The 56,775-nt window shown below is 64.6% G+C and carries 53 protein-coding genes, 1 pseudogene and 1 riboswitch (2 of these 55 running past the window's edge); of the genes and pseudogenes, 21 read left to right on the top strand and 33 right to left on the bottom strand.

The features are described 5' to 3' along the window. The 5 genes from QCE83_RS13030 to QCE83_RS13050 form a co-directional block, all read right to left on the bottom strand. A protein-coding gene (locus QCE83_RS13030) for an efflux RND transporter permease subunit (protein WP_309810554.1) crosses the window boundary here: on the bottom strand, positions 1-2,621 show its 5' portion. Its footprint begins 571 nt before the window's first position; 2,621 of the gene's 3,192 nt are visible here — the first part of the coding sequence; its start codon is at positions 2,619-2,621; the stop codon falls past the left edge of the window. 126 nt (positions 2,622-2,747) lie between these two features. After that, positions 2,748-3,428, bottom strand: coding sequence for a response regulator transcription factor (locus tag QCE83_RS13035; RefSeq protein WP_309810556.1), 681 nt, complete (start codon positions 3,426-3,428; stop codon positions 2,748-2,750). A 12-nt stretch (positions 3,429-3,440) separates the two neighbouring features. After that, positions 3,441-4,346 (bottom strand): LysR family transcriptional regulator, encoded by a 906-nt coding sequence (locus tag QCE83_RS13040; protein ID WP_309810558.1) that lies wholly within the window; start codon positions 4,344-4,346, stop codon positions 3,441-3,443. Between the two features lie 80 nt (positions 4,347-4,426). Next, a complete protein-coding gene (locus tag QCE83_RS13045; protein WP_309810559.1) occupies positions 4,427-4,681 on the bottom strand; it encodes a DUF4148 domain-containing protein in 255 nt (84 codons plus the stop codon). A gap of 124 nt (positions 4,682-4,805) precedes the next feature. Beyond that, positions 4,806-5,033: a hypothetical protein gene (locus tag QCE83_RS13050; protein ID WP_309810561.1), complete on the bottom strand. Its 228-nt coding sequence runs from the start codon at positions 5,031-5,033 to the stop codon at positions 4,806-4,808. Between QCE83_RS13050 and QCE83_RS13055 the strand changes: the two genes are divergently transcribed. Next, positions 5,008-6,156 carry a porin gene (locus QCE83_RS13055; protein ID WP_309810564.1) on the top strand — a complete coding sequence of 383 codons (1,149 nt, stop codon included), beginning with the start codon at positions 5,008-5,010 and terminating at the stop codon, positions 6,154-6,156. The two genes, QCE83_RS13050 and QCE83_RS13055, sit on opposite strands and share 26 nt — an antisense overlap. A 140-nt stretch (positions 6,157-6,296) precedes the next feature. Next, entirely contained in the window at positions 6,297-6,548 is a 252-nt protein-coding gene (locus QCE83_RS13060) for a DUF4148 domain-containing protein (protein ID WP_309810566.1), read from the top strand. A gap of 201 nt (positions 6,549-6,749) precedes the next feature. Here QCE83_RS13060 and QCE83_RS13065 read toward each other — a convergent pair whose 3' ends face one another. The 5 genes from QCE83_RS13065 to tcmP form a co-directional block, all read right to left on the bottom strand. Continuing rightward, positions 6,750-7,427, bottom strand: coding sequence for a response regulator transcription factor (locus QCE83_RS13065; protein ID WP_309810568.1), 678 nt, complete (start codon positions 7,425-7,427; stop codon positions 6,750-6,752). 10 nt (positions 7,428-7,437) lie between these two features. Further along, on the bottom strand, positions 7,438-8,823 hold the full coding sequence (locus QCE83_RS13070) for a HAMP domain-containing sensor histidine kinase (RefSeq protein ID WP_309810570.1): 1,386 nt from the start codon (positions 8,821-8,823) through the stop codon (positions 7,438-7,440). Between the two features lie 40 nt (positions 8,824-8,863). Next, positions 8,864-9,550 carry a response regulator transcription factor gene (locus QCE83_RS13075; protein WP_309810572.1) on the bottom strand — a complete coding sequence of 229 codons (687 nt, stop codon included), beginning with the start codon at positions 9,548-9,550 and terminating at the stop codon, positions 8,864-8,866. A gap of 219 nt (positions 9,551-9,769) precedes the next feature. After that, positions 9,770-10,090: a DUF4148 domain-containing protein gene (locus tag QCE83_RS13080; protein ID WP_309810575.1), complete on the bottom strand. Its 321-nt coding sequence runs from the start codon at positions 10,088-10,090 to the stop codon at positions 9,770-9,772. A gap of 494 nt (positions 10,091-10,584) precedes the next feature. After that, the gene (tcmP, locus tag QCE83_RS13085; RefSeq protein WP_309810577.1) at positions 10,585-11,418 is read right to left on the bottom strand and encodes a three-Cys-motif partner protein TcmP; all 834 of its coding nucleotides are present in this window, start codon (positions 11,416-11,418) and stop codon (positions 10,585-10,587) included. Between the two features lie 122 nt (positions 11,419-11,540). Between tcmP and QCE83_RS13090 the strand changes: the two genes are divergently transcribed. Beyond that, positions 11,541-12,806, top strand: a complete 1,266-nt coding sequence (locus tag QCE83_RS13090; protein ID WP_309810579.1) for a three-Cys-motif partner protein TcmP — start codon at positions 11,541-11,543, stop codon at positions 12,804-12,806. On the opposite strand, the gene QCE83_RS13095 is transcribed toward QCE83_RS13090, so the two are convergent. The 6 genes from QCE83_RS13095 to QCE83_RS13120 form a co-directional block, all read right to left on the bottom strand. Continuing rightward, the gene (locus QCE83_RS13095; RefSeq protein ID WP_309810581.1) at positions 12,799-13,548 is read right to left on the bottom strand and encodes a phage Gp37/Gp68 family protein; all 750 of its coding nucleotides are present in this window, start codon (positions 13,546-13,548) and stop codon (positions 12,799-12,801) included. The two genes, QCE83_RS13090 and QCE83_RS13095, sit on opposite strands and share 8 nt — an antisense overlap. A 490-nt stretch (positions 13,549-14,038) precedes the next feature. Further along, on the bottom strand, positions 14,039-15,856 hold the full coding sequence (gene glmS, locus QCE83_RS13100; protein WP_309810583.1) for a glutamine--fructose-6-phosphate transaminase (isomerizing): 1,818 nt from the start codon (positions 15,854-15,856) through the stop codon (positions 14,039-14,041). 80 nt (positions 15,857-15,936) lie between these two features. Beyond that, positions 15,937-17,304 (bottom strand): bifunctional UDP-N-acetylglucosamine diphosphorylase/glucosamine-1-phosphate N-acetyltransferase GlmU, encoded by a 1,368-nt coding sequence (gene glmU / locus QCE83_RS13105; protein ID WP_309810587.1) that lies wholly within the window; start codon positions 17,302-17,304, stop codon positions 15,937-15,939. 98 nt (positions 17,305-17,402) lie between these two features. Continuing rightward, the gene (gene ttcA / locus QCE83_RS13110; protein WP_309810589.1) at positions 17,403-18,362 is read right to left on the bottom strand and encodes a tRNA 2-thiocytidine(32) synthetase TtcA; all 960 of its coding nucleotides are present in this window, start codon (positions 18,360-18,362) and stop codon (positions 17,403-17,405) included. Beyond that, positions 18,359-18,760: a dihydroneopterin aldolase gene (locus QCE83_RS13115; protein WP_309810591.1), complete on the bottom strand. Its 402-nt coding sequence runs from the start codon at positions 18,758-18,760 to the stop codon at positions 18,359-18,361. The genes ttcA and QCE83_RS13115 overlap by 4 nt, the downstream gene beginning before the upstream one ends. A gap of 24 nt (positions 18,761-18,784) precedes the next feature. Then, a complete protein-coding gene (locus QCE83_RS13120; RefSeq protein WP_309810592.1) occupies positions 18,785-19,627 on the bottom strand; it encodes an SDR family oxidoreductase in 843 nt (280 codons plus the stop codon). A 13-nt stretch (positions 19,628-19,640) separates the two neighbouring features. Here QCE83_RS13120 and QCE83_RS13125 point away from each other — a divergent pair, with 13 nt between their 5' ends. Beyond that, the gene (locus QCE83_RS13125) at positions 19,641-20,846 is read left to right on the top strand and encodes a class I SAM-dependent methyltransferase (protein ID WP_309811734.1); all 1,206 of its coding nucleotides are present in this window, start codon (positions 19,641-19,643) and stop codon (positions 20,844-20,846) included. 12 nt (positions 20,847-20,858) lie between these two features. Then, positions 20,859-21,053, top strand: coding sequence for a DUF2905 domain-containing protein (locus QCE83_RS13130; RefSeq protein WP_309810593.1), 195 nt, complete (start codon positions 20,859-20,861; stop codon positions 21,051-21,053). A gap of 18 nt (positions 21,054-21,071) precedes the next feature. Here QCE83_RS13130 and QCE83_RS13135 read toward each other — a convergent pair whose 3' ends face one another. The 4 genes from QCE83_RS13135 to QCE83_RS13150 form a co-directional block, all read right to left on the bottom strand. After that, positions 21,072-22,307: a multifunctional CCA addition/repair protein gene (locus tag QCE83_RS13135; RefSeq protein WP_309810594.1), complete on the bottom strand. Its 1,236-nt coding sequence runs from the start codon at positions 22,305-22,307 to the stop codon at positions 21,072-21,074. Then, positions 22,304-22,924, bottom strand: coding sequence for a glutathione S-transferase family protein (locus QCE83_RS13140; RefSeq protein ID WP_309810595.1), 621 nt, complete (start codon positions 22,922-22,924; stop codon positions 22,304-22,306). The genes QCE83_RS13135 and QCE83_RS13140 overlap by 4 nt, the downstream gene beginning before the upstream one ends. 17 nt (positions 22,925-22,941) lie before the next feature. Next, entirely contained in the window at positions 22,942-23,898 is a 957-nt protein-coding gene (locus QCE83_RS13145) for a complex I NDUFA9 subunit family protein (protein ID WP_309810597.1), read from the bottom strand. Between the two features lie 128 nt (positions 23,899-24,026). Continuing rightward, entirely contained in the window at positions 24,027-25,994 is a 1,968-nt protein-coding gene (locus QCE83_RS13150; protein ID WP_309810600.1) for a transglycosylase SLT domain-containing protein, read from the bottom strand. 19 nt (positions 25,995-26,013) lie between these two features. Here QCE83_RS13150 and QCE83_RS13155 point away from each other — a divergent pair, with 19 nt between their 5' ends. Continuing rightward, entirely contained in the window at positions 26,014-26,658 is a 645-nt protein-coding gene (locus tag QCE83_RS13155; RefSeq protein ID WP_309810605.1) for a 5-formyltetrahydrofolate cyclo-ligase, read from the top strand. Positions 26,659-26,676: 18 nt separating this feature from the next. Here the strand turns inward: QCE83_RS13155 and QCE83_RS13160 are convergent, their stop codons facing one another. Continuing rightward, positions 26,677-27,189 (bottom strand): winged helix DNA-binding protein, encoded by a 513-nt coding sequence (locus QCE83_RS13160; protein WP_309810607.1) that lies wholly within the window; start codon positions 27,187-27,189, stop codon positions 26,677-26,679. A 186-nt stretch (positions 27,190-27,375) separates the two neighbouring features. On the opposite strand from QCE83_RS13160, the gene pxpB reads away from it, so the two are divergent. The 13 genes and pseudogenes from pxpB (at position 27,376) to QCE83_RS13225 (ending at position 42,319) form a co-directional block, all read left to right on the top strand. Then, positions 27,376-28,029 (top strand): 5-oxoprolinase subunit PxpB, encoded by a 654-nt coding sequence (gene pxpB / locus QCE83_RS13165; protein ID WP_309810609.1) that lies wholly within the window; start codon positions 27,376-27,378, stop codon positions 28,027-28,029. Further along, positions 28,026-29,066 (top strand): biotin-dependent carboxyltransferase family protein, encoded by a 1,041-nt coding sequence (locus QCE83_RS13170; RefSeq protein WP_309810612.1) that lies wholly within the window; start codon positions 28,026-28,028, stop codon positions 29,064-29,066. The genes pxpB and QCE83_RS13170 overlap by 4 nt, the downstream gene beginning before the upstream one ends. Before the next feature lie 69 nt (positions 29,067-29,135). Beyond that, positions 29,136-29,882 (top strand): 5-oxoprolinase subunit PxpA, encoded by a 747-nt coding sequence (gene pxpA / locus QCE83_RS13175; protein WP_309810614.1) that lies wholly within the window; start codon positions 29,136-29,138, stop codon positions 29,880-29,882. Positions 29,883-30,031: 149 nt separating this feature from the next. Continuing rightward, a complete protein-coding gene (locus tag QCE83_RS13180) occupies positions 30,032-30,751 on the top strand; it encodes a DUF969 domain-containing protein (RefSeq protein WP_309810617.1) in 720 nt (239 codons plus the stop codon). Then, a pseudogene (locus tag QCE83_RS13185) lies at positions 30,748-31,704 on the top strand (DUF979 domain-containing protein). Before QCE83_RS13180 ends, QCE83_RS13185 begins: the two are co-directional and overlap by 4 nt. A gap of 534 nt (positions 31,705-32,238) precedes the next feature. Next, positions 32,239-33,624 carry an undecaprenyl-phosphate glucose phosphotransferase gene (locus tag QCE83_RS13190; RefSeq protein WP_309810620.1) on the top strand — a complete coding sequence of 462 codons (1,386 nt, stop codon included), beginning with the start codon at positions 32,239-32,241 and terminating at the stop codon, positions 33,622-33,624. Positions 33,625-33,640: 16 nt separating this feature from the next. Continuing rightward, positions 33,641-34,783 (top strand): polysaccharide biosynthesis/export family protein, encoded by a 1,143-nt coding sequence (locus QCE83_RS13195; RefSeq protein WP_309810623.1) that lies wholly within the window; start codon positions 33,641-33,643, stop codon positions 34,781-34,783. Continuing rightward, complete coding sequence (locus QCE83_RS13200) at positions 34,780-35,229, top strand: low molecular weight protein-tyrosine-phosphatase (RefSeq protein WP_309810625.1); 450 nt, start codon at positions 34,780-34,782, stop codon at positions 35,227-35,229. Before QCE83_RS13195 ends, QCE83_RS13200 begins: the two co-directional genes overlap by 4 nt. 46 nt (positions 35,230-35,275) lie before the next feature. Then, positions 35,276-37,549 carry a polysaccharide biosynthesis tyrosine autokinase gene (locus QCE83_RS13205; RefSeq protein WP_309810628.1) on the top strand — a complete coding sequence of 758 codons (2,274 nt, stop codon included), beginning with the start codon at positions 35,276-35,278 and terminating at the stop codon, positions 37,547-37,549. Further along, complete coding sequence (locus QCE83_RS13210) at positions 37,546-38,760, top strand: glycosyltransferase family 4 protein (protein ID WP_309810631.1); 1,215 nt, start codon at positions 37,546-37,548, stop codon at positions 38,758-38,760. Before QCE83_RS13205 ends, QCE83_RS13210 begins: the two co-directional genes overlap by 4 nt. Positions 38,761-38,763: 3 nt before the next feature. Then, complete coding sequence (locus QCE83_RS13215) at positions 38,764-39,981, top strand: polysaccharide pyruvyl transferase family protein (RefSeq protein ID WP_309810633.1); 1,218 nt, start codon at positions 38,764-38,766, stop codon at positions 39,979-39,981. 12 nt (positions 39,982-39,993) lie between these two features. Continuing rightward, positions 39,994-41,253 (top strand): polysaccharide biosynthesis protein, encoded by a 1,260-nt coding sequence (locus QCE83_RS13220; protein WP_309810636.1) that lies wholly within the window; start codon positions 39,994-39,996, stop codon positions 41,251-41,253. A 7-nt stretch (positions 41,254-41,260) separates the two neighbouring features. Next, positions 41,261-42,319, top strand: a complete 1,059-nt coding sequence (locus QCE83_RS13225) for a hypothetical protein (RefSeq protein WP_309810639.1) — start codon at positions 41,261-41,263, stop codon at positions 42,317-42,319. Here the strand turns inward: QCE83_RS13225 and QCE83_RS13230 are convergent. The 12 genes from QCE83_RS13230 to QCE83_RS13285 form a co-directional block, all read right to left on the bottom strand. Continuing rightward, positions 42,289-43,305 (bottom strand): hypothetical protein, encoded by a 1,017-nt coding sequence (locus QCE83_RS13230; RefSeq protein WP_309810641.1) that lies wholly within the window; start codon positions 43,303-43,305, stop codon positions 42,289-42,291. The genes QCE83_RS13225 and QCE83_RS13230 overlap by 31 nt on opposite strands. Before the next feature lie 131 nt (positions 43,306-43,436). After that, entirely contained in the window at positions 43,437-44,528 is a 1,092-nt protein-coding gene (locus QCE83_RS13235) for a TraB/GumN family protein (protein WP_309810643.1), read from the bottom strand. 76 nt (positions 44,529-44,604) lie between these two features. After that, a complete protein-coding gene (locus tag QCE83_RS13240) occupies positions 44,605-45,609 on the bottom strand; it encodes a peptide ABC transporter ATP-binding protein (RefSeq protein ID WP_309810646.1) in 1,005 nt (334 codons plus the stop codon). Continuing rightward, complete coding sequence (locus QCE83_RS13245) at positions 45,606-46,598, bottom strand: ABC transporter ATP-binding protein (RefSeq protein ID WP_309810649.1); 993 nt, start codon at positions 46,596-46,598, stop codon at positions 45,606-45,608. Before QCE83_RS13245 ends, QCE83_RS13240 begins: the two co-directional genes overlap by 4 nt. A gap of 4 nt (positions 46,599-46,602) precedes the next feature. Beyond that, entirely contained in the window at positions 46,603-47,523 is a 921-nt protein-coding gene (locus tag QCE83_RS13250) for an ABC transporter permease subunit (RefSeq protein WP_309810653.1), read from the bottom strand. A 10-nt stretch (positions 47,524-47,533) separates the two neighbouring features. Continuing rightward, entirely contained in the window at positions 47,534-48,544 is a 1,011-nt protein-coding gene (locus tag QCE83_RS13255) for an ABC transporter permease subunit (RefSeq protein ID WP_309810655.1), read from the bottom strand. A 130-nt stretch (positions 48,545-48,674) separates the two neighbouring features. Beyond that, the gene (locus tag QCE83_RS13260; protein WP_309810657.1) at positions 48,675-50,306 is read right to left on the bottom strand and encodes an ABC transporter substrate-binding protein; all 1,632 of its coding nucleotides are present in this window, start codon (positions 50,304-50,306) and stop codon (positions 48,675-48,677) included. 299 nt (positions 50,307-50,605) lie between these two features. Beyond that, positions 50,606-51,445 carry a methylenetetrahydrofolate reductase [NAD(P)H] gene (gene metF / locus QCE83_RS13265; RefSeq protein ID WP_309810660.1) on the bottom strand — a complete coding sequence of 280 codons (840 nt, stop codon included), beginning with the start codon at positions 51,443-51,445 and terminating at the stop codon, positions 50,606-50,608. A 43-nt stretch (positions 51,446-51,488) separates the two neighbouring features. Continuing rightward, positions 51,489-51,842: a phage holin family protein gene (locus tag QCE83_RS13270; RefSeq protein WP_309810664.1), complete on the bottom strand. Its 354-nt coding sequence runs from the start codon at positions 51,840-51,842 to the stop codon at positions 51,489-51,491. Between the two features lie 84 nt (positions 51,843-51,926). Next, positions 51,927-53,348, bottom strand: coding sequence for an adenosylhomocysteinase (gene ahcY, locus QCE83_RS13275; protein WP_309810667.1), 1,422 nt, complete (start codon positions 53,346-53,348; stop codon positions 51,927-51,929). Between the two features lie 32 nt (positions 53,349-53,380). Beyond that, positions 53,381-53,505, bottom strand: a riboswitch (S-adenosyl-L-homocysteine riboswitch). Positions 53,506-53,608: 103 nt separating this feature from the next. Then, on the bottom strand, positions 53,609-54,331 hold the full coding sequence (locus tag QCE83_RS13280) for an LrgB family protein (RefSeq protein WP_309810669.1): 723 nt from the start codon (positions 54,329-54,331) through the stop codon (positions 53,609-53,611). A gap of 18 nt (positions 54,332-54,349) precedes the next feature. Then, a complete protein-coding gene (locus QCE83_RS13285; RefSeq protein WP_309810672.1) occupies positions 54,350-54,808 on the bottom strand; it encodes a CidA/LrgA family protein in 459 nt (152 codons plus the stop codon). 130 nt (positions 54,809-54,938) lie between these two features. Between QCE83_RS13285 and QCE83_RS13290 the strand changes: the two genes are divergently transcribed. Together QCE83_RS13290 and QCE83_RS13295 are read left to right on the top strand one after the other, a co-directional pair. Then, positions 54,939-55,883 (top strand): LysR substrate-binding domain-containing protein, encoded by a 945-nt coding sequence (locus QCE83_RS13290; RefSeq protein ID WP_309810676.1) that lies wholly within the window; start codon positions 54,939-54,941, stop codon positions 55,881-55,883. A 119-nt stretch (positions 55,884-56,002) separates the two neighbouring features. Next, on the top strand, positions 56,003-56,775 hold the beginning of the coding sequence (locus tag QCE83_RS13295) for an isovaleryl-CoA dehydrogenase (RefSeq protein ID WP_309810679.1). 955 nt of this gene lie beyond the right edge of the window; the window shows 773 of its 1,728 coding nt (coding positions 1-773); its start codon is at positions 56,003-56,005; its stop codon lies off the right edge, out of view.

Consider the following 56,775-nt stretch of genomic DNA (forward strand, 5'->3'; position numbering starts at 1 on the left):
ACCTGACCGCGAACGGTGACCGTCGAGCCCTTCGGCAGCTGGCTCCGCATCTGCCGGACGATCGTATGGATCTTCGCGGCCACGGCGCCCAGGTCGCTGCCCTGCGGCGTGGCGTAGAGGTCGTAGAGCGGCTGAATGTTGTAGTGCGAGACCACCGCGTCGCCAATGCCGCGCTTCACTGTGGCGATGCCGCCGAGAATCTGCGCTCGTCCGTCCGACCCGGTGACCATCATGTTGTCGAGCGAGCCCAGCGAGTTCATGAGGTACTGCGGCGTCTGTGCGACGATCGGATAGCTCACGCCGTTCCTCGGGTTGAGCCAGTAAGCCGGTGCGACCTGGCTGGTCCCCGACAGGTTCGCCACCACCGCGTTGGTCACGTCCTGCTCGGTGATGCCGAGTTCGTCGGCTCGCGTTCTGTCGACCGCAATGGAGAACTGCGGATAGTTGGCCGGTTGCTGGATGCGCGCATCGGCGACACCCGGGACACGCGTGACCCGCTTGAGCAACTCGCGAGCGAAGGCCAGATTGCCCTGCCGGTCGGGGCCCGCCACCTGGATGTCGAGCGGAGCCGGCGCGCCGAAGTTCAGGATCTGCGAAATGATGTCCGCGGGCAGGAACGAGAACGTCACGCCGGGATAGGCGCGCGGGAGAAACTCGCGGAGCTTCTTCACATACTGCGCGGTCGGGCCATGGTTTTCGTCGAGCGAAATGAGGATGTCGCCATCCGCCGGTCCCAGCGTGCCGCTGTTGTTGTACGTCAGGTTGATGCCGCTGACAGGCAGGCCGATGTTGTCCACCATGCTCTTCAACTGGTCCGGAGGAATCGTCCGGCGGATGGTCCCCTCGACGTGATCGAACAGCGCGGCAGTCTGTTCGATGCGCAAGCCGGTGGGCCCGCGGACATGCAGCGCGATCGCGCCTGAATCGATATCGGGAAAGAAATTGCGGCCGAGGAATGGCGCCAGGCCGAAGGACAGCACGACCACGGCCAGGAAGCCGATGACGAACTGCTTCGGAGACGTCAGCGCTGCATGCAGCACGGCGCGATAGACGTCGCGGACCTTCTCGAAGCGACGATTGAAACCACGCTGGAAAGCAACCAGCGGATTGCGGGTCGGCCGATGTTGCTCACCGTGAACGTGCGGCTTGAGCAGGTACAGCGCCATCATCGGGACGAAGGTTCTCGACAGGATGAACGACGCGACCATCGCGAAGATCACGGCCTCCGCCATGGGGACGAACAGGAAGCGCGCGATGCCGTTCAGCATCAGCATCGGCACGAACACGATACAGATGCAGAGCAGCGAGACCAGCGCCGGCCCGACGATCTGGGCGGCGCCGTCGAGAATCGCTTGGCGGACCGGCTTGCCATGCTCGAGGTGCCAGTTGATGTTCTCGATGGTCACCGTCGCATCATCGACGAGAATGCCGACCGCGAGCGCCAGGCCGCCCAGCGTCATCACATTGAGCGTCTCGCCCATCGCGGACAGCCCCGCGATCGCGGCCAGCACGGCAAGCGGAATCGATGACGCGATGATGAGCGTCGAGCGCCAGCTGCCGAGGAACAGAAGAATCATCAGCGAAGTCAGCGCGGCGGCAATGATGCCCTCGCGCGCGACGCCGCTCACGGCCCCTTTCACGAACACGGACTGATCGCCGATCGTGATGAACTTCAGACCCGGCGGCAGCGTTTGCTCGATCAGCGGGAGCTTCGCCTTGACCCCGGCGACGATATCGAGCGTCGACGCCGAGCCGTTCTTCAGCACGCTCATCAGCACCGCGCGATGCCCGTCGAGCCGCACGACGTTGGTCTGCGGAGGAAAGCCGTCGCGGACGTGCGCCACATCGCTGATCCGGATGGTCGCGCCGCCGACCGTCCTGACAGGCAGGTTGTTCAGCGCGCGGATGGCGAGCGGGCTGTTGTTCAGCGTGACGTCGTACTCGTAGTCCCCTATCTTCTCCGTGCCCGCCGGGATCATCTGGTTCTGCTGCGCGAGGGCGTTCGCCACATCGACCGCCGACAGACCGTCGGCCTGCAGTGCCTGCGGATTCAGGTCGATCTGAACTTCGCGCACCTTGCCGCCATAGGGCGTCGGAATGGCGACGCCCGGAACGCTCAACAACGCGGGCCGAATGAAGTTGTTCGCGTAGTCGGCGATCTGCTGCTCGCTGAGCGAGTCGCTGGTCAGCGCGATCTGGATGACCGGGACCGTCGACGCGTTGTAGTTGAGGATCTGGGGCGGCGTGATGCCGGGAGGCATCTGCTTGAGCACGGTCTGCGAGAGCGAGGTGACTTGCGCCGTCGCGGTACGGATATCGACCGTCGGCTGGAAAAAGATCTTCACGATGCCGTAGCCGCGAAACGACTGGGACTCGATGTGCTGAATGTCGTTGACCGTCGTGCCGATCGAACGCTCGTAATACGTCACGATGCGGCCGGCCATATCGTCGGGCTGCAGGCCGGCATAACTCCACACCACGCTGATGACGGGAATGCGGATGTCAGGAAAGATATCCGTCGGCGTCCGCAGCAAGGACAGCGGACCGACGATGAGAATCAACAGCGCCAGCACGATGAACGTGTAGGGCCGGGTGAGGGCCAGCCGGACGATTTTCAGCACGGGAGACAGCTCCGAATTGAACGCTTGACAGCACTGATGAGGGAGTGTGTCGTCAGCGTGCTAACAGCCGATGCCAGGAACAGTGAAACATTCTTTAGATTTCACGCCTGCGCGGGTCCACCACGTTCAGCAGCCGTCGTCGAGCATGTAGCCCGCACCACGGATGGTCCTGAACATCGAGATGCCGCAACAGTCCTGGATCTTCTTGCGCAGTCGTCCGACGTGCACATCGATGAGGTTCGTGCCGGGGTCGAACCGGCAGCCCCACACGCCTTCGAAGATCATCGTCCGCGTCAGGATCAGTCCGGCGTGACGCATCATGAATTCCAGTACGCGGATTTCGGTCGGCTGGAGGACCAGTGCCTTGCCGTGGTAGCTCGCATGGCGGCGGACCAGGTCGAGCTCGATACCGTTCGCCCGCAGAATCGTCTGCCCTGCCCGCAGCGCGCCTCGGCGCAGCAAGGCATCGACGCGCGCCTGCACTTCGTCGCGAGTGAACGGCTTCGCCATGTAATCGTCGCCGCCGGCGCGCAGTCCGCGAACGCGTTCATCGGCTTCGTCCATTGAGCTGATGATCAGGACCGGCGTGTTCATCCCGATGCCGCGCATGGCCGTCAGGACCTGCAGACCGTCGAGGTCGGGCAACACCCGGTCGAGCGTGATGAGGTCGAATGGAAGGTCCATGGCCATCGCCATGCCCTCGCGGCCCGAGCGTGCGACCTGAAGGTGATAGCGCGGATCGGGCAATGCGCGCCGCAGTTCCTTCACCACGAGTTCGTCGTCCTCGATGGACAGGACCTTGTACATGGAGACGTTCTCTCAGGCGGCTTCCCGCATGACGGGCGGATGGTACGCGGGGCGATATTGATCGACGACAAAATCGATGAAGTGCCGCACTCGCGCGGAAAGGTAGGTTCGGCTCGTGTACAGGATGGAGACCTGACCGTGGCCGTCCGCAATCTCATACTGGCTGAGGATGGGCAGCAGATAACCCCTGGCGACTTCGTTCTCGACGAGCGGTGCGGGCAGAATGGCGATCCCCATATCGGCGAGCACGGCCGAATGCACGGTGGCGTGACTCGAGGCCTGCAGCGCCGCGCTGGTCGGGATACGCATGACCTCGCCTTCGACCGTGAAGCGCCACGCCTTGTCTGCGCTGTTGGAGGTGGTCAGAAGCTGATGCAGCGGCAGCTCCGCAGGCGTGGCCGGCATGCCGTGCTTCTGCAGGTACCTCGGCGACGCCACAACGATTCGTTTGAACGAGCGTAGCTGGCGGGAGACCAGCGTGGAATCGGGCATGTAAGGGGCGTCGGAGAAGCCGACGTCGAAGCCGCCTTCGATGAGGGACACTGCCGTGTCGGTGGTGGTGACATCGAAGCTCACCTTGGGATGAGCATTGCGATACGCGGCGAGCAGGCTGCATAGCCCCGACACGGCAAAGGTGCTCGGAGTGCAAACGCGCAAGGTGCCGTTGAGATCGCGTGTCGAGCGAACCAGACTGGCTTCCATCGAGTCCAGTTGTTCGATCACTTCCTTGCAGCCTTCCATGTAGAGCTGGCCGGCATCGGTCAGAGACAGGTGCCGGGTCGAACGATTGATCAGGCGCAGGTTCAAGTGCGCCTCCAGTGTCATCACACAGCGCGACACGGCGGCGCCCGAGATGCCCAGCTGGCGCGCGGCGGCGCCGAAGCTGGCGAGTTCCACCACCCGCATGAACACGCGCATTGCCTGTAGCTGATTCACGGCTTCTGTCCTCACATTGACTCATGCACGCCGACGTCTCGCAAAGGTGTCGGATCTGGCCATCAGTGATGGGCGTAGACAGTCCGGTTGAGGTGGTCCAGCTGACCATCCTGCTGTGCCTGGATCAGATCCTGATACACCTGAGCGCGCGTGATGTCCGGGCTGACGTCCGCCTGGCCGCCATCCGGGGCCGATCCTGCCGGTTGCGTTGCTGCAACCATCGTGTCTTGCGCCTGCGGCGTAGCGGTCTGGGCGAATGCGGGAATGACGGCGGATGCCATTGCGGTTGCAGCGATGACTTGCACGAGCTTTTTCATGAATCTCTCCAGAGAGGGGTTACCCGTTCAGACAGGCGTATTGCCTGCTGTCGGTATGGAGAGACTACGGATTCGCCACAGTGCGAATTGCCCGAAAAACATGAAGAGTTTTTTATCTTTCGCGTCAAGCACCCGTTGCTTTTCGCTGCACCGAATCCGATTCGCCGCGCACCACCGTTTTACGAAAATCAGTCTTCCCGGAATTCGAAACATTGATGTTTGAAGCTTCCTTAATCTGCCACCGCGCCTGGCAGACTGGTGGGTACGCGATTTCCGCGTGCCACACGCCGCGCACGAAACCAATCTCTTGCTCGGGGTGGAGAACGATGAAGAAAACGATGGTGGCGGCCACAGTGCCCGCTTTGATGATGATGTGCGGTATGGCCCATGCGCAGAGCAGCGTCACGCTGTACGGCCTGATTGACGAGGGTCTGGATTTCACGAGCAACGCCAACGGCCATCATGCTTACCAGATGGTGAGCGGCGACACGATGGGCAGCCGCTGGGGAATCCGCGGCAGCGAAGACCTCGGGGGCGGGCTCTCAGCGATCTTTCGCCTCGAGAACGGCTTCGATCTCAACGACGGTCAAGCGGGTCAAGGCGGCGCCGAATTCGGGCGTCAGGCCTATGTTGGCCTGTCGTCCAGACGGCTGGGGACGTTCACGATGGGAACGCAGTATGACCCGACCATCGATATGTGGAGCCCCTTCACGTCATCCGGCAACCTCATGGGCGACTTGTCCGCGCACCCGTTCGATAACGACAACGCCGACTGGGATTACCGTATCCACAACTCGGTCAAGTACGTGTCTCCGACCGTGGCCGGGTTCACCGGCGAGGCGATGTACGGCTTCAGCAACCAGGCGGGCGGATTCGCTGACGACCGGATGTATAGCGCGGCCGGCTCTTACAAGATGGGCCCGATTTCGGCAGCGCTTGCCTATATGAAGACGAACGGCGGCAGCGCAACGACGACAGGCGCGGTGTCGTCGGCGACGGGCGTCTTTACGGCGCAATCGCAGCAGAACATCGATGCCGGCCTTTCGTATGCGTTCGAGAGCAAGGCAGTCGTGTCGCTCGCCTACTCCCACGTCGATGTGTACAACCCTTCGGCCAATGCCTACTTCGGGACGCAGCCCAAAGCCGGTACACAGAACTCGTGGAAGTTCGACAACTACGAGATCAACGGCCAGTACTTCTTCAAGCCCGATTTCTGGATGGCCGCCGCCTACACCTTCACGACCGCGCAGATAGCGACCACGACCGGCCACACGACGCCGAAATGGAACCAGGTTTCCATGATGCTCGATTACGACCTCAGCAAGCGTACTTCTGTCTACGTGCAGGGCGCGTATCAGCATGCCGACGGCAACACGGGCCTGGCATTCGACGATGCCGACATCCTGGGTTCGGCGGAACCGTCGACGAGTGCAAACCAGATGGTTTATCGAGTGGCATTGCTGCATCGCTTCTGAACCCGATGCGGCTGTCACGATCATGAACGGACTTTCATCTTTTGATGCCGTTTCAACCAGGCCGGCTGAATATCCTGTTTCGACGGGCACACGCATGAAACCGCGTTGCCCGGTTCCCGTCCATTGAAATGGAGTTCGACATGAAGCGTATTCCCCTCGTCATCGCGCTCGCAGCCGGCGCGGCAAGCTTTTCGTGCTATGCGCAAACCACGCCGTCGCCGTCGCCGGCGCCTGCTCAAACGGTGCCTGCGGCGCAAGGCGGAGCCTGGGCTCCGCAGTATGGCGTAACGGTCCAGCCGAAGACCCGCGCGCAGGTGTATCAGGAGATGGTTCATGCGGAACAGAATGGTCAACTCCAGCATCTCGACCGCACGCTGTACTGGCATGGTTGAACGACATGGCAAGCCGAATTCGACGAGCGTGTTCGCTTGGCGCGCTGCTTCTTGTCGTCGGCATCCTCGCCGGATGCGCGACGACCCAGACAGACTCGAACGCCTGCGTGGGACCGCCTAGCTTTTGCGTGCCTTATTTCGGAAGCTGAGTTTGGCAGCCGAGTTGAGTAACCGAGAAAGCGGGGTCTGCCAGGAGGAGACTCACAACGCGCGCAGTTGGTAGCCGTAGCGATTGACGGTGTCCAGCTGCGCGGCAAAACCATGCTCTTCGAGCTTCTTTCGAAGGCGCACGACAATAAGGTTCACGCTCGCGGGATCGACCGACTCTTTCTCCGGCCATGCGTACCGGATGAGTTCGTCGCGAGGCACCGGAAGATTCGCTTGCCGCAACAGGCATTCGATCAGCAGGAATTCTCTCTTGCCGATGCAGATCCGCCGCTTGCCCTCTACAAGCTCACGCGTGGCGGGTTCCAGCCTGATGGTCTGATGGGCTTCTGAATCCGTGGGCGCAGCAACGGCGCCGCGTCGCAGCGCTCTCATCCTTTCCTGCAATTCCATGATTGAATACGGCGTGACGAAACACGCATCGGCTCCCGCGCGAAGCGCCTTGGCGCGTTCGCGTGCCGTGACAGCACTCATGATGACGATCACGGCAGGCGAACCAGGCAGCTTCGCGAACGACGGCAAGAGGCCATCGAGGCTTTTGAAGGCGTGCTCGTCGATTGCAACCACGAGCACGGTATCGAACGGCTCGAGGGAGCCGAGATAGAGTCCGTCGCGCAGGTCATCCGTCGCTTGAACGCTGTGTGCGCTTTCCCGAAGCGCCTTGCCAAGGAACGCGGATTCGGAGCGAGCGGGCGATATCAACAGGACGCGCATGAGCAATCCTTCAATCCAGGGCGTGGGGCCAGCATTCGACGGTCATGCTGGTTCCCGTCGATGCCGACAACTCGTTGGGACCGACCCGCAGCACGAAGTCATGGATGTGCATGACGGCGATGACGATACTGAGGCCGAGGCCCGAGCCGGGAACATGCCTCGACTTGTCCGCCCGATAGAAGCGAGTGAGGACCGCCTCCCGTTCCCACTCGGGAATGCCTGGACCCGTGTCGCTGATGACGAGCTTGGGGCCTTGCGAAACCATGCTCAACGAGACGTGAACCTGGCCGCCTTGCGGCGTGAACTTGATGGCGTTGTCGAGGATGTTGCCGAACGCTTCGAACATCAGGGCGCGGTCGCCGTGGACGTCGTCGGTTGGCGCGACATCGACGATCCAGCGCATGCCGCGTTCTTCCGCCAGCGGACCATAGAGTTCATCGAGTTCGGCGACCAGTGACCCGAGGTTGACCGAGGCAAACCCTCCTCGACGTTTCAACGACTCGATCTCGGAAATCCGCAACATCGCCCGAAACCGGTCGAGCAGTCGGTCCGTCTCGGCGCGAGCTGCGTCGATCAGGCCTTGAGCATCTTCATTCCCTTGCGCGTTCAGCGTCACGTTGCCCAGCAGCATCCGGATGCGCGACAGCGGCGTGCGCAAATCGTGGGCGATGCCGTCGCACGCACCCTTTACTTCGGTCATCAAGCGTTCGATGTCGTCGAGCATGTGATTGACCAGATGCGAAAGCATATCGAGTTCGTCGCGGCCGCCGATGGGCAAACGCTGATTCAGGTCGCCCTCGGCGATGCGTTGCGTGACTCGTCGGATGTCGCGGACACGCCGCATCTGTCGCACGCTCAACAAAAGACCCGTCGCGATGCTGACGAACAGAAAAAACAGACCGCCCGTCACCAGCGCGTTGATGGCGACCTCGCGGAGGTGCAGCAAGGAGGTCCAGTCGCGTGCAATGACGAGAATCGTGCCATCGGGACGGCGAATGCCCGCCGCCCGGACCACTGCTGGCGTAAGTTCCCCGCGTACCGTGAGCTGGTCGCGCAAGGTATGGCCGCCTTCGTCGAGCTTCAGCGCACGCGGAAGCGACTCGATGTCTCCTGCGATCCGGGTTCCATCGGCCGCGAACAGGCCGAAGTAGCTCACGTGCATGCGCTCGTTTTCGAGGCGCCGAAGAATGGCGAGCGGCATGTCCTCGTTCGGAATGGATTCGAAGTAGTACATCTGCCAGTGCAGGAGTCCGTCGCTGTCCGCTTGCATGCGATTCGTGACTGACCAGCCGAGGAAGCCAGCCAGCAACACGAAGGACAAGGAAAAGATGACTCCGTAGATGGAGAGCCACTTGAAGGTCGTCGTGTGCCAGCCTCTCCCGATCTGCGCGGGCATGGCAATCCTGATGGCGGGCGACGGCAATGCTTTTGAGTTGTTACGGGTCGATGAGAACATACCCGGAGCCACGTACGGTCTGAATGAGTTGCGGCATGCCTGGCGCATCGACCTTCTTGCGCAGGCGTCCCATGTGCACGTCGATGAGATTGGTTCCCGGGTCAAAGTGATAACCCCATACTGCTTCGAACAGCATGGTTCGCGTGATGGTCTGGCCGGCGTGCCGCATGAGGAATTCGAGAATCCGATACTCGGTGGGAAGCAGCGTTATCGCGATGCCGTTCCGGGTGACGGTCCGCGAGATCAGATTGAGCGCAAGTGGACCGACTTGCAGGCGGGTCGCTGCCTGTACCGGCGCTTCTTTCCGGCGACGCAGCAGGACTTCGAGCCGCGCGACCAGCTCGTCCGGGTCGAATGGCTTGGTGAGATAGTCGTCTCCGCCTGCGCGCAGCCCGCGAATACGTTCGTCGACATCGCCGAGCGCACTCAGCATCAGAACCGGCGTATCGATTCCGAGGGTGCGCAGCGTGGTCAGAAGCGTCAACCCGTCGACGCCGGGCAACATCCGGTCCAGCAAGACGAGGTGGACCCCGCCGCCGCTGGCGCGAGCGAGGCCCTCGGTACCGTTGTCGACCCACTCCACTTCGAACCCGGCCTTGCTGAGTTCACTCACGATTTCCTTGCCGGTCAGCGGATCGTCTTCAATGGTGAGTACGCGGGTTGCCATCGTTTCTTTTGGGAAAACGCCACTCGGAGACGAACTGGCGCGTCCGGGATCTTGTGGATTTTTCATCATGCCACAAGGCGGTATCAGTGGATCAGCAGGTTTCTCGCCAATCAATGGCATGGCTCTCTGGCTTCGACGCCGCTATTAAAAAACGCAGGGTTTTTTGAATTGGCGGCGTCGAATGTTTCATTAAAAGAAATTCAGCGTCCGCTTCAGCATTCAATTGGCACTCGGACTATCGGGTGCCGGTGCGGCGGCAACCGACGGGCCCATGCAATCGCGCTGGTATTCCTGGTGCAGTTTGCGCTCGGCGACGTGCAAGTTGTGCGGGTAGTTGTCGTCGTCGCTGGTGGGCTGATAGCCGACCGCTTCGAGTTCGCTCATCTCTTGCATGAGCTGCTGATGCGTCACTTCCTGCTTGAGCGGGGCGAACGGGTAGTCGTGGCATTCGGCCTGCGTGAGGTGGGGCGTGGCGGCCATCGCTGAGACGCTCGCAAACGCGAGGGTGAGGCCACCGAGGACTGCGGTAACATGTTTCATGGTTTCTTCTCCGGGGATTCACAGCGTTGCTGTGGGTGTCGGCACCTTTTTGCTTCAGGTGACGGGGGAAGATTAGCTAGGCCGGTTTGTGTGGATGGCTGATGTTCGATGAAAAGTTTTTTAAGGTGGGGGGCTTGGGTGCGAGGGTGTTTTCGAAGGGGCTACGTGGGTGATTAATGCTAGTAGAACGGCGCAAGCGCGAAATATGGGTGACCCAAACAGGATGGATAACATCCTTTGTGCATTTAAAACGCTGGAAGCACGCAATACGCGTCGAAAATTTGATTGATTCGAAAATAGAAGTCAATCGTAAGATTATTGCTGATTCGTTACATGCCAAGCCGGATAGTAACCATTGTCCGGATCGCTGAGGCTAGAGGGTTACCGCAGATTTTCACGTGAAGATCCGATCGCATCATATGAGTGATTGCAGTTCGCAGATAGGGGAGCATTTGAGTCGGTCGACGCCCCTGATCAGGGTAGGCCAGAATAAATCAGAATCCCGTAAGGGATTGTTGGCGCGACGCCGGCAACGCAGCGTCATTCCAAAGCTTCAGGGCAAGCGGATGGCGGGAAAGGTGGATAAGCCGATACAGTGGCCCTCTGTGCATGTTGACGAAAAGCGGCTTGGATTGCGCGACCTGCATCTTGGCTAGGTCTGTTACGAGCGACTCCCAATACTCCAGATAAACAATAACCTGTCTGCGCTTGGGAACCTCTTTCAACCGTAAGTTGTTGCGCCAGCCTGGGGCGGCCGCATCCAGTCTCGAGTTGGCCAGATTGAAGTCAACACCGATGTTTCGCTGAACGTCCATAACGCTGAAGTGAATCAAGATGTCAATATTCGGCCGCGCAGCAAGCTTGAGAATAATCTCAAAATCGAGGTGTTCGATGCTAAACGGATCGAGGAAGGCGAAGTGCAGTCCTCGCGGAAGCTTTGCGAGCACTAAGTCGACGGTCTTGCACGCGCTACCCACATACGCCTGAACCTTTGCGCCCGCTTCACGAAGTCTCGCAGAACAAGCTTCCACGCTTTCCGCGTTCGTATCAGCAATGAATATCTCGTTGAATGGCGCGCCGCCGCGTGCTGACATACGCCACGCAGACAGCACGCCGCCATCGGATATAACCCCCGACTCACGGTTCAGAACCCGCCCCGGTCCAGAAAAAAGGTCAATAAACGAGGCATAAGCCCACTTCGCCCGAGCCTTCCGAGCCGCATCGACATAACGTGAAAGTGCAACATGCTTCTCTTCTGACCAAGGACCAACCTGCATGACCGGCAGACCGTCAGCAGGGTCGAGGACAACTTCCTCATCATGTTTCATGGCGACGCTCTCCCGTATTGCGAAGACACAGTATGGGTGCCAATTAGTATGCCGTTGTTTCGAACAATGTACTAAAACCTTATAATCTTCAGTGAGACGAAAGGCCCCCCGGTACAACGAGAATGGCGAAGACAGAAGATAAATACTCTTGGCAGGTTGGGCATCCTCCGCCGATTCTCGACCAGCATAGTGCCGTCAAGCATTCAATTGTCGAACACTATGTGCAGCAATACATCGAAACCCTGATGAGTCTGCCGACCATGCCCAAGCTGACTTTGACGTTAGTGGACGGGTTTGCGGGTGGCGGTGAATACCTAAATGAAAAGCTCGAGTCCGTCGACGGCACGCCATTGCTTATGATGCGCGGCGCACATGTAGCACGTGCGAACCTGAACGTTGGCCGTCGCACACTGCGCGAGGTCGATGCTGAGTTCTTCTTCGTGGAGAAGAAGCGGGAATCGGCCGAGCATCTGCTTCAACATCTGGAAAAGCGGCGAGCCGAAGGCGCTATCGCGCGACAGGATTTCGAGCGCTTCAAAGTGCTGAACGCTGGCTTTCTTGACGAGCTGCCGAAAATAGTGGAGCGCATTAAAGCCCGAAGAGGCGGTGCCCGCGCGATTTTCCTGCTCGACCAGTACAGCTACAACGCCGTTCCGATGGACAGGCTTCGGTGGCTGATGACGGAACTGCCGAACGCAGAAGTCATCATGACCTTCAATGTCGACTCGCTCCTTACCTACATCAGCGATAGAGAAGCCAATCGGAAGGCCGTCCGGAACATCGGCATCGAACAGTACATTCCTTGGAACCAGCTAGGACAAATCAAGGCCGAGTCTGGACGGGCGGCGCTCCAGCGCTATGTTGCGCAGGGAATCAAAGCTGAGACGGGCGCGCCATTCATGACGCTGTTCTTTGTCCGGCCAGACTCTGCATCACCCTGGACCTATTGGCTTGTGCATTTATCGCGACAGTACAAAGCCCACGACGTGATGAAGTCTCTGCACTGGGAGCATTCAAGCGAGTTCGGGCATGAACTCGAGCCGGGACTTTTCATGCTCGGCTACGACCCGAAACGGGATGAGCAATATACCGGTCAGTCTATCCTCTTCGACGCAGGTGGCGCGGAGCTTTGCATCGAGACGTTGAAGGACGACCTTGGCCGGATATTGTCGGGCCGGCAGCAACCGCTCACCGTTCGACAATTATTGACCGAACACATATCGAATACCATCGCCGACGAAACACGGCTGCAAATGGTCATCCGGGGTTTGCACGCCGAAGGCAATATCCTGGTGTCGAACAAAGAAGACAGAAAGCGACGGCCGTCGATGCACTACAACGCATCCGACATCATCGAATACTCGCCCCAGCGGCGCTTCTTCAGGTAAGCACTACTCGGTCGGGCATGTCGTCCCAAGTCCGACCTTCGAGGAGCCGGCCATTCGCGCCCTTCGAGCGGCGTACGCCGTCACAGCCCCACGTGCCCCACTGCTTGAAGAAAAACTTTACGCCTTGCTCCTCACACTGGAGCTTGACGTTTTGCACCCACATCTCGAGCATCGGACGCGCCCTCGCACCTGATTCTCCACCGACAATGACCCAGTCGATGTTCTCAAGATTCAAGGTGCCAAGGTCCTCGAGCAGAGGCTCGACGGACAGGAAACGCACGCCACACTCCACGTGGCGCAACTCGTCAATTCGAGGAATTCCAAATTTGCGGTCTTCAACAGTGACGCCGAGCCATGCGTTCGCCGGAATTTGTCGGCGGCGGCAATAACTTGCCATGCGCTCTGCGCGCTTCGTGAGAATCTGGAACGTGTGCTGAGGGCATGCTCGGATCGAATCAAAGACCTTGGTGACGTAGGCATCCGGCACAGTGCGGTGAAACAGGTCGGACATCGAATTGACAAAGTACATTGTCGGGATCTTTCGCTTCGATGGTTCGTCTAGGCGATTGGGCAGCATCGTAAGCTTGAAGCCGTTCTCGTAGCCGGGGGTGCCCATTGCGTGCAGCCGCGCAGCCATGCCTTCGGCGTAACAGTTCTTGCAGCCTTTGGAGACCTTCGTACAGCCCACAGTCGGGTTCCACGTTCGCTCCGTCCACTCAATCTTGCTTTGCCCACCGCTCATTGTTCGACCTCACCATTTTGGTTGCGATTTTATCGGGCTTCTCCCGGTAGCTACGAAATGGCCATACCGCTGTCATGCGCACGCGTCTTTCGATGCACGTGTGCAACTGAATCAGGATGCGTCCTCGCATCTATTGCTTTTGCGATATAGAGAGGCAACTATATATCTAAAGAGCGATGTCCAAATCTGATTGCGCGCACATCAAAAATAAACATAATTTATGCCGCCTCTGTCGAGTTCGAGACAATGCTGTGATGTCTGAACAAGTGTGATCTGGTGCCCCCTCTTCTGTTTGATCGCCCGGTGTGAAGATTTCCGAACCATAGCGGAGCGGCGGAAGAGCGTTGCCATCCGCGTGGCGCTACAACCGCTCCGCCGTATTTCTTAGGGAGCCGACTTAGACGCTGTCGCCGTGACCGGCGCCGAAGTCGAGTTTTTTGCTGGTGGAAGCGTGAAACTCTCGAAGCCACCAACCATCTAAACCAGCCCCTCACTCCACCGTAACCGACTTCGCGAGATTCCTGGGCTTATCGACATCCGTCCCCCTCGCACAAGCCGTGTGATAAGCCAGCAACTGCAGCGGCACGACGTGCAGGATAGGCGACAGCGCCCCATAATGCTCCGGCATGCGGATCACATGAATCCCGTCCTGACTGACAATCCGCGTATCCGCATCCGCGAACACATACAGCTCGCCCCCCCGCGCCCGCACTTCCTGCATGTTCGACTTGAGCTTCTCCAGCAGCGCATCATTCGGCGCCACGGTCACCACCGGCATCGCCTCGGTCACCAGCGCAAGCGGTCCATGCTTCAACTCACCCGCCGGATACGCCTCGGCGTGGATATACGAAATCTCCTTGAGCTTCAACGCACCTTCGAGCGCAATCGGATAATGCAGTCCGCGCCCGAGGAACAACGCATTCTCCTTGCGCGCAAAGTCTTCCGACCACGCGATGATCTGCGGCTCCAGCGCCAGCACGCTGTTCAGCGCCGCCGGCAAGTGGCGCAGCTGCGCAAAATACGCCGCCTCCTGCTTCGCATCGACACGACCGCGCATCTTCGCCAGCGTCACCGCCAGCACGAACAGCGCGACGAGCTGCGTCGTGAACGCCTTCGTCGATGCCACGCCGATCTCCGTGCCCGCATGCGTCAGGAACGCGAGTTCGGTCTGACGCACCATCGCGCTCGTCGCCACGTTGCACACGGCGAGCGTGTGCTTGTGACCGAGCGACTGTGCATGCTTGAGCGCCGCGAGCGTATCCGCGGTTTCGCCCGATTGCGAGATCACCACGACCAGCGCCTTCGGATTCGGCACCGACTCCCGATAGCGATACTCACTGGCAATCTCGACCTGCGTCGGGATCTTCGCGATCGATTCGAGCCAGTACTTCGCCGTCAGGCCCGCGTAACTGCTCGTGCCGCACGCAAGAATAAGAATGCTGTCGATGCCCGCGAACACTTCGTGCGCGCCTTCGCCGAACAGCGCCGGATCGAAGTGATCGGCTTGCGGAATCGTGTCGGTAATCGCGCGCGGCTGTTCGAAGATTTCCTTCTGCATGAAATGCCGGTACGGCCCGAGTTCCACCGCGCCGCCATACGCCGTCACCGTGCGCACTTCACGCGCCGCCGGCAGGCCTTCGCGATCGACGATCTTCACGCCATCCAGCCCGATCTCCACCACATCGCCCTCTTCGAGGAACGCGAAACGGTCCGTGCTGCCCGCGAGCGCCAGCGCATCAGAAGCAAGGAAGTTCTCGCCCTGACCCACGCCGACCACGAGCGGCGAGCCCTGGCGCGCGCCCACGACCGTATGCGGCTGGTCCTTGTGAATCACGGCGATCGCATACGCGCCGTGCAGCATCTTCACCGCCTCGCGCACGGTCTGGAACAGGTCGCCGTGATACATGCTGTGGATCAGATGCGCGATGACTTCGGTGTCCGTCTGCGAGACGAACTCGTAGCCCTTGCCCTTGAGCATCTCGCGCAGCGTCTCGTAGTTCTCGATGATGCCGTTGTGCACCAGCGCGACCGTATCGCGCGAAAAGATCGGATGGGCGTTGTCCGTGATGGGCGCGCCATGCGTGGCCCAGCGCGTGTGCGCGATGCCGGTCATGCCGACGAGATTCGAATCGCGCACCTGGGCATCGAGGTCGGACACGCGCGCGACGCTGCGGGCGCGGCGCGGTTCGCCATGGCTCAGCACGGCCACGCCGCACGAGTCGTAACCGCGATACTCGAGACGGCGCAGCCCTTCGACCAGCACCGGGACGATGTTACGTTGCGCTACCGCGCCGACAATTCCGCACATGGGCGTTCATCCTTTGAAACCAGTATGTGAAAGCGCGGCCCACCGGGCCGCGCGCGTCTGACTGCGCCAAACCAACAGCCTTACGACTTGTTCTTGTTCTTGACCGGGCGCACGTAGCCCGTCTTGCTCACTTGCGTTTTCTCGTTGAGCACGAGCTCCTTCTCGCCGACGTCCTTCCACACCGTCGTACCCGCCGCGATCGTCACGCCGCTGCCCACGCGCACCGGCGCGACCAACTGGGTATCGGAGCCGACGAACACGTCGTCGCCGATCACCGTGCGATGCTTGTTCGCGCCATCGTAGTTGCAGGTGATCGTGCCCGCGCCAATGTTCACGCGCGCGCCAATGTCGGCATCCCCGATATAGGTCAGGTGGTTCGCCTTCGAGCCGCGCCCGAGCACCGCGTTCTTCACCTCGACGAAGTTGCCGACGTGCGCTTCATCGGCCAGTTGCGCGCCCGGCCGCAGCCGTGCATACGGCCCGAGCACCACGTTCGCGCCGGCCGTGGCGCCTTCGATATGCGTATACGCATCCACCCGCGCGCCCGCGCCGATATCGGCATCGCGGATCACGCAGTTCGGGCCGATCGTCACGTGGTCGCCGAGCGTCACGCGACCTTCGAACACGCAATTCACGTCGATGGACACATCCGCGCCGCATTCGAGCGTGCCGCGCACATCGATGCGCGCCGGGTCGAGCAGCGTCACGCCCGCATCGAGCAGCGCGTGCGCGACGTTGCGCTGATGAATCCGTTCGAGTTCGGCCAGCTGGACCTTGCTGTTCACGCCGAGCGTTTCCCATTCGGCGTCGGGCTGGGCGGTGACGACTTCCACGCCCGATTCGATCGCGCGTTCGACGACATCGGTCAGATAGAACTCGCCTTGCGCGTTGTCGTTCCTGAGTGATGCGAGCCAGCCTTCGAGCGCGCGCGTCGGCGTCACGACGATGCCCGTGTTGATTTCCGCGATACGGCGTTCTTCTTCCGACGCATCCTTCTGCTCGACGATCTTGCGGACCGAGCCGGCCGCATCGCGCACGATGCGTCCATAGCCGGTCGGATCGCTGACGTCCACGGTCAACACGCCATAACGGTTCTCGCCCGCCGCATCGATCAGGCGTTCGAGCGTGCTGGCGCGCGTGAGCGGCACATCGCCGTAGAGCACGAGCGTGGCCACCGAGGGATCGAGCAGCGGAAGCGCTTGCTGGACGGCGTGTCCGGTGCCGAGCTGCCGTTCCTGCAACGCGAACTGCACGTCCGGCGCGCCGACCGCCTCACGAACCTGGTCCGCGCCATGTCCGATGACGACCACGAGGCGCGTCGGCGAAAGCGTGCGCGCCGTGTCGATGACATGGGAGAGCAGCGGCTTGCCCGCCAGTGAATGAAGTACCTTCGGCAGGGCGGAGCGCATGCGCTTGCCCATGCCGGCAGCCAGAATCACGATGTTCATGCCGGGAAGCCTTGCTGGGTGTGACGAGCCGCCAATATAGCATCCGGCTCCTTGATGCAATGCGGCGAAAGCCACGCCGCATCCTGCTCCGACAACGGTTACAGGTCGTCGAACTGCACAATTGAAATGGTGCCCGCCGACGTTGACGGTTCGCTTGCGCACGGTTCTTCGTCGAACGCGATATCGCCCTGCGGATCCGCTTCGCCCGTCGCGCGCAATCCGGCGAACGGAAACAGCGCGCCGTCCATCAGATGCGACGGCACGACATTCGACAGCGCATTGAACATGTTCTCGACCCGCCCCGGGAAACGCTTGTCCCATTCGCGGATCAGCGCTTTCATTTCGGCGCGCTTCAGGTTCGGCTGGCTTCCGCACAGGTTGCACGGAATGATCGGAAATTCGCGCAACTCCGCGTATTTCTCCAGATCGGTTTCCTTCACGTAAGCAAGCGGACGGATCACGATGTTCTTGCCGTCATCCGATTGCAGCTTGGGCGGCATGCCCTTCAGCTTGCCGCCGTAGAACATGTTGAGCAGCAGCGTCTGCAGGATGTCGTCGCGATGATGGCCAAGCGCAATCTTGGTCGCGCCGAGTTCGCCCGCCACGCGGTACAGGATGCCGCGCCGCAGCCGCGAGCACAGCGAGCACGTGGTCTTGCCCTCCGGCACCAGCCGCTTGACGATGCTGTACGTGTCCTGGTTCTCGATGTGGAACGGAATGTCCAGCTTCGCCAGGTATTCGGGCAGCACGTGTTCCGGAAAGCCGGGCTGCTTCTGGTCGAGATTGACGGCGACGAGGTCGAAGTTGATCGGCGCGCGCTCGCGCAGGCGCATCAGGACGTCGAGCATCGCGTAACTGTCCTTGCCGCCGGACAGGCACACCATGACCTTGTCGCCTTCCTCGATCATGTTGAAGTCGCCGATCGCCTCGCCGACCTGCCGCACGATGCGCTTGTACAGCTTGTTGTTCTCGTACGCTTCCTTTTGCTGGCGCTTCGTCAGCGCCTCGCGGACCGGTTTGACCTCGTCCGGGGTGTCGAGCGTGTCGCGCGCGTTCATGCCTGTTCCTCCTTGATGCGGAAGACTTCGACGCCCACCGCGTCGCAATCGGGATAGACGTCGGGCTTTTCCGTCGATACGGCCACCGCACGCACGTCCGGATGCGCCAGCAAGGCGGCGGCGACGTCGTCGCACAGCGTTTCCTGCAGATGGATATGGCCGCGCTTCACGCGTTCCGCGATGGTCGAGCGCATGAAGTCGTAATCGACGACTTCGGCCAGCTTGTCGGCGACGGGCGTCGACAGCGCGAGCGGCACGTACAGCTCGACATTGATCACGACGCGTTGCTCGCCGCGCTTCTCGAAGTCATGCACACCGATGTTGATGCGCACTTCGTAGTTGCGCAGAAAGAGCCGCCGGCAATCGGTCAGCCGGGGGTGCGAGAGTGCGGCAAGCATGGTTTCATCCAAAAGTTGGGCGCGTCAGTGATTCTGCGCGCCGATCATGTACATCACGTCGCGCGGGCTCGGCACGAGGTGCTGGCCGCCATCGACGACGAGCGTCGTGCCGGTCACGCCGTGCGCGTTCGCGAGATAGCACGCGGCCTGCGCGACATCCTCCACCGTCGACGCGCGATTCAGCGGCGTCACGCGATGCGCCGCCGCGAACGTCGCCGGCGTCTGCCCGGCGGAAATCATCGTCAGACCCGGCGCCAGGCCCACGACGCGCAGCTTCGGCCCGAGCGCCTGGGCCAAGGCCACCGTCGCGTTGTCGAGCGCGGCCTTCGTCAGCGTGTACGACAGGTAATCCGGGTTCATGTTGTAAAGCTTCTGGTCGAGCACGTTGATGACCACGCCGCGCAGTTCGTCGCGATCGGACGCGGCGTCCGGCAGGATCTCGTGCAGCATGCGCGCGAGCAGCAGCGGCGCGGCGACGTTGATCGCGGTCATCTCCAGCAGCTTCGCGTAGTGGAAATCGCCGGCGGTGTCCTCGTCGAAACGCGATGCGCAGTTCACCACGCACTGCAGACCGCCGAACGCCTCGACGCACGCCGGCACCAGCCGCGCGACTTCGGCTTCGACGCCGAGATCCGCCTTCAGCGCCACCGCACGCCGTCCGAGTTCCTCGATCAGCGCCACGGTTTCGCGCGCTTCGTGCTCCGAGCCGCCGTAATGCACCGCCACGTCCCATCCCTGCCGCGCGAATTCCAGCGCGATGCCGCGTCCTACCCGCTTCGCCGCGCCGGTCACGAGGACGGCGCGGGAACGATGGGCGGCGCCGGAAGACGGCGAGTTAGCGGAAGAAAACGGCGTGGAAGCGCTCATTTACAATGCGGGGATGAACTCGAATGCTCGACAATCCGATAGTTTACCTGCTCCGGGCGCCGACGCGCTCGCGCAATCCGAAGCGCTGACCGGGCTGATCCGCGAACGCATCGCCGCTGCGGGCGGCTGGCTGCCGTTCGATCGCTACATGGATCTGGTGTTGTACGCCCCCGGCCTGGGCTATTACAGCGGCGGCGCCATGAAATTCGGCCGTCGCGGGGAAGACGGCAGCGACTTCGTCACCGCGCCCGAGTTGTCCCCGCTGTTCGCGACGACGCTCGCCCGTCCCGTCGCGCAGGCGTTGCAGCAGAGCGGCACGCGTCAGCTGATGGAGTTCGGCGCCGGCACCGGCAAGCTCGCCGCCGGCCTGATGAGCGCCCTCGCCGATCTCGACGTGCCCTTCGACCGCTACGCCATCGTCGATCTTTCCGGCGAACTGCGCGCGCGCCAGCGTGAAACCATCGAACGGGACGCGCCCGCGCTCGCCGCGAAGGTGCAATGGCTCGATTCACTGCCGGACAGCTTCGAGGGCGTGGTGATCGGCAACGAGGTGCTGGACGCGATGCCCGTGCGCCTGGTCGCGCGCAAGCTCGGCGCGTGGCACGAGCGCGGCGTGGTGTTGCTGGACGACCGCCTGGCCTTCGACGACCGGCCGATCACGCCCGACGCGCAAGTGGAACTGATCGATGCCGCCATCGACGAGGCCAACGACGAACCCTTCGCCGAATACGTGACGGAAACGCACGAGGCGGCGCTGGGCTTCACGAAGACCGTCTGCACGATGCTCGTGCGCGGCGCGGCGTTTTTCATCGACTATGGTTTTCCGCGCCGCGAGTTCTATCACGCGCAGCGCGCAGGCGGCACGCTGATGTGTCACTACCGGCATCGCGCGCATCCGGATCCGTTTCTCTATCCGGGCTTGCAGGACGTTACCGCGCACGTGGAATTCACGGGCATCGCGGAAGCCGGGGTCGAGACCGGCGCGGATCTGCTCGGCTTCACCTCGCAGGCCCGCTTCCTGTTGAACGCGGGCGTCACCGACGTGCTCGGCGAACTGGATCCCTCCGATGTGCGGCGGTTCGTGCCGGCCGCCAATGCCGTGCAGAAACTGCTCTCCGAGGCCGAGATGGGCGAGTTGTTCAAGGTGATAGCGTTTTCGCGCGGCATCCCCGGCACGCTCGACGCCTTCGCCACCGGCGACCGAACTCACACCCTGTGATTTTTATCCATCATGATCCGCTGGCTGCTGACCACCTTCATCGCGCTCGCGATCCTCTCCGGCTCGATGCCCTGGCTCAGGAAGTTCGGCATCGGGCGGTTGCCGGGTGATTTCACGCTGCGGCTGTTCGGCCGGGAATACTCGTTTCCCTTCATGTCGACGCTGCTGCTCTCCCTTCTGCTCTCGCTGATCGCGCGCGCACTCTGAGGTCGGATGGTCGGACAATCAGACGCCCAGCGCGTCCTTCACGGCGGCAACGCGCGCGTCGTGTACCGCATCCTTGATCTTCGACGGCTGGGCTGCATGCTGCTGAGCGACCGCGCCGGCATCGACGGAACGGGCCGCGACGAGCGCCTCGCGCAGCCGCTCCGCCTGCGGATACGGTTGCCGGTCGAGTCCCAGCCGGCCGCGCGCGTCGGCCACGCACGCCTGCAAGGCTTCGGCGAAACGCGCCGGTTTGCGCAGCGCATCGGCGCGTTCGAAGAGCCGCACCAGCGCGGCCGCGCCCATCTCCATCACGCGATGGATATTGCCGTGCTCGCGCGCGACCAGCACCGCCAGGTCGCGGCATTCGTTGGGCACGCGCAGGCGCTCGCACAAAGGACGCAGCAGATCCACGCTGCGGCCTTCGTGACCAAGATGGCGCGGCAGGATGTCTTCGGGCGTGGTCGCCTTGCCGAGATCGTGCGTCAGCGCCGCGAAACGCACCGGCAGCGCGAAGCCTTGCGACGCCGCGTAGTCGAGCACCATCATCACGTGCACGCCGGTGTCCACTTCCGGGTGATAGTCGGCGCGCTGCGGCACGCCCCACAGCGCATCGACTTCGGGCAGGATGCGCGCCAGCGCGCCGCAACTGCGCAGCACCTCGAACATGCGTGACGGCTTCTTCTCCATCAGCCCGCGCGACACTTCCTGCCACACGCGCTCGGGCACCAGCGCATCGACTTCGCCGGCCGCGACCATCTTCTGCATCAGCGCGGCCGTGTCGGGCGCGACGTCGAAATCGGCAAAGCGCGCCGCGAAACGCCCGACGCGCAGAATCCGCACCGGATCCTCGACGAACGCCTCGCCCACGTGCCGGAACAGCTTGTTCGCGAGATCGGTCCGGCCGTCGAAGGGATCGATGACGGGCCCCGTCAGCTCGCCCGCCGGCGTGACTTCGCGGGCCATGGCGTTGATCGTGAGATCGCGCCGCGCGAGATCCTCTTCGAGCGTCACGTCCGGCGAATAGTAGAACTGGAAGCCGTGATAGCCGGCGGCCGTCTTACGTTCGGTGCGCGCGAGCGCGTATTCCTCGTGCGTCTCGGGATGCAGGAACACCGGAAAATCCCGCCCGACCGGCCGATACCCCTGCGCGACCATCTGTTCGGGCGTCGCGCCCACCACGACGTAATCGCGATCCACCACCGGCACGCCGAGCAGTTCATCGCGTATCGCGCCGCCGACCGCATAGATGTTCATCGCGCTGCCTCGCGCGCGCCGTCGATCCACGCAGCCACCGCCGGCAACGCCGTGACGCGCCGCGCGTAGTCCAGCGAGGTCGGGCTCAGCTTGGGCGCATAGGAGTTGAAGCGCATGACGACCGGCGCGTACATCGCGTCCGCAATGCCGAACTCGCCGAACAGGAACGGTCCGCCCGACGCCGCGAGGCACTCGGCCCAGATCGCTTCGATACGCGCGATGTTCGCGAGCGCGCCAGGCGTCGCGCCCGTGCCCGGCGCGTGGACCGAGAGGTCCATCGGCATGTTCTGGCGCAGGTCCGCGAAACCCGCGTGCATCTCCGCGCTGATGCTGCGGGCGCGCGCCCGGGCGGCGCCGTCGCGCGGCCACATGGCGTGCTGCGGGTGCAGTTCGGCAATCGTCTCGGCAATCGCCAGCGATTCGCACACGGCGACGCCCGTATCGGTGATGAGGCACGGCACCTGGCCATTCGGCGAAAGCGCCAGGATTCGCGCCTTCGTGTCGGGCTGGCTCAGGCGGATCAGCGTCTCCTCGAACGGGATGCCGAAATGCGTGAGCAGCACCCACGGACGCATCGACCAGGAAGAATTGAGCTTGTCACCGATAACGAGTTTCATGCGATCAGAGTAAGGGTTCAGCGGTGCGCGGTGGCGCGGAAGGCGTCGAAGCGCGAGCGCGATGCATTGCCGGTCAGGTACAGCGGCGCGATGGCCTCGATGCTCGCCGGTTCGTCGATGCCGAGTTCAGGCGCAAGCGGCCCGCTCGCGATGTTCGGCGTTTTCATCGAGTCGAGATTGTCGCGCGAAATAAGCGGCTCGCCGGGCGCCATTTCCATGGTCATCGCCTGCAGACGGCCGAGCGTCTCCGGCAGCTTGATGATGCGCGAATGCTTGCCGATGGTCTTGCCCGCGAAACGCACCAGTTCCGCAAGCGTGTAGACGCCGGGACCCGCGAGTTCATAGACCTGATGGCCGGCGGCGTCGAGATCGAGCACGTTGACCATGGCCTTCGCCACGTCGCCGACGAAGACCGGCTGGAACTGCGCGTCGGCGCACGCGAGCGGAATCACCGGAAACATGCGTTCGAGAAACGCGAACTGGTTGAGCAAATTGTCTTCCGGGCCGAACACGACCGAACTGCGGAACACGGTCCAGTCGAGTCCGGACTCGCGCACGATCTTCTCGCCCTCGCCTTTCGAGCGCAGATACATGCTCGGGCCGTCGACATCGGCGCCGAGCGCGCTCATGTGCAGCAGCCGCCTCACGCCCTTCGCCGCGCACGCCGCCGCGATCTTGCGCGGCAACTCGACGTGCGCCTTCGCGAACTCCGGCCCGTACGGATCGCCGCGCCGCCCTTGCAGCACGCCGACGAGATTGATCACCGCGTCGCACTGGTCGATGAAGGCGGCGAGCTGCACGGGATCGTGGACATCGGTTTCGATCACGTCGATGGGCAGCAGCGTCAGATGCGCGGCGCTGGCGCGACGGCGCGTGGCCACGCGCACGTTCTTGCCGAGATCGACGAGTGCATTGACGAGATGGCTGCCGATGAATCCCGATCCGCCGATCAACGCTATGTGTTGGTGTCGCATGGCTCGCCTCTTGGGTCGTGGCTGGACGGACGCGTCTTGAAAACCGTCTTGAAAATCTCGGGCAGGAAAGACAACGCCCGCGAATCCTTTTTAGGACGCGCGGGCGTGAGGTTCGCTTGGGGACGCCGTCAGGGAGCGATGTAGCCCAGACGCGCCTTCAAGGACTGCGGACGGCCTTCGAACAGCGCGGCATAGTAGACGGTGTTCGACAGCACGTTCTTCACGTAATCGCGAGTCTCGGTGAACGGGATGGTTTCAGCAAAAACCGCGCCCTCCACGGGCGCCCGCAAGTCCTGCCGCCACTGCCGCGGCCTGCCCGGCCCGGCGTTGTAGCCGGCGGTGGCGAGCACAGGCGAGTTGTCGAATTGATTGTAGATCATCGACAGGTAATTCGTGCCGAGCAGGATATTGGTGTTGATCTCGTTCATCTGCGCGCGCGAGACCGGGCCCATGCCGATCTTCTTCGCGACGAGCTGCGCCGTGCCTGGCATCAGCTGCATCAGGCCGCCCGCGCCCACTTCCGAGCGCGCGTTGATGATGAAGCGCGATTCCTGGCGGATCAGCCCGTACGCCCACTCGACATCGAGGCCGGTGTTCTGCGCGTCACGCTCGACGATATCCCGGTACGGCGACAGGTAGCGCAGCGAGAAGTCGTGCTCGGCCTTGGTCTTGTCGGCGGTGTTGACGGTGCGGTCGAGCAGTTCGATGCGCTTGGCATATTGCGCGGCGGCGAGCAACTGGCGGTCCGTCATCGTGCGCAGCGGCCAGTTCCATTCGCGATTGCCTTCGAGCCGCATGTTCAGCGCGTAGAACCGTTGCGCCAGCGCGAAGCCCGGCACCGACTGCATCTGCGCGATTTCATCGTCGGTCACGGTGGTGCGCGGCGGCACGGTGATCTTCTGTCCCAGTTCTTCGAGCGCAAGCTGGCCATAGAAGTTGAACTGATCCGCGATGCTCTGGAATTCCTGGTTCGCCGTGGCTGCGTCGCCGGCCTGCTTGACCGCGCGTGCATGCCAGTAGACCCACGATGGCTGGCTGCGCAAGCCGGGCGGCATCTGCTCGATGGACCAGCGCACCATGTTCCAGTCGCCGGCGAGCAAGGCGCTGCGCACGCGCCATTCGTACGCGGGGTTCGACAACTGTGCGTTGGCCGAGAGCCGGTACCAGTCCGCTGCCGACGGCATGCGCTTGATCGCCGCCTGATAGCCGATCGTGCCCCAGCCGATGGCGCGCTCGGTCGGCGTCAGGCTCGGCGCGACGGAACTGAACGTGGCCGCAGCCATGGCCGGATCGTTGCGGGCCATACGCGTGATGGCGAGCAGCGTGAGCTGATGCGCCGGGGTGTTGGGCATCACGCCGCGCGCGAGATAGATGGGCGGCTTGCTGACGGCGTCGTCGAGCAGCGAGTCCTTCGGCTTTTCCTGACCCAGCGTCTCGACGATGTTGCCGCCGGTGTTGGTGTAGTTCTGTTCGTAGGCGAGACGGATCTGCTGCCAGATGTCATCGCTCGTGAACTGGCCCGACTCGGCCAGCGCGCCGATCAGGTCGACACAGCCGTCGCCGTACCATTTCGGGTCGACGAGCAACGCGCGCGCGGCATCCGCGACATTCTCACCGCGCGACAGGCGGGCCTCCAGCGCGTAGCACTTGACCTGCGTGTCGTCGTTGAGCACGAAGCGCGCGTACTGCTGCTCGAAGTTCTTCCAGTCGTGACGGCTGCCGAGCACCACCAGATAGTCGTTGCGCATGCGGTCCGCAATGGCCTGGCCGTCATAGCGCTGCAGGAACGACAGCACGGGCGCATCCGGCGCGTCGATGCGCGCGTGGCCCTGCGAATCGAACAATTGCGGCTTGAGCGTGAAGTATTCGAGATAGCTCGGCGCCGGATAGGACGGAATCTGCGCGGCGAGCGCGGCAGCTTTGCCGGCATCGTTCGCGCGGGCGGCGTCGCGCAACTGCAGGAAGATGCGGTCGTCGGAACCGGGGGTGAAGTCGGCGTCGGGACGGACGGCGGAGGCCGTGGCGCAAGCGACGAGGGAAACCGCGGCAAGAGCTGCGCAGACCGCGGGATATACTCGGTTGAGGCGTTTTGACATCTTTATTTCTGGAGCGCGAATGGTCTTGAAGCGAGTCCTGAGGTCGGAAGAAAGCATATCACGCAACGTTTGCGCGACATCGGAACATGCGCCTGAGAAATTGCTTAAGAGTGAGCCCAAGAGTGCGCTGCGCGCGACCCTGCTCGAACGTCGCGAAGCGCTGGCTGAACAGCCGGGTTACGCCGCCCTGCATGCCGCCCTCGCCGCGCGCCTGCATGAGGCCCTCGAACGCCATGCGGCGCAGTGCGTCGGCTTCTACTGGCCAGTGGCGGGAGAATTCGACGCGCGCGACGTCATCACACGCTGGCTCGCCGAAGACGCGTCGCGCGAGGCGGCGCTGCCGGTCGTCGTCGAGCCGCGTGCGCCGATGGTCTTTCACGCCTGGCGCGCCGATGCGCCCATGAAGGAAGGCCGCTACCGGATTCCGGTGCCTGCCGAAGAGCGCGTCGTGGTGCCGGATCTGCTGCTGATTCCGTGTGTCGGTTTCGACGCGGAGGGCTATCGGCTGGGATATGGCGGCGGCTATTACGACCGCACGCTGGCCGCGTGGCCGGATGCGCGGCGGCCGGTCACGCTGGGCGTCGCGTTCGAAGCATGCCGCTGCGGCGCGCTGCCGCGCGAAATCCACGACCTGCCGCTCGACGCGATCGTCACGGAAGCCTGAGCCGGGCGCTCCCTTGGTTCACAGCGATGCCGCCGCGCGCGCGGCGGTGTCATACAAACCGGAAGCATTGCGCATCAGCTGCGCCGCTTCGCCGATCTGCTCATTGGTGAGGCCGCTCTCGCGCAGCGTCTCGATCAGGCAGGCCTCGCGCACCTCGCGATACCGCCCGCACAGCTCGCGCCCTGCCGGCGTCGCGGAGAAGAACACTTCCTTGCCGGTTTTCTCGCTCTGCACATAGCCGCGCCCGACCAGTTTCTTGAGCGCATAGGTGGCGACGTGCGTGTCCTCGATGTTCAGCACGAAGCAGATGTCGGCGAGCTTCTTCTTCCGATCACGATGGCTCACGTGATGCAGCAGCGACACCTCCACCGCGGTCATGTCCTTGGCTCCCGCTGCCGACATGCAGCGCACCATCCAGCGATTGAACGCGTTTCCCGCCATGATGAGCCCGTACTCGAACTCCGACAGTTCCGCGCTGGTTTCGGACACGAGATGTTCGGAGGAGACGATCTTGGTGGGATGGCGCGGCATGGCATTTGCCCGTTATTAGTGTGCGTTGGAGTGTAGCGCAGGGACTTTTTACCAGCGTACCGCGCGCCTCGGCGAAAACCTGTATTGATAATTTCTTGATAATTTATTGACAATGTACCATTCTGCGACGATGCGATGAGCGCCCGACCGGCACTTTTTCTCGTCGCGAAACCGCGAATTCAAGGCATGACCCAACCCAGTATTCATCCGCTCGGCGATTCCGCACTGGTGCTCGACACCGCGCCCCCCGCCACGCTCGACTGCCAGCGCCGCATCTGGGCGCTGGCGGAACACGCCCGCCTGATGCCGCACGTCGTCGAAGTCGTGCCGGGCATGAACAACCTGACCCTCGTGTTCGACCCGCTGGAAGCGGACTACGAAACGCTCGCGGCGCAGCTGGAGAGCGGCTGGGACGCCGTTCAGGCCACTGACACCGAGGCGGCCGAGATCGAGATCCCGGTGCGCTACGGCGGCGCGGACGGCCCGGACCTCGTCGAACTGGCGCGGCATGTGGGCCTGTCCGTCGATGAAGTCGTGAAGCGGCACACGCAAGCCGAATACATCGTGTTCTTCCTGGGCTTCCAGCCGGGCTTCGCCTACCTGGGCGGCCTCGATCCCGCGCTGCACATGCCGCGCCGCGCCGAACCGCGCGTCGAGGTGCCGGCGGGATCGGTGGGGATCGGCGGGGCGCAGACGGGCATTTATCCGGCGGTGTCGCCGGGCGGCTGGCAACTGCTCGGCCGCACCGAACTCAAGCTGTTCGATCCGGCCAGGAACCCGCCGACGCTGATGCAGCCCGGCGACCGCGTGCGCTTCACGGCGCTGGAGGTCCGCGCATGATCGACGTGATTCGCGCGGGCGTGCTCAGCTCGGTACAGGATCTCGGCCGCCCCGGCTATCGCCATCTGGGCGTGAGCTCGGGCGGCGCGCTCGATGCGCTGTCGCTCGAAGTGGGCAACCGCATCGTCGGCAACCGGCCGGATGCGGCGGGCATCGAAGTCACCTTCGGGCCGACCGTCCTGCGCTTCAAGCATGCGACGCGCATTGCCATCGCCGGCACCGATTTCGGCGCCACGCTCGACGACAAGCCGGTCTATTCCTGGTGGAGCCTGCCGGTGCGCGCGGGCCAGGAACTCACGCTGCGCGCGGCCAAGCGCGGCATGCGCTGTTATGTGTGCATCGCGGGCGGCATCGACGTGCTGCCGATGCTCGGTTCGCGTTCCACCGATCTCGGCGCCTGCTTCGGCGGACTCGGCGGCCGCGCGCTGCGCGACGGCGACCGTTTGCCCGTCGGCGTGCCGCAGCCGCACAAGGGCATTGCGTTCTCACCGGAAGAGCCCGCGTTCGGCGTGAAGGCGCCGGCGTGGTGCAAGTTCGTGCTGGTCGACGAACCGGTGCGGCGCGGCCGTCACGCGCCCGGCCTCGCATGGGCGGTCCCGGTGCGCGTGCTGCGCGGCCCGGAATACGACAGCTTCGGCGATGCCGCCCAGCAGGCCTTCTGGAACGAGGAATGGACCATCACGCCGAACAGCAACCGCATGGGCTTCCGCCTCGCGGGCACGGCGCTCGAACGGACCCGCAAGGTGGAACTGCTGTCGCACGCGGTGTTGCCCGGCACGATCCAGGTGCCGCCGAACGGCCAGCCCATCATCCTGATGGGCGATGCCCAGACCACGGGCGGCTATCCGAAGATCGGCGCGGTCATCCGCGCGGATGTGTGGAAGCTCGCGCAGGTGCGGCTGAACGGCGGCGTGCGCTTCATCGAGACATCGGTGGAAGAGGCGCGCCATGCGCTCGCGGAGGAACGCCAGTACGTGAGCCAGGTGGAAACGGCCATCGCCATGCACGAGGAACGCATCGCGCGCGCAGGCGCATGACGGCCGCCCCGGACGCCGCGCGTCGTGCGTCGCGCTCAACATTCAACGTAAGGACTTGTACGAAACATCATGGAAATTGATCTCAATGCCGATCTCGGCGAAGGCTGCGGCACCGACGAAGCGCTGCTCGACCTCGTCAGCTCCGCCAACATCGCGTGCGGCTGGCACGCCGGCGGCGCCACCGCGATGCGCGACTGCGTGCGCTGGGCCGTCGAGAAAGGCGTGGCCATCGGCGCGCATCCGAGCTTCAACGACCCGGAGAACTTCGGCCGCAAGGAAATGGACCTGCCGCCCGAAGAGATCTACGCGGGCGTGCTGTATCAGCTGGGCGCGCTGTCGGCGATCGCGCAGGCGGAAGGCGGGCGCATCGCGCACGTGAAGCCGCACGGCGCGCTCTACAACCAGGCGGCTAGAAGCACGGACATCGCCGATGCGATCGTCTCCGCGGTGCGCGACTTCGACCCGTCACTGCTCGTGTTCGGACTCGCCAACAGCGGGCTGGTGGAAGCGGCCCGTCGCGCGGGACTGATCGCGATCGAGGAAGTGTTCGCGGACCGCGGCTACCGTGCGGACGGCTCGCTCGTGCCGCGCAAGGAACCGGGCGCGCTGCTCGACGATGAAAACCTGGTGCTCGACCGCACGCTCGCGATGGTCCGCGAACAGCGCGTGCAGGCCGTGTCGGGCGAATGGGTGCCGCTCAACGCGCAGACCATCTGCCTGCATGGCGACGGCGCGCACGCGCTGGCGTTCGCGCGCCGGATCCGCGGCGCGCTCGCCGATGCGGGCATCGAGGTCCGCGCGGCGCACGCCGAATGACGCCTTCTCATTGAGTCATCGCGCGCCCCGCGCAACTGGGGCGCGTCAGCAAGCGGCCGGCAGAGCCGCGCAGTCGCAAGCAGCAAACCCCAAGCAATAAAACCACGCGCCCGGTTCGAGGCGTGACGCTTGATCCGTTTGGAGAACTCATGGCAACCGCAGTCAACCTATGGCCGCTCATTGGCGTGGCCGTCATCATCGTGGGCTTTGTCCTGCGCTTCAATCCGATGCTGATCGTCGCCGCCGCCGCGATCATCACGGGGCTGGCGGCGCACTTCCCGATCGAGAAAATCCTGACCGCGATCGGCAGCGGCTTTCTCAAGACCCGCAACATTCCGCTCATCATTCTGTTGCCGCTCGCGGTGATCGGGCTGCTGGAGCGCCACGGCCTGCGCGAACGCGCGCAAATGTGGATTTCCAGCATCAAGGCGGCGACGGCTGGACGCCTGCTGATCGTCTATCTGTTCGTGCGCGAGATCACGGCGGCGGTCGGCCTGACCGGGCTCGGCGGTCATCCGCAGATGGTGCGTCCGCTGCTCGCGCCGATGGCTGAAGGCGCCACCGAAGCCCGCTACGGCAAGCTGTCCGATACGGTGCGCCACAAGCTGCGCGCCTATTCGGCGGCCACCGACAACGTCGGCCTGTTCTTCGGCGAGGACATCTTCGTGGCGTTCGGCGCGATCGTGCTGATGACCACCTTCCTGAAGGAGGCGGGCATCGTGGTCGAACCGATGCACGTCGCCGTGTGGGGCATTCCCACGGCGATCTGCGCCTTCCTGATCCATGGCTTCCGCCTGTGGCTGCTCGACCGCAGACTCGCGCGCGAACTCGGCGCCCTCACGCGCAACGTCGCCGGAGAGAAGGCATGACGCTCACGATCAACTATCTGTTCTATCTCGTCGGCATCGTGCTCGTGGTCGTCGCGGGCATGATCCTCACGGACAAGTCGCATCCGCGCCGGCTCACCGCGGGCGGCTTCTGGCTGATCTATGCGCTGATCTTCCTGATCGGCGACTGGATTCCGGTGACGGTCGTCGGCGTGCTGGTGGTCGCGATGGCGCTGATCGCCGGATTCGGCGGCGTCACCGGCGCGAAGCCGAAGATGCTCTCGGAGGAAACCCGCCGCCAGAGCGCCGTGCGTCTCGGCAACAATCTCTTCATTCCCGCGCTGACCATTCCCGTCGTGACCGTCGTCCTCACGCTCGGCGCGAAGTACCTGGTGTTCGGCGGCACGCCGCTGATCGAACTGAAGAACGTGACGCTGATCGGCTTCGGCGTCGGCTGCGTGATCGCGCTGGCGATTGCCTGCGTGATGACGCGCGATACCGTCGGCCAGTCGATGCGCGAGACGCGCCGCCTGATCGACGCGCTGTCGTAGGCCGCCGTGTTGCCGCAGATGCTCGGCATGCTCGGGCTGGTGTTCTCGGACGCGGGCGTGGGCAAGGCCGTCGCGCACGTGACGACGGCGTACGTCAACATGGACTACCGCTTCGTCGCGGTGGCGGTGTACGTGATCGGCATGGCGTTGTTCACGATGGTCATGGGCAACGGCTTCGCGGCGTTTCCGGTGATGACGGGCGGCGTCGGCGTGCCGATCCTGGTCGGCGTGTTCCACGGCAATCCCGCGACGATGGCCGCCATCGGCATGTTCTCGGGCTACTGCGGCACGCTGATGACGCCGATGGCCGCGAACTTCAACATCGTGCCTTCAGCGCTGCTCGAACTGCCCGACAAGAACGCGGTCATCAAGGTGCAGGTGCCGACCGCGCTGACGCTGTTGATCGCCAACATCTTCCTGCTGAACTGGCTGATGTTCATCTGAGCATCGGTCTGAGAGCACGCGGCTTCCGCGTGCTCTCGTGAATCTTCCCTCCTCCCCTTTCCCTTTCTTTCTTCAGCTTGTCAACCGCGCGCCGGCGTCGATGGCCGCGGCGGTTCGTCTCGTCCCCTTCCCTCGCGGCATCAAAACTTCGACGCAGGTCCGTCCGGGTTTTTTGATGCTCGTTATCAGCATTGCAACCCGTGAGCATTGCGCTCAGGCATTCGAATTCACCCGTGTGATCGCGATATTGGGAGCGGGAGTCAGACCCATCTGACGACTGCCCATTACAGGAATCGGACACCGTCCAGATTCGGAGCGCGCCTATGGTTGCATCCCGCGTCGATCAAGGAGACTGCGCACGTTTGGTTCGGCGCTCGCTCGACAAGTGAGGATGCAGAGTTGCTCCACAAGTGACTCGTTGGCGTACTGCGTGCGATGCCGATCGCGTGTTTCCCGAATGAACCGAGGCGTGCTTTTTCCGCCTTTCGCACATCGCGACTTTCGGGGAACTGATCTTTCGTCATCGATCCTGTCATGCGTTTGCCGACTTACAGCCATTTTCTGAATTTCCCGGCGGCCCCGGATTTGGTGTTTCGTTTGCTCGAGACGCTGCTCGTCATGGTCTGCTCGCTGGTCGCCCAAAGCCGCTTCGGTCACGCGGCCAACGCGGGTTACGACAGCGCCGTCACGGCCTTCGCGATCGTTTTCGCGTTGAGTCTGTCGTCCGGTTTCCGTCTCAAGCGTCCGGCCCGTCGGACATTGGCGCGGCACGTCCTGCTGCCGGCGCTGGGCTGGATCGTCTGCGAAGCGCTCGCGGTCGGGGTGGTCAACCGGATGCATCGCGGCTACGCGCCTTCGATGGACTGGTTCGTCTGCCTGAGCGGCCTGACGGCGGGTGGCGTGATCCTCTGCCGTCTTGGCGAACGCATGGCGGTCGCGCGACGCTTTTCAGTCGCGGTGGTCGGGCGCGGCGAGCGCTGCGCGGCATTCGTGCGGCGCGTGATGGCGATGCACGACGCGGGTTGCGGGATCGGCGCCGTATTCGACCTGGATCCTGAATCAGATGCGCATTACCCGGGCGCGCTGCGCTTCCGCGACATCGAGACATTCGCCGCACACGTGCGCGCGGGTCGCATCAACGAAGTGTGGCTCGTGCTGCCGCTCACCGACGAAGCGACGCTGCAGCGCTTTCTCGAGACCTTCCGCAACGACCTCGTCAACATCCGGTTCATTCCGGACGTCCGCGGCGTCGCGCGCTTTCACAGCGAGAGCGCCGATCTCGATACCACGCTCGCCATCAACCTTGTCGCCGCGCCGCTCACCGGTGATGCGGTCGCCGCCAAGACGCTGTTCGACCTGGTCTTCGCCACCTGCGCGATCGTGGGGTGCGCGCCGCTGCTGATCGCGATCGCGCTGGCCATCAAGGTGTCGTCGCGCGGCCCGGTGCTGTTCCAGCAGCGGCGCCACGGTGCGAACGGCCAACCCTTCCAGATCTACAAGTTCCGCACGATGCGCGCGCATCAGCGCGAAGACGGCGTGGTGGTGCAGGCGACACGTAACGATCGGCGCATCACGGGCGTCGGCGCATTCCTGCGCCGCACCAGCCTCGACGAGTTGCCGCAGTTCTTCAACGTGCTGCGCGGCGACATGTCCGTGGTCGGCCCCCGGCCGCATGCGATCGAGCACGACGCGCTGTATCAGAACATCGTCGACGACTACATCCACCGCTATCGCATCAAGCCCGGCATCACCGGCTGGGCCCAGGTCAACGGCCTGCGCGGCGAGACGAGCTCCGTGGAGATGATGCGGCAGCGCGTCGAACACGATCTCTTCTATCTCAGCAACTGGTCGTTCGCGTTCGACTTGCGCATCGTCGCGGCGACCGTCGTGCGCGGCCTCGTGCATCGCAACGCGTACTGACGCGCAGGAACCCGACATGAAGCACTCGATACCGTCCCACATCGTCGCCGCGCTCGCGCTGACGGGGCTGCTGGGCGCCTGCGCGTCGGCGCCGGGCTTTCACATGCCGGTCGGCCCGAACGGGGCGGCGGGTCAGGAGGACAGCCGCTATACGGAGCCCTCGGCGGCCGCGCCCGCGCTGCCGGTCACGGAACTCGACCTGAGTCTCGTCCAGCGGTTCGCCGCCGAGCGCAAGGGACAGCAGGACCAGCAGGCAAGGCGTCTGTTCGCTGCGCCGGAGACCTATACGGTCGGCGCAGGCGACGTGCTGCAGATCGTCGTCTGGGACCACCCGGAGTTCGCTGCGGCGCTCGGACCGGCGCAGGGCCCGGGATCGGCGAAGGCGAGCGATCCGGCGGCAGGCTTCGTCGTGGACCAGAACGGCACGCTCCAGTTTCCGTACGCGGGCACGCTCAAGGTCGCGGGCTTGCGCACCGAGCAGATCCAGCAGCGCCTGCGCGCCGCGCTCGCGGTCTATCTGGTCAAGCCGCAGGTCACCGTACGCATGGCGTCGTACCGCTCGCGCCAGGTCTATGTCGACGGTGAAGTGCGCAGCCCGGGCGCCCTGTCGTTGACCGATGTGCCGCTCAGCTTCTACGACGCCGTCGCCCGCGCGGGCGGCTTCAGCGAGAACGCGGATCAAAGCGATGTCGTCCTGGTGCGCGCGGGCGTCTCGCAGCGCATCGATGTGCCGCAGCTGCTTGCGCAGGGTCTCAGCCCGTCGCGGCTCTACCTGAAGGCCGGTGACATGTTGCGGGTCGCATCGCGCGATGAAAACGCGGTCTATGTGCTGGGCGAAGTCAACAAGCCGGGCTCCGCGCGGCCGCGCCGCGACGGCCGCCTGTCGCTCGCGGACGCGCTCGCTCAGGCGGGCAGCATCAATGCGAACACGGCCGACACGGCGCAGATGTTCGTGATCCGTTCACTCGACGGCACGCCACAAGTCTTCCATCTCGACAGCCGTTCGCCGGTGTCGATGCTCGTCGCGAAGGACTTCGAGCTGCAGCCGAACGACGTCGTCTATGTCGACGGCAACGGCCTCGTGCGCTTCAACCGCGTCCTGACCCTGCTGATGCCGCTGATCAGCTCGGGACTCACGGCGGGAGTGATCGCGAAATGATCCGCTCCGTGCTGATGGTCTGTGAGGGAAACATCTGCCGCAGCCCGTTGGCGGCGGCGCTGCTCGCTCAGGCGATGCCGGGGATCGAGGTGGGATCCGCCGGCACGCATGCGCTGACCGGCCAGCCGGCGGACCCGGAGGCCGTCGAACTGATGCAGGCGCGCGGCATCGACATGTCGGGTCACGTGGCGCGCCCGGCGAGTTCCGTATTGCTGCGTCGTCACGATCTCATCCTCGTCATGGCGCTTGGCCAGCGCGAGACGCTGCTCGCGCGCCACCCCTTTGCGCGCGGCCGCGTCTACCGGCTGTTGCACGCCGCCCAGCGCGATGTCCGCGATCCCTACCGGCAGGGCCGCGCGGCCTTCGAAGCGGCGCTCGCACACATCGAATCCGGCCTGCGCGAATGGCTCGGCCACCTGCGCCCTGCCTCGCATGCCACGCCCTGAACGCTGCCCCAGTGCGCCGCGCTCCACTCTCCAGATAGATCCATTCATGTCCTACCCCGATCGACACGGCCCGGCCGCCACCGCCGAACTCGATGTCATTACGCTCCTCGACACGCTTCTCACGAACGCGCGGCGCATCGTCCTGATCGTGTCCGTGGTCGGGCTGGCCGGCATCGGCTGGAGTTTTTTGTGGCCGCCGAAATATCAGGCGGACATCCTGATCCAGGTCGAGGACGGCGCCGCCGCAGGCTTGGCCGGCAATCTTCCCAGCCAGATGTCGACGTTTTTCGACGTCAAGTCCTCCGCTGCGGCGGAGGCTCAGATCATCACGTCGCGCCTCGTGGTCTCGCGCGCCGTCGAGAGGCAGCATCTGCACATCGAGGCGGCGCCGGAGCGTTTCCCGCTGATCGGCGATTTCGTTTCGCGCTTTCAGGATGGCCCGCTCGCCCCCGGCGTGTTCGGCTTCGGCGGCTACGCGTGGGGCCGCGAGCGCGCCGACGTGAGCCGCTTCGACGTGCCGGAGCCAGGGCAGGACGAGCCCTTCACGCTGAAGGTGGAGGCCGGAGGCCGATACACGCTCGCCGGCGCCTTGCTCGACGTCCCGCTGCACGGGCGCGTCGGCGTCGAGAGCCGCGTGACCACGCCGTCCGGGCCGCTGATCATCACCGTGGCGAGCCTCGACGCGCGTCCGGGCACCGCCTTTTCCGTGATCCGGCACGGCTTCGACGACACCGTCGTCAAGCTGCAGCAACGGCTCGACGTCCAGGAAAAGGTCAGGCAGTCGGGCGTGATCGTCGCGACCTTGCTCGGACGCGACGCCGAGCGCACCAGCCGCACGCTGCGCGAGATCGGCGAGCAGTACGTCCGCCAGAACGTGGAGCGCAAATATGCCGATGCGGCTCAATCGCTCGGCTTCCTGATGGCGCAACTGCCTGAGCTGAAACGGCAACTCGACGACGCGCAGGCGCGCTACACCCGCATGCGCGACGAGCGCGGCGTCATCGATGTGCCGACGCAGGTCGCGACCGGAATGCAGCAGCAGGCGGAAGCGCGTGCCCAGTTGATCGTCCTGCAGCAGAAGCGCGCGGAACTCGCGACCCGCTACGCGCCGCAGCACCCGGGCGTGGTGGCGGCGGACCGGCAGATCGCGCTGCTGCGTGCGCAGATCAGCGCCTTCGACTCCGCGCTGGGCCGTCTGCCCGATGTCGAACAGACGGCCGCCCGGCTCATGCTGGACGTGAAAGTCAGCACCGACCTCTATACCTCGACGCTCGCCAACGCGCAGCAGTTGCAACTGGTCAAGGCCGGCAGGGTCGGCAGCGTGCGGATGATCGACGCGCCGATCGTCGCGCAAGATCCCGCGTGGCCGAAGCGGCCGCTCGTGGCGGCCGCTTCGCTGCTGGGCGGCCTGCTCGTCGGCCTTGCCTATGCATTCGTGCGGGAGTTCCTGGCCGGCGCGGTCCATTCGGCCGATGAAATCGAACGCGGCACGGGCCTGCCGGTGCTGGCGACGGTGCCTTTTTCGGCCGCGCAGCGTTTGCTTCGAACCGCGCTCGCGGGCCCGGAAGCCACGCGTGCCGCGCTGCTCGCCGTCGAGGCGCCGCACGATCGAGCCATCGAAAGCCTGCGCAGCCTGCGCACCGCGTTGCGCATTTCCGGGCCGGACGCGCCGGGCAAGGTGGTCGTATTCACGGGCGCGGCGCCGAATGCCGGCAAGTCGTTCATCGCGCTCAATCTCGCCGCAGTGCTGGCCGCGACGGGCCTGCGTGTGCTGCTCATCGATGGCGATCTGCGCAGACCCTCCCTCAATGTCTGTCTGGGCGTGACGCGTGGTCCCGGCTGGGCGGACCTGATTGCGGGAAGCGCGAGCCCGGAGCGTGTCATTCACCGGATCGAATCGCCCCGTCTGGATTTCGTCGCAGCGGGCTCACCGTCCGACCGCCCCGCCGAATTGCTGCTGTCCGCGCGCGCCGGCGAGCTGATCGACGCCCTGCGCGGCGCGTACGACTTCGTACTCGTCGACACGCCGCCGGTTCTCGCGGTGGAGGACGCGGCGTCGTTCACGTCGCAGGCCAGCGCGGTGTTGCTGGTGGCGAGAGCCGGCGAGACCCGGCTCGGCGAACTGAACGAGACGGTCAAGCGCCTCGGACATGGCGGCACGAAGCCCGCAGGCCTGATCCTCAACGGGCTGTCGATGCGCTCCGTCCGGGCGTCGCTGGGCAGAACGGGCTACCGCAGTTACGACTACTACGGCGAGCCCGCCAGGGCGCGATGGCGAACCGCCCTTGCGTTGCTGCGCAGCCGGATGAAACGCACATGAAGCCGCCCATTTCCTTCAAGGGCAGCATGACGCCGGCCCACGGGCGGCAGGCGCGCGCAGCCGACATCGCAGCACAGCGCCGCCTGCGTGTCGCCATCGTGGTGGAAGCCGCGGCCGGCGGCATCGCCACCCATCTCGCCGATCTGCTTCCCGGTCTCGCGAAGCGCGGCGTCGAGGTGCACCTGATCGCGCGCCCCGATGGCGATCGCTTCGATGCTCACTGGCTGACCGCCGACTGCCTTGCATCATGCTCGACGGTCACGCGCCTGCCCATGCAGCGCGCCATCGGCGCACGCGATCTCGTGTCCTTCGCGCGGCTCTACAGGACGCTCGCCGCGCTGCGGCCGGACCTCGTGCACTCGCACAGCTCCAAGGCCGGTGTGCTCGCGCGCGCATGCCGCGGGCCCTGGCGTCACGTCTACACGCCGCACGCGGTCTTCACGCTGAATCCCACGCTCGGCGCCGTCGCGCGGCGGGCGATCGGCGCCGTCGAGGGCGGTTTCGGGCGCAGGCTGACCGATCGCATCATTGCTGTTTCGGATGACGAAGCGCGTCACCTGCACGAGGACCTGCACATCGGCCGCCCGCGTATCTCGACCATTCATAACGGCGTGCCCGAGTTCGAGCGCGTGAGCCGTGAAGCGGCGCGGCGCCGCCTGGGCCTGCGCGATGACGCGTTCGTCGTCGGCCTGGTGGGGCGCTTCGCGTTCCAGAAGGGTATCGATCGCTTCGTGTCGATCGCACGTCGGGTCGAGGAGCGGCTCGGCCGGCGCGTGCAGTTCGTCTGCATCGGCAGCGGCGACTTCCGCGCCGCGGCCGGCGTGGCGTTCGACGCGCTGCCGGCCAGTCTGCACGTCGTCGGCGCCGTGCCCAACGCCCGGCGCTACTTCGGCGCATTCGATCTCTGCGCGCTGCCGAGTCGCTACGAGGGCTTCCCCTACGTCTATGTCGAGTCGGTCGCCGCCGGCGTGCCGATCGTGTCCACGCGCGTCGCGGGCGCGGACGCGCTGGTCGCCGCACGCGACACCGGCGTCGTCGTGCCGAATCACGACGACCCGACGCCCTTCGCCGAAGCGGTGATCGCGCTGGCGACCGATGCGCAACGGCTCGCGCGGCTCAGAGCCAACTGCGCGAGCGCTGCCGCCCATTTCACCTCCGAGCGGATGGTGGACGAAACCCTCGCCGTCTATCGGCATTGCATCCACGCCTGAACCATGAAAACGATCGAAAACATCGTGCTGTTGCACGCCTATAGCCGTCGCAATTCCGGTGACGGGTTGCTGGTCGATCTGTCCGCCGCCCTGTTGCGCGAGGCCTTCGGCGCACGCCTTCGACTGACTGTCGTTGCCGCGGATCCGTCGTCGTTCCCGGAATACGACGACGTGCTGCCCGCGCCGGTCATCGCGCCGAGCGGTCTTGCGCGGGTGGCCGCCGCGGCGGCCACCGCCTGCCGCGTCGTCACGCCCGCGGCGGCGCGACTGCGAGAGCGTCTGTCGCAGTGCGATCTGATCGTCGGGGTCGGCGGCGGCTACTTGCGTGCGCGCAATGGCGTCGAGGCGGCCAAGCTGGCGCTCGGGCATCTCGTGCAGGCGGACGCCGCACGCGCCGCGCGCAAGCCAACGGTGTATCTGCCGCAAAGCATCGGTCCGGCGCTGAGCTGTTCGTCCGCCCTGTCGGATCGGGCCGCCGGCCGGCTGCGCGAAGCACTGGCGGGGTTCGCTACGGTGTGCGTGCGCGACGACCGCTCCGAGACCTTTCTTGCCGGCAATGCGAACGTCATGCGCATGCCGGATCTGGCCGTGCTCGAATTTGCCCGGTCGCGCGACGCCGTGCTGGCGCAGGCCGCAGCGCGACCGCACGGCGTGCGGCACGTCGCCCTGGTGCTGCGCGACGCGCCGAGCTGGAGCCGCCCGCAACGCGAACGCTATGCGCAGTCGACGCGCGAACTGATCGCCTTGCTGCGCAACGAGTGCCGGCTCAGTTTCGCGGTGCAGAGCACGGGGCGCGGCAACGACGACGCCGCCTACTACCGGCAGCTGGGCATCGGCGAGACGCTGCCGGGTCTGCGCCATCTGCTGGAGCACGACACGCCGGATGTGGTCGTGTCCGTGCGCCTGCACGGCGCACTCGAGTCCCTGTTGCATGGCGTGCCCGCGTTCCATCTCAGCTACGAGCGCAAGGGCTTCGGCGCGTACGGCGACCTCGCCATCCCCCGCTGGGTGGCGAATGCCGCGGATTTCGACGCCTCATCGGTCGTGCAGCGCCTGTTCGCACCGCACGCGCTGCCGGCGTTCTGGGACGCGACGGAGCGCGCGCTTGCGCGTATCGCCGGGCAGCGGACAGCGCTCATCGAGATACTGCGTCATGCCGCGGGCACGAAGACGATGCTCGGCCATCCGCGCCGCGACGCGCAGCGTCCGGTCGAAGCCTGAGGACCCGCGACGATGGTGTGGCGCCTCCTGTCGCGTGCGCTGTCCCTTGCAGCCAAGTTCGGACTGACGATCGTCCTCGCCCGCACCCTGGGCCTGGGTGCGGTCGCCGACTACGGGTTGGCCGTCGCCGCTTCGGTCATCGCGTCGAAATTGTGCGGACTCGGTTTCGGCGCCGAACTGAACCGCCGCTTGAGCGACGCGGATCCGCGTGCCGCGATCGCCACGGCGCGTGCTCTGCGGCGCGTCTATGGGATGCTCCATGCGAGCGCCCTGTGCGGCGCCGTGACGGCTTCGCTGTGCGGCTGGCTCCCGGGCGCCGCATCCGACCCGCGAACGCTGGGTCTGCTGCTGCTGGTCGCGGCCAGCGAACACTATGCGATGGAGGTCAACGCCTACGTGTTTTCGGTGCACCGCGCGCGCGCCGGCTCCGCGATGTTGTTCGTGCGTACCGGCGGCTGGGCCGTCTTCGCCATAGCGGGTCTGCTGACGGGCGCGCTCGACGACGTGCGTGCCGTCTTCGTGCTGTGGACGGTGACGAATCTCGCGGTCATCCTGTGGGGCTGGGCGCTGCTTTCACGGCAGGCATCGGACGGCCGCATGCAACAGGGCGCGGCGCGTCCGGCAGCAGCGCTGCGACCGGTCTGGCGCGCAGGCGTGCCGTTCCATGTCGGCGGCGTGCTGCTCGCCGGGTTGCAGTACGCGGAACGCCTTATCGCGTCGGCCTTGCTCCCGGCCGGGGAAGTCGGGCGCTACGTCTTCCTGTGGTCGGTCGCGAATGCGGTACAGACGATCGCGTTCGCGAGCGTCGGGGTGATCGCGGGGCCGCGTCTGGCGCGGGCGGCGGGCGGCTTGCAAGAGACCTGGCGCGCCACGCTGCGCGCGTCCCTGCGCAGTAACGCCGCCGTGAGCGTGGCGGTGGCGCTGGGCATCGGCTGTGCGGCTCCGCTCATCTTCTGGTTGGCGAAGGAGCGCGCCACGGGGTTCGCCTGCCTGACCATCGCTGTCCTTCTGGTTTCGTTCCTGCTGCGCTCCACGGGCGATGTGCTCTGGGCGGCCTGCATCGCGCGCAAAGGGGGGCGTCGGATCGTCGTTGCCCTGTGCTGCGCGGCGCTCGCTTCGCTGCCGCTTTCTTTCTGGCTCATTGCCGGTGACGGCGCGGGTCAGGGTACCGTACGGATCGCGCTGGCTCATCTGCTCGCCAGCACCACGGCGCTGATCGCGCTCGGATGGGCCCAGCGCGGCCAACCGGCGGGAGCGCGCGCCGATGCTTGAGCGGATCATGCTCACGGGCCCCCGTCTCAGCCGCAGCGTGACGGCCTGGCTGGCCGGGCTGGCGTCGTGCGCGTACCTGCTGCTGTTCGTGGCGGGCAGGTCGCTGCTGCCCGACTTCCTGTTTCGGGACGCCGACAAGATCCAGGCGCAGATGGACGGCGCGAGCACCTACGATGGTTCGTCCTTCGATGCGGTGGGCCAGTTCTTTGCGCTCTTCGGTCCGACGCTGCTCGATGTCCTCGTGCTCGCGATCGGCATCGGGTTCATCCAGTGCATGCTGGCCCGCGCCAGACATGCCGGGGCGCTCGGGGTGGCGCTTCTGCTCGGCGCGCCCTGTGTCTTCTTCAACTTGTTCGTTGCATCGAAAGATACGCTGGTGGTGGCGATCTCACTGCTGATCGTGGGGTCGCTCGTGCGACGGCGCGTGGCGTTCACGGTGGCGTTCGGCGTGGGCGCCTATCTCATCTACGCGCTGCTGGTGCGCCGCTATTTCCTGCTGATCGGCGCGGCTGCCGCGGCCGTGCTGCTGTTCCGGCGTGCCGGCCGGCGCGGACGGATTGTGCTGGCGGGCCTGCTCTTGTTCGCCCTGCTGCTGTTGCCGTCGGGCGCGTACACCGCGCTCCTGCTGCCCCGCGACATGGCGGTCGACTATCTCACGTATCAGTCGCCCTTCGGCGCGCGCACGAGCTTTCACAACCTGATGCCGCCGGATTCCTTCGCGGCGTTCTGTGTCGACTATCTCCATGCCGTGGTGAGACTGCATCTGCCGCTGCTGTTTTCGCCCGATCCGCGCGGCCTCGCCATGCAGGTGTTCGTCATCGTCGCCTGGCGCTCCGCGCGGCCCTTGCCGAACATCGCCGACGCGAACCCCGTCATGGACGCGCTCGCGTGTCTGGTCATGGGGCATATCGCCGTTTCAATGTTGTTCGAGCCCGATCTCGGCAGCTACGTGCGGCATCTGTCGAGCGTGTCGCTCTTCTGCATGACCCTGCTCGCTGCCCGGGCCGATGCCGCCCGGTCCCTGCATGCCGGGCATCAACGGCCGCCGGGCGCCTTGCCGATATAGTCGAGCACCGGTGCGAGCGCTGGCTTGGGCGCGCCGTCGGCGTCGACGAGACCGAAACTGCGTTCCCGCTCATTTCCCGCCCGCGCGGTGTCCTTCCACTCGTAAAGAGAAACGAGGGAGGCGCTCAGTGTGTCGAGCGCGGCAACGAACGCATCGACGCGGCTTGCCTGCCGTGCCGGGCTGCTCGTGACTGCGCCTCGGGACGGCGCGCCCCATTCGGTAATGGCCGCAGGCAGCCCGTAGCGGTCGCGCAGACTTCGGGCGGTGGCGTTGATCTGGGCGGAGGTCATTCCGTATGCGTGATACGACACGGTATCGATGCAGCCCGGCGACGCGGCGAGCACGGCGTCCAGCAGTGCTCCGGCCGTATTGTCGCGGCGCGGCGCGTGCGCAAAGCCGAAGCCCGCCACGGATACGTGAAGCGGCGCGCGCCGGAGTTCGTCGCAGACGCCGTGCATGAACGGCGCAAAGGTCTCGCGGACGTTTCCCGTGGGCCAGTAGCGGTCCAGATCCGGCTCGTTCCACAACTCGATGCCGATCAGTTCGGGCGCATGGGTGCGCGCCATGGCGCGCACCTGCATGCCGAAGCGCTTGCCGGCGAGGTTCAGAAGCCGGCCGTCCGTCTCACCCGATGCCGGCAGCGGGCGGGTCGAGCGCAGCGTCAGCAGGACGGGCAGCCTGGCGCGCGTGGCGAGGTCGAAAGCCGCCGCGACACGCTGCATGTAGGCGGCATCGTCCATGTGGTCCGTCCATACGCCAAGGCGGATGAAACGGAATCCGGCGCGCGCGATCGCTCTGGCGTCCTGCCCGGTGAAGGTCTCGACCTTGACCTGTACGCCGACGGGCGGAGGACCCGCACTTGCGGAGATCGGCGCAGCATCGCCGGAACGGGCCCGGGCCGGCGACAACGAGAAGATGAGTGAGAGGATGAGCGCGATAGCCCATGACATCGCGATGAAGCAGCGAATCAGCAATGGCGTGCGCACGGGCGGAGACGGGTGTGCGCGGTCGGCGCAGCGGATCGGAAGCAAAGACGCAGTGTAGAGTCTTTCCGTCACCGCGCATGTGAAGAAGTGTCGTCACGCAGGGAAGCATCGTGAATCGACGGGGATCAGCCTCACGCCGGATCCACCACGAAGCCCCGCTTCCTGAGAAGCTCCAGCACGCCGCGCGGTCCACCGAGATGCAGCGCGCCGATCGCCACGAACACGGGTTTATCCGGCGCCGCCATCTGCACCATGCGCTGCACGAAGCGCCGGTTGCGTTCATACACCACGCGATTGTCGACCTGCGCGGCCAGCGACCGGTTCCTGGCCAGCTTGCTCGACTTCGCATCGTCCCAGGCCTTGAGCGCGTCCGCATCGCCGATGCGCCACAGCCGGTGCAGTTCCTTCACATCCGCGATGTTCTCGGCCGGCGTCTGCACGAGATCCTGTCCGAGCATCTCGCGCTGCTGCGCCGACGTCAGCCGCGTGAAGGTGGAAATCTGTTCGTTCAACGACTCCAGTCCGACGATCTTCCCGCGCGCCCGCAGATAGACGTTCTGCAACTGCGCCTCGGTGCCGTACTCGCTTTCGAAACCGGCCTTGAGCGTGTCGTAGGTTTCGATCAGCATCGACGCCAGCCACGGCCGCGTGTGCCGCAACTGCTTCAGCGCCTCCGGATGCGAGCGCATGCGCGTCTCGACCTGCTGCCACATCGGGTCCGGCAGATAGTCGAGCAGGCACTCGCTGCGGCACATGCCGTAGCGGTTCACGTCTTCCTGGGACAGCAGGAGGTCGTCGGGGGAAATCTCGAGCGCCAGCGTAGGCGACGCTTCGAGCGCGGCGAGTATGCGTGCGCGAAACGGTTGCTCGGGCGGATAGTCGTTCGGGAAACCGACGTGCAGCGTGCCGAGTACGTAAATGGTCGTGGCGCCCTTGGTCGCAACGTAGAACGGCATGCGCGGCGGCTGCGCGCGGACCGGGCCGCTTGCCGTGGTGCCGTTCGAGCGGTCGGTGCGCGGCGGAGGTACTTGCCGGGAAGGCGCGGCGGCCGGTCCGGCGTCGCCGGCGGCCTGCGGAGTGCGTGAACCGCCGACGGCGAAACTGTCGGTAGCCACGCAAAGTCCGGCCGTAAACAGCACGAGCGACAGCGCAAGGGCTGTCGCATGGGCGAACGCCGCGCGGAAGAAGCGCGGCTTGACGTGTGAATCCGGCACGACCGACATCTTAAAACATTCGTGTGTCGGCCCGTCCATTCGTCTGCATGAAGCAACGCGAAGTCGCGCAGGGCCGACCGGGCAATCAGCCCTCGTCTTCGCCGACTTCCTCCGCGCGATGACACGACACCTGCCGTCCGTCCACCACGCGCAGCTTCGGCTCCTCGGCGCGGCAGCGTTCGATCGCATACGGGCAGCGCTGATGGAACGTGCAGCCCGAAGGCGGATTGAGCGGCGACGGCATTTCGCCCTGCAGCTTGATCTTGATGCGCCGGTCTTCCTCGAACAGCGCGGGCGTGGCGGACATCAGCGCGCGCGTGTACGGATGGCGCGGCCGGGCGTAGATGGTCTCCTTGTCGCCGAGTTCGGCGATGCCGCCGAAGTACATCACCATCACGTCGTCGGCAATGTGCTCGACCACCGAGAGATTGTGCGAGATGAACACATAGCTCGTGCCGAACTGCTCCTGCAGGTCCATGAACAGATTGAGGATCTGCGCCTGGATGGAGACATCGAGCGCGGAGACCGGCTCGTCCGCGACGACGATCTGCGGATCGAGGATCATCGCGCGCGCGATGGCCACGCGCTGGCGCTGGCCGCCGGAGAACATGTGCGGATAACGCGACGCATGCTCCGGACGCAGCCCCACCGTGCGCATCATGTGGGCGATGCGCTCGGCGCGCTCGGTGGCGCTGAGCTTGGTGTTGATGGCGAGCGGTTCGCCGAGCGTCTGCTCGACGGTCTTGCGCGGGTTCAGCGAAGCAAACGGATTCTGGAACACCATCTGGATGCGTTGCCGCAACTCGGCGATCTTCGCCTTGCTCGCGCCGGCGACATCGTCGCCTTCAATCAACAGGCGGCCCGACGTCGGCGTTTCGATCATCGTCAACTGGCGGGCGAGCGTCGACTTGCCGCAGCCCGATTCGCCGACGACCGCGAGCGTATGCCCGCGCTTCAGTTCGAACGACACGCCGTTCAGCGCTTTCACCGTGCCGTGCTGGAACGCGCTGCGCTTCACGTCGTAATGTTTCGCGAGCTGGTCCGCGGCCAGCACGATGTCCTGATTGAGCTGCTTGGGTACGGCGTTCATCGCGCGCCTCCTTCCACCACTACGTCGATGTTCAACGGCTTGATGCAGCGCGCGCGCACCGCCGGATCGTTGCTGTCGAGCGGGAACAGGTCCGGCCGGCCCTTCCAGCATGCCTCGACGACATACTTGCAGCGCGGCGCAAACAGACAGCCGCTCGGGCGGTCGTCCTTGCCCGGCACCATGCCCGGCAGCGCGGCCAGTCGTGCGGCACCGCGGCTATGCTCGGGAATCGCGGCGAGCAGCGCTTCGGTATAGGGATGATGCGGTTCGCTGAAGATCGTCGGCACGTGATTCGTTTCGATGATCTCGCCCGCGTACATCACCGCCACGCGCTGCGCCACTTCGGAGACCACGGCGAGATCGTGCGAGATCAGCACCAGCGCCATGCCGCGTTCCTTCTGCAGGCGCACGAGCAGTTCCATGATCTGCGCCTGGATGGTCACGTCGAGCGCGGTAGTGGGCTCGTCGGCGATCAGCAGCTTGGGGTTGCACGCCACCGCCATCGCGATCATCACGCGCTGGTTCATGCCGCCCGACATCTGGTGCGGGAACGACTCGATGCGGCTCTTCGCATCCGGAATGCCGACCTGGTCGAGCAGTTCGACCGCGCGCTTGTGCAGCGCGTCGCCGCGCAGGCCTTCGTGCAGCTTCAGCACTTCCTTGATCTGATAGCCGACGGTGTAGCTCGGGTTCAGGCTCGTGAGCGCGTCCTGGAACACCATCGCGATGTCCTTGCCGATGATCCTGCGACGCTCGCGCGCCGAGGCCTTCAACAAGTCCTTGCCGTCGAAGGTGACCTGGTCGGCGCTGACCTTGCCGGGCGCGTCGATGAGGCCCATCAGCGCCATCATCGTGACGCTTTTTCCCGAGCCCGATTCGCCGACCACGCCCACCACTTCGCCGGGCTTCACGGACAGGTCGATGCGATCGACGGCCTGCGTGCCGCCGAACGTCACCTGCAGATTGCGGATAGTCAAAAGATCGTTCATGTCGTCAGCCCATCCGCTTCAGTTTCGGATCGAGCGCGTCGCGCAGCCCGTCGCCGAGGAGATTGATGACGAGCACCGAGATCAGGATCGAGAGGCCCGGCATGGTGACGATCCACCAGGCGCTTTCGATATAGTCGCGCGCCGAGGCCAGCATCGCGCCCCACTCCGCCGCCGGCGGCTGCACGCCGAGGCCGAGGAAGCCGAGCGCGGCGGCATCGAGAATGGCGGACGAGAATCCGAGCGTGGCCTGCACGATCAGCGGCGCCGCGCAGTTGGGCAGCACTTGCGAAAACATCAGGCGCACGGTGCCCGCGCCGGCCACACGCGAAGCCGTCACGTATTCCTTCTGCAACTCGCCGAGCGCGGACGCGCGCGTGAGCCGCACATAGCCCGGCAGCGCGACGATGGCGATGGCAAGCATCGTGTTGACGAGTCCCGGTCCGATGATCGCCACGACCGCGACCGCCAGCAGCAGCGAGGGCAGCGCGAGCAGCACGTCCATGACGCGCATGATCGGCGTGTCGAGCCAGTGGAAGAACGCGGCCATGAGACCGAGCACGATGCCCGGAATCAGCGCGAGCACCACGGACACGAAGCCGATCCAGAACGACAGCCGTGCGCCGTACATGAGACGCGAGAGGATGTCGCGGCCGGCTTCGTCGGTGCCGAGCAGGAACATGCGGTTGCCGCCATCGAGCCAGGCGGGCGGGATCTTCACGTAGTCGCGATATTGCTCGATCGGGCTATGCGGCGCGATCAGCGGTGCGAACAGCGCGACCAGGATCAGCAGCAGCACGATCAGGCCCGCGACCACGGCGCCGCGATTGCGCGAGAAGTTGGCCCAGAATTCGCGGGCGGCGACCATGCGGCCGGAAGGCGGCGGCGTGATCGCTTGCGGGGGGAGATTGTTTTGGATGTCAGCCATATCAGTGCTTTTACCTCGTATGGCGAATGCGCGGATTCAGCACGCCGTAGAGCAGATCCACGACCAGATTCACGACGATCACGAGCGTCGCGATCATCAGAATGCCGCCTTGCACGACGGGATAGTCGCGCCGCGAGATGGCGTCGATGAGCCACTTGCCGACGCCCGGCCACGAGAACAGCGTCTCGGTCAGCACCGCGCCCGCGAGCAGCGTGCCGACCTGCAGGCCGATCACCGTGACGACGGGAATCAGCGCATTGCGCAGCGCATGCACGATGACCACGCGCAACGGCGAGAGCCCCTTGGCGCGCGCGGTGCGGATGTAATCCTCGCGCAGCACTTCGAGCATCGAGGAGCGCGTCATGCGCGCGACCACGGCCAGCGGAATCGTGCCGAGCACGATGGTCGGCAGGATCAGGTGGCTCACGGCCGAGGTGAACGCGCCTTCGTCGGTTGAGAAGAGCGCGTCGATCAGCATGAAGCCGGTGACGTGCGGAATGTCGTATTCCACCGCGATGCGGCCCGACACCGGCGTCCAGCCGAGCTTTGCCGAGAAGAACATGATGAGGATCAAGCCCCACCAGAAGATCGGCATCGAGTAGCCGGTAAGCGCGGTGCCCATCACGCCGTGATCGACGACCGTGCCGCGTTTCAGCGCCGCCGCGACGCCCGCCGGCAAGCCGACGACGAGCGCGAAGATCATCGCGCAGATCGAGAGCTCGACCGTGGCCGGAAAGCGTGCGAGGAACTCGCCCATCACGCTGGTGTTGGTGATGATCGAGGTGCCGAGATCGCCCTTGAGCGCATGCCCGACATAGGTGAGGTATTGAAGCGGAAGCGGCTGGTCGAGGCCGAGGCGCTTCATGGCTGCGGCGTGCATGGCCGGGTCCACGCCGCGCTCGCCCATCATCACTTCGATGGGATCGCCCGGAATCAGGTGGATCAGCGCGAACGCGAGAATCGTGATGCCGATGAACGTCGGTATCACCATGCCTATGCGTCGCAAAACGAATCGGAACATGATCGCCCTTTTCGGTCTTGGGGGGACAAAAACGTATCCGGCGGCTTGGATCTCGTGGACCCGCGCCGCCGGACCTTGTACTTGTTATTTAGTGCAAAAAGCGTTCCGCTGCAAAGACTTGCCGCAAAGCTTATTGCATGCCGACGCCATCGAAGCGCACGTAGCCAAGCGGCTCGATCTTCATGTTCGTCACCTTCTTGCTGACGGGCTGATAGACCGTCGAGTGCGCGATCGGCGAGAACGGCAGCTGCTGCGCGAAGATCTGCTGGGCGTCGGTGTAGGCCTTGGTGCGCGCGGCGACGTCGGTGGTCGAGCGGCCCTTCACGACGAGATCGTCGAACGGCTTGTAGCACCACTTCGAGAAGTTGCTGCCCTTGACCGCATCGCAGCCGAGCAGCGTGCCGAGCCAGTTGTCGGGATCGCCGTTGTCGCCGGTCCAGCCGATCAGCAGTGCATCATGCTCGCCCGCGTGCGCGCGCTTCAGATATTCGCCCCACTCGTACGACACGATGTTCGCCTTCACGCCGATCTTGGCCCAGTCGGCCTGGATCATTTCCGCCATCAGGCGCGCGTTCGGATTGTAGGCGCGCTGCACGGGCATCGCCCACAGCGTGATTTCCATGCCATTCGGGAAGCCTGCCTTCGCGAGCAGCGCCTTCGCCTTCGCGGTGTCGTAGGCCTGGCCCTTCAGGTTCTTGTCATAGGACCATTGCGTCGGCGGCATCGGTGCGGTGGCCGGCTGGCCCGCGCCCTGATACACGGAATCGATGATCGCCTTCTTGTTGATCGCCATGTCGAGTGCGCGGCGCACGTCGGTATTGTCGAGGCCCTTCTTGGTCACGTTGTACGCCACATAACCTTCGTTGAAGCCCGCCTGCGAAGGCGTATCGACGTTCGATGCCGACTTCAGCGCCGCGATATCGCCCGGACGCGGATAGCTCATCACCTGGCATTCGTTGCTCTTCAGCTTCTGCACGCGCACGGCGGCGTCCGGCGTGATCGAGAAGATCAGCTTGGAGATCTGTACCGCGTTCGGCTTCCAGTAGTCCGGGTTGCCGTCGAAGCGGATGGTCGCGTCCTTCGTGTAGCTGCGGAAGATGAACGGGCCCGTGCCGACCGGCTGCTGGTTGATGTCGGCGGCCTTGCCGTTCTTCAGCAGCTTGTCCGCGTATTCGGCGGACAGGATCGACGCGTATTCCATCGCCATGTTCTGGATGAACGGCGCGCTGACTTCCTTCAGCGTGAACTTCACGGTGTACGGATCCACTTTCTCGATCTTCGAGATCAGCTTGTCCATGCCGAGGTCGGTGAAGTACGGGAACTGGACGTTGTACGCCTTGCGGAACGGATTGTTCGGATCGAGCATGCGGTTGAACGTGAAGATCACGTCGTCCGCGTTGAATTCGCGCGTGGGCTTGAAGAACGACGTCGTCTGGAACTTCACGCCGTGACGCAGGTGGAACGTGTAGGTCAGGCCGTCCGGCGACACATCCCATTTTTCGGCGAGACCCGGCTCGACCTTCGTGCCGCCCCGCTCGAATTCAACCAGCCGGTTGTAGACGGTGAACGTGTTCGCGGTGAAGTCGGTGCCGGTGGTGTACTGGGCCGGATCGAAGCCGGCGGGGCTGCCTTCCGAGCAGTACACCAGCGTCTTGTTGGGGATCGCGGCGTGCGCGACGGTGGCCGCGAACAGCGTCGCCGTAGCGATGGCGCCTGCGAGCGCAGGTCCGCGGACCGCTCGCAACAGGCTGTTTTTGTTCATGTTTTCCTCCAGGTCGATGCCGGCTTTCATTCCGGCGTAGCGCGAGTGTATCGGATCGCGTCGGGTGCTTTTTCAAGCGTTTGCGCGAATGCGGGCGCTACCGTAGCACGAACAAAAGTGACTTGCGTAGTTGGTTTTCCCCACTAGAGTTTGTCGCCGATGGCGGGTCGATAAGAGCAGGTTATCGACCATACGCGCAAGTAATAGACCTTGGCGCGTCGATGCGCAAAGAGGAAATTCGTAAGGGAAGGGAAAGAACCGCGCGACGGACGCCGCGCGGTTAGAACAGGAGGTGAAACTCAGGCGCTCTTGAAGCCGAGCCGCTCGCACACGGTCTTCGCGGCCCACGCGCCGTTCAGCGTGTAGAAGTGCAGGCCGGGCGCACCGCCGTCGATGAGACGCTGGCACAACCCCGTCACCACATCCACGCCGAAGGCGCGGATCGACTCGCGGTCGTCGCCGAAGCTTTCGAGCCGGCGCGCGACCCACTTCGGCACTTCGGCGCCGCACATGTCGGAGAAGCGCATCAGTTGCGAGAAGTTGGTGATCGGCATGATGCCCGGCACGATGGGCACGTCTACGCCGAGCTTGCGCGCTTCCTCGACGAACCTGAAGTACGAGTCCGCGTTGAAGAAGTACTGCGTGATCGCGGAATTCGCGCCCGCCTTCACCTTGCGGGCGAAGTTCTCGAGATCGGCGCGCGGCGACTTCGACTGCGGATGAAACTCCGGATACGCGGCCACTTCGATGTTGAACCAGTCGCCGTGCTCCTGGCGGATGAACGCCACGAGTTCCGACGCATAGCGCAACTCGCCGACTTCGCCCATGCCCGAAGGCAGGTCGCCGCGCAGCGCGACGATATGGCGGATGCCGTGCCCGCGATAGTTCGAGAGGATCGCGCGCAGATTCTCCTTCGAGGAGCCGATGCACGACAGGTGCGGCGCGGCTTCGAAGCCTTCCGCGGCCATCTCGAGCACGGTATCGAGCGTGCCTTGCTGCGTGGAGCCGCCTGCACCGAAAGTCACGGAGACGAACTTGGGCGAGAGCGTCTTCAGTTCGGCGCGGGTGGCGCGCAGCTTGTCCACGCCCTCTTGCGTCTTCGGCGGGAAAAACTCGAATGAAAGTTCGATCGGTTTCATGTTGAGAAGGGATCGAGCGGCGGCGACGCAGGGGCGATCTGACTCAGCCGAAGTTGCGGTTGCCGAAAATCAGCGCCGACAACAGCCAGGACACGATGCTGTACAGGATCGAGCCGAAGAACGCGGACCAGAACCCCGAGACCTCGAACCCCTTCAGCAGCGACGAGCACAACCAGAAGCACAGCGCGTTCACCACGAGGATGAAGAGCCCGAGCGTCAGGATGGTAACCGGCAGCGTAAGGAGGATGAGGACCGGGCGCAGGATGGCGTTGATGAGCCCCAGCACCACAGCGATGATGAGCGCCGTGCCGAAACTGCGAATATGGATCGACGGCACGAGATAGGTGATGATCAACAGCGCGAGCGCGTTGATCAGCCATGTCAGCAGCACGGTCATCGATGATTCTCCGGTTGATGCGTCAGGTCGCCGGCGCCGCACGGATGCGCGGGCATCCGTGCGGACACGGGTCGCCGCCCGCGGTTAATAGCGGTAGTGGTTCGGCTTGAACGGACCGTTCTTGCCGACGCCGATATAGCCGGCCTGCTCGTCGGACAGCACGGTCAGTTCCGCGCCGATGCGGCCCAGATGCAGGCGCGCGACCTTCTCGTCGAGATGCTTCGGCAGCACGTAGACCTTGTTCTCGTACTTGTCGCCCTGGCAGAACAGTTCGATCTGCGCGAGCGTCTGGTTCGTGAACGAGTTCGACATCACGAACGACGGATGGCCCGTTGCGCAGCCGAGGTTCACGAGGCGGCCTTCAGCCAGGATGATGATCTTCTTGCCGTCCGGGAAGATGATGTGATCGACCTGCGGCTTGATGTTGTCCCAGGTGTACTGGCGCGTCGAGGCGATGTCGATTTCGGAGTCGAAGTGGCCGATGTTGCAGACGATCGCGTTGTTGCGCATGGCCTTCATGTGATCGTGGTTGATCACGTGATAGTTGCCGGTGGCGGTCACGAAGATGTCGGCCTTGTCGGCGGCGTATTCCATCGTCACGACGCGGTAGCCTTCCATCGCGGCCTGCAACGCGCAGATCGGATCGATTTCCGTGACCCAGACGGTGGCGCCGAGTCCGCGCAGCGACTGCGCGCAGCCCTTGCCCACGTCGCCGTAACCCGCAACCACGGCGACCTTGCCGGCGATCATCACGTCGGTGGCGCGCTTGATGCCGTCCACGAGCGATTCACGGCAGCCATACAGGTTGTCGAACTTCGACTTCGTGACCGAATCGTTGACGTTGATGGCGGGGAACGGCAGGCGGCCTTCCTTTTCCATCTGATACAGGCGATGCACGCCCGTGGTGGTTTCTTCCGTCACGCCCTGGATGTGCGACAGGCGCGTGGAATACCAGGTCGGATCGGCATCCAGATGCTTGCCGATGGACTTGTACAGCGCGACTTCTTCTTCGTTGGTCGGCTTGCTGATGACCGAGCGGTCCTTTTCAGCCTTCGCGCCGAGGATCAGCAGCAACGTGGCGTCGCCGCCGTCGTCGAGGATCATGTTGGCGAATTCGCCGTTCGGCCATTCGAAAATGCGGTGCGAGAATTCCCAGTACTCGTCGAGCGATTCGCCCTTGAACGCGAACACCGGCGTGCCGCCTGCGGCGATCGCGGCGGCGGCGTGATCCTGCGTCGAGAAGATGTTGCACGATGCCCAGCGCACGTCCGCGCCCAGCGCCGTGAGCGTTTCGATCAGCACGCCCGTCTGGATGGTCATATGCAGCGAACCGGCGACGCGCGCGCCCTTCAGCGGCTGCTGCGCCTTGTACTCTTCGCGCGTCTGGATGAGACCCGGCATTTCCGTTTCGGCAATGTCGAGTTCTTTCCGGCCCCATGCGGCCAGCGACATGTCGGCGACGACGTAATCCTTGGAATCCTTGGAATCGAGAACTGCGGCGTTCATCACGCCCTCCTTTTCTAAAAAGACTAGAAATGTTGACGTGAGCGCCGTTCGAATGCGGTGGCTCTGGGGGCATTGCACATGCCTTCGAACCGTCCGGATTGAATGCTCCGAGCCTGGCGGGCGTTTTGAAAGCCCGTCGCAACGCTCCTCGGAAGCGAACGCCGATTGTAGCAAAGACTCGTCGGACGAAGGCGCAACGGCCGCGCGCCGAAGCGGGTTTTTGGCGGGCCGGTGCGAGACTGCCGGGCGGCGTTTCGGGATCAGAAAGGAAGGATGGACAAGAGCGGCGCGAGCAGGACCATCGCGACGCCCGCGATCATCATCGTGAGGCTCGCGACGACGCCCTCCTCGCTGCCGAGCTCACGCGCCTTCGCCGTGCCGACGCCATGCGCCGCCGCGCCGAACAGCGCGCCGCGCGCGAGCCGCGTGCGCAGCGGCACGAGCGCCAGCACGATTTCGCCGAACAGCATGCCGCACACGCCCGTGGCGATCACGAACAGCGCGGTGAGGTCCTTCGGCGCGTGGATCTTGTCCGATACGGCGAGCGCGAACGGCGTGGAGACGGAGCGCGTCGCAAGGCTGCGCTGCAGTTCCGGCGACAGATGCAGCAGCTTGGCGAGCGCCAGCGAGCCGCCCACCGCGACCAGAATGCCGACCGTCACGCCGACGGTCAGCGAGATCCAGTGCCGCTTGATGAGCGTGCGGTATTCGTAGATCGGCACGGCGAAGGCGACGGTGGCCGGGCCGAGCAGCCACATGAGCCAGCGCGTGTCGGCGAAGTAGACCTGGTACGGAATGCGGGCCATCACGACGATGATCCCGAGCACCACCGGCACCGCCAGCAGCGGCGTGAGCCACGGACGCCGGAAGCGCGCATAGAGCTGCTTGGCCGCGAAATACAGCGCCACGGTCAGAACCAGGCAGCCCGCCGCGATCAGACGGGCGGAATCGTCGGCGAACAGGGATTCGTAGAAGTGGTTCATGGCGGCGCTCGGGCGTGTTCAGGCGCGGGCGGCGTGCCGCGTGACGAGCGCGCGGCGCAACGCGAGACGCCGTTCGAGGCGCGCGGCGCGATCCACGGCGAAGGCCACCGCGACCATCACCATCAGCGTTCCGCCGACCACCACCAGCGCGAGCCGCCAGCCGTCTTCCAGGAACAGGCCGCCGTACTGGACCGCCGCGACCGCCGCCGGAATGAAGAACAGCAGCATGTCCGCCAGCAGCCAGTCGGCGCCGGCCTTGACCCAGCGTGGCGCGACGCCGCCGCAGAACAGCAGCGCCAGCAGCGCGACCAGCCCCACGACGCCGCCCGGAACCGGCAGCGACAACCTGCGCGCGACGAAATCCGCGGCGGCCCAGATCGCGGCCAGCGCTGTCGATTGCAGCGCGACGCGCACGAAGCGGCCAAACGCGACACGGGCGCTGCGGGTTTGGGCGGAGCTGGCGAGGGCGACGGACATGGCAGTGTTCTCGGGGTCTTGGGCGGTGGACTAGGGTTAACCTGTAGACCGAGTATAGGGGCGCCCCAAACATAATAAAAATGACTTAACCTTATTCAAATCATTCCAATCCGGAATCCGGGAGCCGACGATGGAACTACGCGCTTTGCGGTACTTCATCGAGGTGGTGAAGCAAAAGAGCTTTACTGCTGCCGCCGAACACATGTTCGTGACCCAGCCGACCATCAGCAAGATGGTGAAGGCGCTGGAGGACGAGGTCGGCTCGCCGCTGCTGCTGCGCGAGGGCCGCCAGATGGTGCTCACCGATGTCGGGCAGATTGTCTGGCAACGGGGCGCCGAGGTGCTGGCCGCGCACGCGCGTCTGGAAGCCGAGCTGAACGATCTCGGCACCTTCGGTCGCGGGACGCTGACCATCGGCATTCCGCCGATGGGCGGATCGCTGTTCACGCCGGCCATCGCCGCTTTCCGGCAACGGTATCCGAAGGTCGAACTGAAGCTGTTCGAGCGCGGCTCGAAGGCGATCGAGGCGGCGCTGCTCGACGGCGAACTGGAACTGGGCGGCGTGCTGCAACCCGTCGATGCCGACCTGTTCGACGTGCTTCCCGTCAGCCGCCAGCTGCTGTGGCTGGTGGCGCAGAAGGGCTCGCGCTGGGACGACGCGCAGGAAGTCGCGCTCGCCGACCTCGCCGCCGAGCCCTTCGTGTTCTACGGCGAGAGCCTCGCGCTCAACGATGTCGTGCTCGCCGCGTGCCGCGACGCGGGTTTCGCGCCGACCATCGTCGGGCGCAGCGGGCACTGGGATTTCATTTCGGCGCTGGTGCAGGCCGGCATCGGCATCGCGCTGCTGCCCGCGCCGTATTGCCGGCGGCTGGACGCCGAAGCGTTCACGTGCCGGCCCGTGGTGAAGCCGGAGATCCACTGGGACATGGCGCTCGGCTGGCGGCGCAACGGCTATCTGTCGCATGCGGCGCGCGCGTGGATCGAGGTGGCGCGCGAGATGCTGCCCGCCAATCTCGACCAGGACTTCATGGCCGACGGCTTTTCCCGCGGGCGCCGCGGCAAGCCGGCCGAATAGCGGCGCGCGGTGAACCTGCACGGCCTATGATTTGTTGAGTATCCGTCGAGCGGAACCGCGCCTGCCCGCCGACAACCGGCGCGGCCCGCCCGGTGTGCGCCGCGCCAAGGAGACCGAAGATGTCCGCGACTTCGCCCGCCTCATCCGCTACATCTGATCACGCCGATCTGCCGTTCCAACAAACCCACGAAGTCACCAATCAGGTCGAGCCGCTCGTCGGCTATGACGCGTTCGCCTTCGATCACGCGCTCGTCGCGGCGCTCGGCCGCGAGGGCGCGCAATGGCACGCGGAAGCGCTCTCGCGCGACGGCATGGCGCTGACGCAGCCCGATGTCGTCGCGCTGGCGGAGCTGGCCAACCGGCACGAACCGGCGCTTTCGACGCACAGCCCGCGCGGTCAACGCATCGACGCGCTGGAGTTCCATCCGGCCTGGCACGAACTGCTGCGGCGTCTGCGCCGGGCGGGCGCTCACGCGATGCCCTTCGAGCCGTCCGCGCAGCCGGGATCGATGGCCGCGCGCTGCGCTGCGTATTTCCTGCACGGGCAGCTGGAATCGGGTTCGCTGTGCCCGATCACGATGACCTTCGCCAGCATTCCGGTCTTGCGCAACGAGCCCGACCTGTACGCGCGGCTTGCGCGGCCGTTGCTGTCGCGCGAGCACGATCCGCGCGACATTCCCCTGGAAGCCGGCAAGCACTCGATGATGATCGGCATGGGCATGACCGAGAAACAGGGCGGTTCGGACGTGCGCAGCAACCGCACGCGCGCATATGCTCTGGGCGCGCCGGGACGCGGCGGCGCCTATCGGCTGATCGGGCACAAATGGTTCTTCTCCGCGCCGCAATGCGACGCCCATCTCGTGCTCGCGCGCACCGAAGAACAGGGCGGGCT

The organism is Caballeronia sp. LZ034LL, from assembly GCF_031451215.1.
Taxonomy (GTDB): domain Bacteria; phylum Pseudomonadota; class Gammaproteobacteria; order Burkholderiales; family Burkholderiaceae; genus Caballeronia.

Bases quoted from the DNA above. Each gene is read 5' to 3' on its own strand.
- QCE83_RS13160 (WP_309810607.1), bottom strand. From the start codon at position 27,189: ATGCCGCGCCATCCCACCAAGATCGTCTCCTCCGAACATCTCGTGTCC.
- QCE83_RS13210 (WP_309810631.1), top strand. From the start codon at position 37,546: ATGAAGCCGCCCATTTCCTTCAAGGGCAGCATGACGCCGGCCCACGGG.
- QCE83_RS13135 (WP_309810594.1), bottom strand. From the start codon at position 22,307: ATGAACATCTATGCGGTCGGCGGCGCGATACGCGATGAACTGCTCGGC.
- QCE83_RS13150 (WP_309810600.1), bottom strand. From the start codon at position 25,994: ATGTCAAAACGCCTCAACCGAGTATATCCCGCGGTCTGCGCAGCTCTT.
- QCE83_RS13205 (WP_309810628.1), top strand. From the start codon at position 35,276: ATGTCCTACCCCGATCGACACGGCCCGGCCGCCACCGCCGAACTCGAT.
- QCE83_RS13215 (WP_309810633.1), top strand. From the start codon at position 38,764: ATGAAAACGATCGAAAACATCGTGCTGTTGCACGCCTATAGCCGTCGC.
- QCE83_RS13190 (WP_309810620.1), top strand. From the start codon at position 32,239: ATGCGTTTGCCGACTTACAGCCATTTTCTGAATTTCCCGGCGGCCCCG.
- QCE83_RS13200 (WP_309810625.1), top strand. From the start codon at position 34,780: ATGATCCGCTCCGTGCTGATGGTCTGTGAGGGAAACATCTGCCGCAGC.
- ttcA (WP_309810589.1), bottom strand. From the start codon at position 18,362: ATGAACGCGCGCGACACGCTCGACACCCCGGACGAGGTCAAACCGGTC.
- QCE83_RS13290 (WP_309810676.1), top strand. From the start codon at position 54,939: ATGGAACTACGCGCTTTGCGGTACTTCATCGAGGTGGTGAAGCAAAAG.
- QCE83_RS13240 (WP_309810646.1), bottom strand. From the start codon at position 45,609: ATGAACGCCGTACCCAAGCAGCTCAATCAGGACATCGTGCTGGCCGCG.
- QCE83_RS13145 (WP_309810597.1), bottom strand. From the start codon at position 23,898: ATGCGACACCAACACATAGCGTTGATCGGCGGATCGGGATTCATCGGC.
- QCE83_RS13270 (WP_309810664.1), bottom strand. From the start codon at position 51,842: ATGACCGTGCTGCTGACATGGCTGATCAACGCGCTCGCGCTGTTGATC.
- QCE83_RS13090 (WP_309810579.1), top strand. From the start codon at position 11,541: ATGGCGAAGACAGAAGATAAATACTCTTGGCAGGTTGGGCATCCTCCG.
- QCE83_RS13125 (WP_309811734.1), top strand. From the start codon at position 19,641: ATGAACTCGAATGCTCGACAATCCGATAGTTTACCTGCTCCGGGCGCC.
- QCE83_RS13235 (WP_309810643.1), bottom strand. From the start codon at position 44,528: ATGTCGGTCGTGCCGGATTCACACGTCAAGCCGCGCTTCTTCCGCGCG.
- QCE83_RS13220 (WP_309810636.1), top strand. From the start codon at position 39,994: ATGGTGTGGCGCCTCCTGTCGCGTGCGCTGTCCCTTGCAGCCAAGTTC.
- QCE83_RS13095 (WP_309810581.1), bottom strand. From the start codon at position 13,548: ATGAGCGGTGGGCAAAGCAAGATTGAGTGGACGGAGCGAACGTGGAAC.
- QCE83_RS13080 (WP_309810575.1), bottom strand. From the start codon at position 10,090: ATGAAACATGTTACCGCAGTCCTCGGTGGCCTCACCCTCGCGTTTGCG.
- QCE83_RS13045 (WP_309810559.1), bottom strand. From the start codon at position 4,681: ATGAAAAAGCTCGTGCAAGTCATCGCTGCAACCGCAATGGCATCCGCC.
- QCE83_RS13120 (WP_309810592.1), bottom strand. From the start codon at position 19,627: ATGAGCGCTTCCACGCCGTTTTCTTCCGCTAACTCGCCGTCTTCCGGC.
- glmU (WP_309810587.1), bottom strand. From the start codon at position 17,304: ATGAACATCGTGATTCTGGCTGCCGGCATGGGCAAGCGCATGCGCTCC.
- pxpB (WP_309810609.1), top strand. From the start codon at position 27,376: ATGACCCAACCCAGTATTCATCCGCTCGGCGATTCCGCACTGGTGCTC.
- QCE83_RS13250 (WP_309810653.1), bottom strand. From the start codon at position 47,523: ATGGCTGACATCCAAAACAATCTCCCCCCGCAAGCGATCACGCCGCCG.
- QCE83_RS13245 (WP_309810649.1), bottom strand. From the start codon at position 46,598: ATGAACGATCTTTTGACTATCCGCAATCTGCAGGTGACGTTCGGCGGC.
- glmS (WP_309810583.1), bottom strand. From the start codon at position 15,856: ATGTGCGGAATTGTCGGCGCGGTAGCGCAACGTAACATCGTCCCGGTG.
- QCE83_RS13035 (WP_309810556.1), bottom strand. From the start codon at position 3,428: ATGTACAAGGTCCTGTCCATCGAGGACGACGAACTCGTGGTGAAGGAA.
- QCE83_RS13255 (WP_309810655.1), bottom strand. From the start codon at position 48,544: ATGTTCCGATTCGTTTTGCGACGCATAGGCATGGTGATACCGACGTTC.
- QCE83_RS13130 (WP_309810593.1), top strand. From the start codon at position 20,859: ATGATCCGCTGGCTGCTGACCACCTTCATCGCGCTCGCGATCCTCTCC.
- QCE83_RS13285 (WP_309810672.1), bottom strand. From the start codon at position 54,808: ATGTCCGTCGCCCTCGCCAGCTCCGCCCAAACCCGCAGCGCCCGTGTC.
- QCE83_RS13140 (WP_309810595.1), bottom strand. From the start codon at position 22,924: ATGAAACTCGTTATCGGTGACAAGCTCAATTCTTCCTGGTCGATGCGT.
- QCE83_RS13115 (WP_309810591.1), bottom strand. From the start codon at position 18,760: ATGCTTGCCGCACTCTCGCACCCCCGGCTGACCGATTGCCGGCGGCTC.
- QCE83_RS13195 (WP_309810623.1), top strand. From the start codon at position 33,641: ATGAAGCACTCGATACCGTCCCACATCGTCGCCGCGCTCGCGCTGACG.
- metF (WP_309810660.1), bottom strand. From the start codon at position 51,445: ATGAAACCGATCGAACTTTCATTCGAGTTTTTCCCGCCGAAGACGCAA.
- ahcY (WP_309810667.1), bottom strand. From the start codon at position 53,348: ATGAACGCCGCAGTTCTCGATTCCAAGGATTCCAAGGATTACGTCGTC.
- QCE83_RS13225 (WP_309810639.1), top strand. From the start codon at position 41,261: ATGCTCACGGGCCCCCGTCTCAGCCGCAGCGTGACGGCCTGGCTGGCC.
- QCE83_RS13260 (WP_309810657.1), bottom strand. From the start codon at position 50,306: ATGAACAAAAACAGCCTGTTGCGAGCGGTCCGCGGACCTGCGCTCGCA.
- QCE83_RS13055 (WP_309810564.1), top strand. From the start codon at position 5,008: ATGAAGAAAACGATGGTGGCGGCCACAGTGCCCGCTTTGATGATGATG.
- pxpA (WP_309810614.1), top strand. From the start codon at position 29,136: ATGGAAATTGATCTCAATGCCGATCTCGGCGAAGGCTGCGGCACCGAC.
- QCE83_RS13070 (WP_309810570.1), bottom strand. From the start codon at position 8,823: ATGCCCGCGCAGATCGGGAGAGGCTGGCACACGACGACCTTCAAGTGG.
- QCE83_RS13180 (WP_309810617.1), top strand. From the start codon at position 30,032: ATGGCAACCGCAGTCAACCTATGGCCGCTCATTGGCGTGGCCGTCATC.
- QCE83_RS13280 (WP_309810669.1), bottom strand. From the start codon at position 54,331: ATGAACCACTTCTACGAATCCCTGTTCGCCGACGATTCCGCCCGTCTG.
- tcmP (WP_309810577.1), bottom strand. From the start codon at position 11,418: ATGAAACATGATGAGGAAGTTGTCCTCGACCCTGCTGACGGTCTGCCG.
- QCE83_RS13075 (WP_309810572.1), bottom strand. From the start codon at position 9,550: ATGGCAACCCGCGTACTCACCATTGAAGACGATCCGCTGACCGGCAAG.
- QCE83_RS13040 (WP_309810558.1), bottom strand. From the start codon at position 4,346: ATGCGCGTGTTCATGCGGGTGGTGGAACTCGCCAGCTTCGGCGCCGCC.
- QCE83_RS13060 (WP_309810566.1), top strand. From the start codon at position 6,297: ATGAAGCGTATTCCCCTCGTCATCGCGCTCGCAGCCGGCGCGGCAAGC.
- QCE83_RS13155 (WP_309810605.1), top strand. From the start codon at position 26,014: ATGGTCTTGAAGCGAGTCCTGAGGTCGGAAGAAAGCATATCACGCAAC.
- QCE83_RS13065 (WP_309810568.1), bottom strand. From the start codon at position 7,427: ATGCGCGTCCTGTTGATATCGCCCGCTCGCTCCGAATCCGCGTTCCTT.
- QCE83_RS13170 (WP_309810612.1), top strand. From the start codon at position 28,026: ATGATCGACGTGATTCGCGCGGGCGTGCTCAGCTCGGTACAGGATCTC.